The organism is Candidatus Bathyarchaeia archaeon (genome assembly GCA_035935655.1).
Lineage (GTDB): Archaea > Thermoproteota > Bathyarchaeia > 40CM-2-53-6 > 40CM-2-53-6 > 40CM-2-53-6.
Map to the genome: position 1 here is coordinate 1 of DASYWW010000040.1, position 57,671 is coordinate 57,671.

The following is a 57,671-nucleotide window of genomic DNA, read 5'->3' on the forward strand; positions in this document are numbered from 1 at the left end:
AAAGACCTCGTTTCCTTGCCTATCTTTTTCTTCTGAACGTAGAGATAGGGCATCACGATAACTGCGCCGACTGCTATGGCGATTCCGAGTAGCGATGCTTCGGGCTTCAATCCTGTGCTGTACGAAAATGCTGCGCCCAATCCAATAGTGGATATAAGAGCGAAGAGGAGGGCGCTTGTGAATTGTTCCGTCTTCTTGCTGTGCACTCCACTGCTACTACCTGAGGATTCCCTTCGTAAGCCCATCAACACTGCGATGCCGGAAATCAGTTCTATCAGACTGTCGCCCCCGAAGGCCAACAGGGCGAAACTTCCGGCAATCAATCCAAATCCAATTGACCCCAAGACTTCAATCATCATCCATATTGAACTAATGTATTCGATCCTGATTCCGTTTCCAATTCTCGCTCGTCTCCATGATAGATGGGCAACATTGCAGCAACACGAACCACAGTTAGAGCAATCCCCAGGAGTCCGGCAGCTTTCACATGATGTCTCTGCACAACCGCAAGTCTGGCATGATGAAGATGGAAGAGAAGATGCTCCGAATGCCAAGGGGAAACTGTGCCTAACTACACTTCGAGAGAAATGGTCAGAGGATAGCGATTCTTGAAGTGAGCATACGTTTCGTCACTACAGACGAACGGAATATCGGGCTTCCCTTCAATCTTGACCTCACCGTCAATCACTACAGTGGGAACGACCCTTGCCGCATATTGTCGAGCCGCCGGCGGATTCTGGGACATGTCGTACGTAACCATCTGACACCCCGCACACTTACCGGCTTCAATCTCATCAACTACGGACTTGCACAAGGGACAGTTACCGGTGAAAATCTCTATCCGATGTGGCATACAACAAAGAAGCGTTGAGGAGTTCTTATCCTTTGATTCGTTTGAGCGACTTTACTAGGCCGGCGACTTTGTTTTCTATTTCGTCCCTTATCTCTCGGACTTCATCTATCCGCTTGCCCCTGGGGTCTTCGAGGTGCCAATCAATTAGCTTCTTTTGCATTTGTGCTATCATGGGTCGAGGGCAGACTTCCTCAACAGAACAGCCCATTGTCACAACAAGACTGGCTCTCTCAATCATTTCGGCGGTTAGGATCTTCGGGTTCTTGGTTGAAAGGTCAATCGCCTTCTCTCGCATGACTTCGACGACGGCGGGATTTATTGATCTTGCGGGCTGAGTTCCCGCACTCTGAGCTGTCAGACCGTGTTTTCTCGCAAATGCTTCAGCCATCTGGCTTCGTCCGGCGTTCTCAACGCATACAAACAATACGCTCTCCTCTGCCATCTTTCCCTCTCGCATAGTTTTGAATCGTCTTGAATAAGAACGCTCCAACTACGCCCCCAGTCAATGGTCCTATCCAGTATACGTAGTGGTACGCGAAGTAGCCGGACGCCGTGGACGGTCCAAAACTCCTTGCCGGATTGAAAGAGGCACCTGTCAATGGACCTATGAGCAGTATCAAAATGAATAGAGTTGTTCCCACAAGGAAAGCTTGTCGTTTAAGACCTTCAACATGAGTTGCCGTGAGAAGAACAACTAGGGAAAGTGAGAGGGTTCCAACCGCCTCAAGAAATATTCCGGCAAAAGGACCGATCCCGGTCGCGAGGTTGGTAGAGCCGAAATAGGTTGCCGAGTCAAGGGATTGAAACAGGAGTCGGAGGGTCAACCCAGCAAGCAACCCGCCCAATATCTGGAAACCGACATACGGTATCAGAAGCCTCTGGCGAATCACTCCGGCAAAGGCATGAGCGACCGTTATCGCTGGGTTGATGTGAGTCGAATACTTACCCAATGTCCCTATGATTACTGCAACGGTGCACCCGAATGACAATCCAACGATTGTCAGTGCTATCAACGGGCTCAGATTTGGAAAAAGAGAGACCGCAATGACCATTCCAGGACCGATTAGAACCAGTAGGTAGGTGCCAACAAGCTCAGAGAGACACTCTCTCTTGCATTCACTACATGGATAGGAGTTCAGTTCCTGTAACCCGAGATAATTGGCTTGAGTCCGCTACCTTTATTCCCTGTCCGGAGCCTAGGTCATTTTTGAGGTTCGATTGGTTGCACTGTCAAAACCATCCGACAGTCTTTGAGTCATCACAGCCGTCCTTTCCTTTGACTACATTCTGAGGATTAAAGCCTGCGTACCAGTGCATGGATCCAAGAGGTTAATTGACGAGCCTTGGCAGAACTGAAACTTCGACTCAGCGGTGCCCCCTACGTTGGGCCGAACTGGCCGTCCCTTGTTACGATTAATGTGAATCACTCGCACCCTTGCATCGACTAACGCGAATTAATCATGACGGATTTTGTTCCTAAGGGTCCACCTGCAACCTCCAGCCCAAACAGGGAATCGAACCCGATTGTTGTGTTGATACCGTGCGCGGGAGCTGGTGCTCGGCGGGGTGGATCAAGGAGAGACAAGAGCTCCATTCAACGAGAAGGAGATCCAGACTCAGTCATCGGGGCCTTCTAAGGTGGTCCTTAATTGTCGCTTTGCGGAGTAGTTGAGAGGAGGTCACTTTCTCTTTGAGATTCATTCTCTCCGGGATAGGTAACTGGTACTCGGGCTGGAAGTTGATGGAAGAGGCGGTCCCAGAGGCTGAAAGGCTCGGATTCTACGGCTTCGTGATGCCTGACCATTACATGTGGGGACCCGGGGCAGGTGGCGATTCCACCGTTGATACTTGGATAGCTCTCAGCTTCCTAGCGTCCCGCACCGAAAGGATTCGCTTAGGGACTCTTGTGACACCCATCTCATTTCGCCCACCGGGTATGCTGGCAAAGATGGTAGCGACTCTCGACGTGCTCTCGCATGGTCGTACGATTCTGGGAGTAGGGGCAGGCTGGTCTCAGACCGAGTTCGAGGGCTACGGTGAGTGGTATGAGCCTAGGGTCAGAGTGGAAAGGGCGAAGGAAGGACTAAGCCTGATCCTGAAACTCTGGCTGGAAGACAAGGTCAACTTCCATGGCAAATACTACCAGGCCAAGAATGCGGTCCTGGAGCCAAAGCCAGTGCAGAAACCCTACCCACCACTCCTATTCGGAGGGTTCAGCAGGCGTATGCTTCGAATGGCCGGCGAATACGGGGATATCTGCTTTGTCTGCCCATGGATAGAGAAAGTCTCCTACCAAGAGGCGAAGGATATTGTCCTCAAAGCAGCTAGAAGGCATTCTAGGCAGGACAAGATACGATTCGCCCAGGGCGGCGACGCGACCGTGCCAATCGCCGACCATTACGATTCCAAAACTTACACGACCAAAGTGGAAGAGGCGCAGCAGAACGGCAACGAATACTTTGTCGTCCCCTTCCCCCGCGAGACCTACCTAGCTTCAATGAGGGACTTTGCCAAGAACGTTATGCCATCATTCAACGCTCCCACGCTTCTCGCGTAAGAGTGCCAGATCTGTCTTATTTCGACACCCTCAGCGACCCAATGCGTCAAGAACTATGCTTGCGCAGCAGACGCGAATGCCACTCGGATCAAGATTCTCGCATCCCTACACGAAGCTAGATCCAATTCCTTCCGAGATCTGACGAAGTCGGAATGGGACGGGCCGGTAATTGTACATCACTCAGATGAGCCTCAAACTGCCGGAGTTGTCGTAAACGGTCTAATCCCGAGCCAACCTCTTCGTAATACAGGATGCACGAAGTCACTGCATTTGGCAAAGAGATGCTCAAGACCCTGCAAATTCCTCGCCGCCATTGGAATGATTATTTCCGTTCTATCCGCAGTGACGTCCACCGAGAAATCCTAGGCTAGTCATTAGGGTACGTCGCTAGATACTCTGCGAAGGCGCTTCTACAATCCCAATCTACCTCATCCTAATACTTACACTCGTCCACTGAAACAATCCACAGAAGAAAACCACCAGCACCCACCAAAGCCTAAATTATCCGGTTCCGAACCCGCCTCCTCGTAACGTGACCTGTCTATGTCGCGATTGGCTGCAACCCTGTTCATGTCTTTAGACGGCGTAGTCGAGTCGCCGGAGAAGTGGTCTTTTGCATACTGGAACGAGGAGGTCGGCAAGTTCAAGCATGAGGAGACATTCGCCTCCGACGCACTCCTCCTTGGAAGGGTGACCTACGAGGGCTTCGCTGCTGCCTGGCCCAGCCGGAAGGACCCCGAAGGGTTTGCGGATCGGTTCAACAGCATGCCCAAGCATGTCGCCTCCAGGACCTTGAAGAAGCTCGAATGGAACAACTCCCACCTGATTAAAGGTGACCTTGCGGCCGAGGTCTCGAGACTGAAACAACGGCCTGGCCAAGACATCGTTATCCACGGCTCACCCGGCCTCATTCGCTCCCTGATGCCGCACGACATCATCGACGAGTACCGCCTCCTAGTCTACCCGCTCATCCTGGGAAACGGAAAGAGGCTCTTCGATGTGACGAGCCAGGAGCACCTTAAGCTTGTCGAATCCAAGACGTTTGATACTGGAGTCGTCAAGCTAGTCTACCGTTCGACAGGTAGGTGAGCACCGAGAGTTTAGACTCGAAGAAAGCCCGCGGCAAATAATCTGACCTGCCAACAGAATCACCATTTTTCCATGACTTGTCGATCAGCAAATCGCCTTTCTCCAACCACGAATTCACGTTCGTGTAGGCCCTTTCTACCCGTGCAACAAGAGTGAAAGAGTAACGTCTATCGTAATTGTTCGAGAAGTAAGAAAATAGAGGGGAGAGCTCTCAGTGTATTTTACTGGAGCTCTGGTACTGTCTCGGTTAATGGCGCGTTTGGCAGGGCCGCCTGCATTGCAGTCTGCTCGGTCTGTAATGCTGACACCGTAGCTGGATCGGTTGTCGTCCCTAGGAGTGCTTGTATCTGCGCGAGTCTTGCGTTGAGGTCGGATTGGGTGGTTACGAATGCACCGCGTATCTCGATGATGTTGCCGTTGCTGTCCACGATTACGATCTGGACTACTTGTATGACTGTGCTGGCTGGCTGGGTGATATGGGCTGAGATGCTTGTTGCTCCCGCTGCGGCGATCGGTATCACGGTGATGATGGTTCCATCGTTGGATTGGAGGACAGCCTCTTCTTGGCCTTGCATTCCGCCCTGCTCGTTGTCGTTGACTTCAACGTCATGACCGTTGTCCATGTGGGCCTTCGCTTTGGCCGGATAGTTCACATCCACGGTGATGGTTGAGGTCTGCGGATTGTTGAAGTTGAGTACTTGGATCGTCCATGTTCCCGAGTTGAAGCCGGGGTTGTTGAAACTGGCGATGTAGGCGGCGCCTTTGATAACGATTGTCGAGCTTATCGCTCCCTCTGTGCCTATCGTGGTTCCCGGAAACCGATCAGCAACATCCGTATCGTTGGGTCCGTAGACACTGATCTGCCATTGGAGCGGTGTTGCCGGAGTCGTCCAGCTGACATTGATGGTCATGTTCAGGGCGCCGGTGAAGACGGGGACGCTGCCATCCTGCCAGTTGTCGGTTACTGCAACTGCTCCGCCGATGAACTGTTTGTAGATGAACCTCTGGTCACCGAAAGCTTGGATTCTGGTCTGGATGGGAGTAAAGGCTTGGCCTTGTGCCGCTTTGACCGCGCTGAGAGCGTTGACGTATCCAGTTCCAACTTGGAATGGAAGATATCCTAGCATGGGGTCAGTTGTGCCTTTCATTGTGGCCTTGAGCGCGTCAGGAGTCAGAGACGGTTTCGCTGACAGGACCAAGGCGGCGACGCCTGCGGCCATCGGGGAGGCGGCGCTTGTTCCACCGAAGGTGGTGTAGTAGGGCTGGTAGGCTAGTGGAATATTTCCAGTGTCAGAGGGCGCGCTAAGTGGACAGTCTACAGTGCAGCTTGTGTCTTTCGTTGATATGACGTTCATTCCGGGCGCAACTAGGTCAGGTTGCTGCTCGGACATGTTGGTACAACCTGGAGAGGTGGTGTTCGTGCATCCGCGGCTGGAGAAGTCGGTGAGACCCTTGGACTCAGTTCCGGCTCCGACGGATATTACCCAGGAAGGTTCTGAGTATGGATTTATTGTGGGGTGTCCTGGGCCCGAGTTTCCGGCCGCGAAGAAGACTGCGATGCCGGCGTCGTGGGCTGCTTTTGTCGCAGTGTTGATTGGGCTACCGCTTCTACATGAATTGTAGTCAGGAGGGCCTGTTCCCCCGGAGCAATCGAAGGTGGTTCCCCAGCTGTTGCTCACAATCCGAATATTGTACTGCACGCGGTGGGCGAGGATGTAGTTGTAGCTAGCTATTGCGTGGAAGACAAAGTCCACGTCTCCTGCCCCTAGAGCGATTATGTTCGCCTGGGGTGCCGCGCCTTTGTATATTCCCATGGACCCGTCGCCTGTTCCTGCGACGAGGCCGGCGGTGCTGGTTCCGTGGCCGCTTGACGTGTCGGTGTTGATCTGGTTTTCAGCGTAAAACTGATCCGGACCAACTGGCTGGTTCAGTACGATCTCACCGATGGTGAAGACTTTGACATTCTGGATCACGCGATAGGGAGCTTTTGGAGGAGGTGGCGTCAGAGAGGTGGTGGTGGGGGTGAAGCTGTAGCCTAGTGATGGGTTCGAAGCGTCTACGCCAGTGTCGATGAGTGCTACCCCGATTCCTTGACCTTGGAACCCTAGGCTCCAAGCTGCGGGAACGTGCATTATGTCATTCCACCAAGAGTGCTGGACAGGCACCTCGCCAAAGTTATGCGTGGTGGTCTGGACCTGGGCTTGATAGTGGAGCTGTCGATTGGCCCAGAGCGAGACGACTCCCGGGTAGTTGGCGAGGTTAGTGAGGTTGCCGTAGTTTGAGACCGCGAGGATCATAGGAAGCTCGGTCATGGGGGCATCGATGCGCGAGTATCGCATGATGGCTCGTGCATCAGCTGATGTTGGAATATGATCTAGGATGATGATGACCTCAGCCTTGGCATTCGGAGCGGAAGTGGACGCACTGGTTGCCAGTAAGGAGTCAATAATTGGAGAGGCTCTGGCAATACCAGGGTGAATTGGTGTGGCGAGTGACGCTAGCGACAGTGCAACTAGTAATGGTGCTACGATTACGAGTGTTCGCTTCATGCTCGCTTGCATGAAAATGGCCGCTTATATCGGATGTTCCGCCACGAAATATTTTCTAGCCGCGATATGTTCACGGTTCGATATTCTCGAATACCGATATATCGCCCATAAACTGCTTAACAGGTAGGTGGCATACCCGCAATGAGGCCAGTCCCAGTACAGAGATCGCCAACCGTCTCAGCGACGTAAGAGCCGGTCATCGCGCGCTTGCCACTCCGGTCTTCCCGCGCTCGTCGTTGATTAGTGGCGGGGAATCTTGATTGGTATGCAGGGTTCTGTCAAGTCTTCGGTTGTTCGAGGACTAGACTTGCTCTCATCGACTCTAGGGATTGCCGTCGTCGTCGGGTTCCCCTTCATTGCTTCACCTGAGAGCCCTTGCGCCTCAGAAGCACAAGACCGCTTCTTGGCAGGGAACGGTCGAACCTCAACCGCCCCCTCACGCCTGTAGCGTGGTAGCTTGGCCAGTTGCCAGGCAGAGATTTTACGGTGGGTCAACCGACCCCTTATCCCGGTTAACGCCTCTCACGTGGTCGGAGTCCCTCCCCTCATCCCAGCGCGATAGGCTCATACGACGACCGCCTATCGTGTAATGAGTCGTTCCCCGAAGATTACAGTTAGAGCGGACCGAAACTACGACCAAACTGCAAGAGTTGACCATGCCTCCTGATGTAAGCTGCTGGAAATCTCCGATTAAGGCGGGCTGAGTATCAGATTCTTGTTGCGGGGTTGCTTCTTGAGTTTCCGTTCTTTGATGAGCGCTTGGATTCTGTTTCTCAGGTGAGATTCGGGAAAGTCGAGCTGCTTCTTGATCTCTTCTACAGTGGAGGCGCCTCGTCCGACCGATTCCAGAATCCCCGTGTCGATGCAGTGTTGGAGGAGGCGCCGGTGTATGGGGACTCGGATTTTCTCTCTCTCGTGGAGGATTTCTAGGTTGTCGAGGATTGTGAAGCAGAAGTGCGTCCCTGTAATCCTCTCCTCGTTCCAGTACGTCTCCAGAATCAGGCTCCAGTCTGGTCTTGTTCTCCTGATTATGATTGCTATGTCATCTATGTCGCCGGCTCGATCGGTGATGCTCTTGAAGAGGAGGACGTCGTCGAGTGAGACGAGCTTGAGTCGGAGCTTCTCGAATCTCACCTCTTCTGTTCTATCCTTCATCTCGTCGGTGAGAACAAACTTTCCAAGGACCTTCTTTGTGAACAGGTCGACCCTCGGATAGTTCTCCGCCACGAATATTCCACTTGGTTCGAGGCGCCGGTCTTGGGTGCCCATCTCTTTCTCTGCTATTCGTCTGAAGCCGAGCGCGGTCAAGGTTCTAACGATTCGTTGGAAATCGTCTGCGTCTTCCAGGATCAAGTTGATGTCTTTGGTCTGGGCCTTGAGACCTCTCAGGAGCATGTTACCGCCCCCGAACAGATAGGCTGTTGTTGGAGTGCTGATCCGTGCTCCGACCTGGTTTAGCAGGGATCTGCTCGAGTCTGCCCCTTGCATCTTCGGCACCTTCAGCCCATATAGCTCAGCCTTCTCCATGTATTCCTTCCATGGCAGAAATCTCTCCGGGTTCTCTGGAGGCATGCCCTCGGCGAGTCTGCTAATGTCCATCCAGTCTTGAAGGATATTCCAGTCGGCTGCGAGCCCGCGGGTCCTGTCTGGGTCAAGTTTTGTCCTGTTCTTCGCAGCGAATATGGCGCAGATGGTTCTGTCTGTCCGGGTCTCGGACGAGGCGAGAGCCTGTATTAGTGTGGATTCGAGGTTCGGCTCTTGAGGGGGGTCTACGTAGTAGTCGTACGGGCTGGAGTATTCCAGTCCGTATCTTGGGAATAGGGAGAAGCCCGCGAGGCTTCCCCTCGCGTGGATCCCCCTAATTACTCGTTTGAGCAGGCGGCCCTTTGAGGTCTTCAGCACGGTCGCGAAGGGTTCAGCCGTTTCCGTTTTTTCTTCGCGAGCCAGTATTCCTGAGAGGCTGGTTAGCTCTGGATCATCGACGAGCCTGTACAGGCGATCATTTCTTGTTATCGCTCCGAGTTCTGACAGTTTCTGTAGGGCGGGGTAGACTGCCGACTGGGAGAGTCCAGTTTCTGTCGCAATTGCTTGTGCTGATTTCGGCTCTAGCAGTCTGTAGAAGATTTTTCCCTGCGCGTCCGGGAGGAGTGTTTCCAGATTGTATCTTCCGCAGAGCCTCTTGACGAGTTCCGCCTTTGCAGTCTTTGCCAGCTGCAGTGTTCTACCTTTCCGTTCAGCATATCCCTGCTCGACCAGTTCTCGGGCGATGGCCGCTGTGCGGCTATAGCTCATCCCCAGCCCTCTCACCAGTTCTTCCAGGCTGTACTCTCTGCCTGTCAGAAGCTTGAGGGTCCTCGCCGACGTTGTATTCAAAGGAGCAATTACACTATTACAGTAATACTATATAAGGACTGTCGTTTAAACGTAATAAAATGCTCCGGACTTGCGGAGCAGGCACACCCGAAAAACACTTCAACCATGAAAATGATAGCGCTAGTCATCCGGCTCTTGCATGCCGCTTCTTGTCATGGAACGAGGTCGAATCCCGCATGCGCAATGCAAGACCAAGACAAGTATTCTGACGGTTTTTTGGTCCGGCTTAGTGACACTCTTACCGTGGAATAGAACCTAACCAGTATCCGACTCGAAGTTCTCGGCTGGCGGCTTGTCTCCCAGAGGCGTGTCCGGGTAACAATACGGGTAAGCTCGTCTGTCGCATTACAGCGAACTCTGACGGTTTGGGAATACTGAGAGGGTGGAAAGATGCCAGGTCGGAATAAACCGCTTTCCTACCGTGAGCTGATGAGGCGTGGTATTCTTGGCTCCGAGAGCTCTGATGAAGGAGACGAACTGGACGTTGAGCATGCTCAGATAAACAGTGACAGACTCGACGAGGCTCACTACCATCAGCACGGAGGGCGACATTTCCTAGATGTCATTGAAGGACAGTACTGCGGAAAGCTCTTCGAAGGAGAGATCACGGTAGATCATTTTCTCCAGGCTATGGACGATTACGTTCACTCTCATCAGTCTGGTAGCCGGGGATACCAGAGACGGCGTGAGGCCGACCACATAGTCAAGCATGTCCTTTCGAGTTACCACCCTACTCGAAGAGGCTGACATTTTGGACCTCCAGTCGAAGAAACAAGAAGGCTTCCCAATAACAGAGAATGAGATCATCTTACCGGAAGGTAAAGCGCACCACATAGTTTTGACCGAGGAAGAGAAGGCCAAGTGTCGAGAAATATCGAAGAAGATCATGGAGGAGGATCAACGGCTCGGAGCCCAGCCCAGTCGAGGTTCAAAGGACCCCGAGATTCTGCTCGCTGCCAATTATCGTGGGATCTGTGCAGAACTCGCCGTTAGCAGACTCTATCCGGGATCGATCCCTGAAAACTTCAGAATCGATTTCTCAAAACCACACCCTATCGGCGGCCCTGACATTATACTACCTAACGGACAATCCATCCAGGTGAAATCCACTCAGGTATATTCCGCGAAAGAAATCATCGTTGACCCGTGCAAAGTTGGACCCGAAAGAAAATGGCGCTTCTGCGACTACACCTACGTCGTATACTATCGCGATAGAGACCTGCAGATCGTCACATTTGTCCCGCTGAGCGAGCTCAAGGAGTCTCCTAAGGTTGGATTTGGAAGACTGCTCAGACTTCCCTATGAAAAGTTCTGGAAAGGAAGAATTGACAAATGAGCATCGACACGCAGCCGCGCTCCGATTCTGACCTTGATCTCGCTTCTAGAAACGCAGACTTTCGTGCATACGACGAGAAGAAATCTTGGCCCCCAGAAAAATGGCTGGATCTCTACATGAACGAGGGTCTCCGGATAATTCCATTGAATGGAGCCCATGATGCTGAGGTTTACAACCCGAAGAAACCCGGCTATCCAAAATGGCAGAAATACGTTCCAAGTCGAAACGAGCTGGTCGACGCCATCCACCTCGGAAAAATGTGGGGATGCGTCTGCGGCTCCGTCTCAGGCAACCTCTCCGTGGTCGACTATGATCTAGATGATATTCTCGGTTCTAGAGAGGCTGCAATAGGCTGGAGAAAGGAGAACATTCCGCTCCTTCGCAGCCTCCAGACGCTCGTCACCTTTACTCCTAGCGGAGGATTTCATGTCTGGCTCAGAACAGAGAAGCCTAGACCCGAAGCTAAAGTCATATTGCAAGTCACTCGACTGATTCCCTTTGAGATGGACTTGGTCCGTGGAGAAGCATCACAAGTCGTTGTTCCTCCATCCAAGCTCAAAGACGTCGGCAACTACTGGTTCATGGATGACTCAAGGATCCGACGACGAGGAAAATTGGGAATACGACAGATCTAGCCCTCTATCACCACTTCCTCCCCTTACCTAAGGTATTTTCTTATCCATCTGAGTTCGCCGGTACGTCTTGATTGCAACTATTTTCGGACATCTCTTGTAGTCGAAGATGTCTTCGATGGAAACTGTAAAGATAGATGAAGTGCGTTCGAGCATCGGTGGACTCAACGCGCGACCGCAAGCTATTGACTCGACGCTGGGACTCATACGGATCATCTTATGGCCCGACTCTGATATAGATGAAGATAGCATCTAGCACCTGTCCTGCGGATCAGGCCAGGACAAGTTCCAATCTATCTGGAGGAGCCGCTTCCGCCAGTGTCAGGACGATGTCCTTTGCGGATGCACGGAATATGGATGGAGCTGCGGAAGGACGGCGTTGACTAAATAAGGCGACGGCGAGGGTTGACACAAGGTTTTCCCATGGCACTCGGAGCATCTTTTTCATCATCATGCCAAACGTGCGGTTGTGCCCCAGCCTCATGTGAGAGCTGCCAGACCCCCACGGACTGCTCCAACTGTGCCTCGTGCTGCTGCGATTCTACTCATCAATCATGGAGGCAATTGAGAATCAGAAATGGAATCAAGATCGAATACGTCAGTTCGATCTGGATGACGATTGAAGTTCTGGGGTCGGTTGGATTCGGCCTGATTGCCGGAAGCTTCGCTTTATTGGCGTTCGGGGGCGATAGTCTGGTAGAACTGATCTCTGGCATCGCAGTCTTGACAGGTTTGCGGAGGAACTCCTCTAGCAGTAGTAACACCGACGGAATGCGCAGCAAGAAAACGGAACAATTCACAAGCGGGCTACTCTTCGCTCTCATCCCCGTGATTGGATTAGGCGCAATCTATTCTTACATTAAGGGATTGAAGCCAGAGGGCTCGCCACTCGGAATAGCGATTGCTATAGGGGCAGTTGTCGTGATGCCCTATCTCTACCTTGAGAAGAAAAAGATAGGCAGGGAGACCCGGTCGCTGCCTCTCTCGATCGACGCCATAGAGTCGGTGACCTGCCTCTTCATGGCCATCGCTCTTCTAGGTGGCCTTCTTGCAGAATACTTCCTGGGGCTCTGGTGGGCTGATTATCTAGCGACTGGAGTCATAATCGGATTTGTGGCTAGAGAAACTGTTGAATCATACCACGAACTCCATGAAGACTGAGGGAAAACGGCCGTTCTGTCGATTTTCAACGTTAGTATATGCTGACTAAAGCAACATGCTAGCTTCTTTCAAATAGAGGCAACCCTATAACCTCGCGAACTATCTATGACACTCCAGACGACGACTCCGGCAGTCCAGCAGAAGACGGGTTACAGCTTCGTCAAGTACACTTTCTTCAAGCTCGACCCGGCCTGGAGAAAACTATCATCTCAAGAGCGAGAATCCTCAAAGAAGCAGTTCCTCTCGTCTCTAAGCGAAACGGGGGAGAAGATTCGCCCCCGATCATATTCTCTAGTCGGAACTAGAGGAGATGTTGACTTCATGCTGTGGACCATCACCGACTCTCTGGAGACCATCCAACGTATTCACTCCGACTTCCTAAAGACTGAGCTTGGAAAGTATCTCTCTACACCTTACTCGTACCTGAGCATGCTGCGTCCGTCAGAGTATTTCGGAAGACCCTCCGAGAAGGAGCCCGTCGGTTCGAGATACCTCTTCGTCTATCCCTTCACCAAGAAGAGAGAATGGTACAGCGTGCCATTCGAGGAGAGAAGAAGAATGATGAAGGATCACGTGCAAGCTGGCCAGAAATATCCCTCGGTGACGATACACACGTCCTACTCGTTCGGTATAGACGATTACGAGTTCATACTCTCATTCGAAACGGATCACCCAGAAGACTTCCTCAATCTGGTCATGCATCTCCGAACTACTGAGGCGAGTAAGTACACGGCCCTGGAGACTCCCATTTTTACCTGTATCAACGTTGAACCCGAGAAAATGTTAGACCTTCTCGGCTCGTAACACGAAGGGCGAATGTCCAAACTTGACTGACCTCGAGAATGATTGTTTCCTCAGAGCCTGCTGGAAGAAAGAAGCCGAGTTCACTCCGATCTGGTTCATGAGGCAGGCCGGCAGATATCTGGAGAGTTATCGAAAGGTCAGAGCGAAGAACGATGTCCTCACAATCTGCAAGACCCCAGAACTCTCCGCCAAAGTCACAGTTGATGCCACAACCGAGCTGGGAGTTGACGCTGCAATCATCTTCGCCGACATCATGCTACCCCTCGAAGGAATTGGCCAAGGCTTCAAACTCGTAGACGGCGTGGGCCCCGTAGTCGAGAAACCGATCGGACGAATGGAAGATGTTGAGGCGATTGGAAAATTCTCTCCAAGAGATCACGTGCCTTTCGTCACTGACGCGATTGAACTCGCGATTCAACAGCTGGACGGACGCACGCCTCTGATCGGGTTTTCAGGAGCGCCTTTCACCCTCGCTTGCTATCTGATAGAAGGAAGCCCTTCACGAGACTTTACGAAGACAAAGAAGATGATGTATGCGGAGCCGGAATTATGGAAGCTCCTGATGGCAAAGCTGTCCAGCATGGTCTCCGATTATCTCATGGCTCAAATCCGAGCTGGTGTGGACGCTGTCCAGCTCTTTGACAGCTGGTCCGGATGTCTCTCCCCATCCGACTACGAAGAATTCGTGCTCCCGTTCAACAAACAGATATTCGACCGGTTGAAAATAGGAGGAGTTCCTCGAATACACTTTGGAGTGGGAACAGCTGGGATATTGAAGTCGATGCGGGAGGCAGGCGGTGACGTGTTCGGTGTTGATTGGAGAATCTCGATAGACGGAGCCTGGGCTATTCTAGGACATGTAGCGATCCAAGGTAACCTTGACCCAGCGATTCTGCTGGGCGCGAACGAGCTTGTCCATGCCAGATCCAAAGATATCCTAGCTATGATCGGTGGCCGCCCGGGCCACATTTTCAACCTGGGTCACGGCGTTCTTCCTGAAACTCCGCCAGAACATGTGAAGAGTCTGGTTCAGTTCATTCACGGGACTACCAGAACCAAACATTAGAGGTGTCGATGCATGGAGAAACATCCTGCAGTTCTACTGATGGCGTACGGCAGCCCGAATTCGCTTGACGAGGTTGGAGAATATCTCCGTCAGGTTAGAGGAGGTAGGTTACCAACACCCGAGGAGGTAGAGAGGTTGAGAGACAGATATCACCAGGTTGGTGGTCAGACTCCTCTGCTGAAAATGACTCTCGCCCAGGCGAAAGCATTGGAGGATAAGCTCCGGTCTGAGCAATTCTATTCGAAGGTGTATGTTGGAATGAAGCACTGGCACCCGTTTGTCGAGGATGTCGTCGAGAAGATCGCGAGCGATGATGCTGCAAGTATCATCGGTCTCGCGCTTGCTCCGCACTTCTCCAAGCTGAGCATCGGAGGATATGCAGACGCCGTCAACAGAGGCTTGGCCAAGACAGGAAGACCCATCCCGTTCATAATGGTCGAGAGCTGGCATGATCAACAATCTCTGATCAATGCCTTGTCGCGACGGGTCCGTGATGGCGTCGAGGAATTCGATCAGCCCTCTAGGGCTGTCGTTCTCTTCACCGCCCACAGCCTTCCGAAGAAGTTCGTGGCTGACGACGACCCCTATTGGAGTCAGCTTCAGGAGACCAGCCAGCTCGTTGCTGATAAATCAGGAATTGAGTCCTGGGATTTCGCCTTCCAGAGCGCCGGACATCCCGTCGAGTCTTGGATGGGACCCAGCATCAAAGAGAAGATAGCTGAATTATCCGGCAAGGGATTCCACGAATTGTTGGTCTGCCCTGTCGGTTTTGTCTCGGATCACCTCGAGATACTCTACGATCTGGATATTGAGGCGAAAAGCTACGCTGCCTCCTTAGGTGCGAGACTGGAGAGAACTGCTTCTCTCAATGACGACCCCGAATTCATCAATGCGATGGCTTCTAGACTGGGACCTCTTCTATCGCAAGAAATTGTGACAGCTTAGGATCTCGCTCTAGCCTCCCCTAGGAGAAGGCGCTGGCTAGTCTCTGATAGCCTTCAAGTCTCAGCCTCCATTCGGAGACCTCAGTGCTTTCTTTGGCACGGTCTGTACTCGCCGGCTTGGGTATTGCGACCACCGAATCATGTTGTAGCACCCAGCCTAGGCCGACTTGATTTCTGTTCTTACGGTTGGAGAAAACATCCTGCGGCTTTATGGCTGGCTCGATATTTTCTGCTCAGGGTTCCAGCGTTCCTCAGATTTCTTGACAAGCTCACTAATCGCATCCTCGATAAGATACCTCCCAGGAACGCTTGGGTCTATGCCAAGTTCTCGGAGTCTTTCAGCCGTTGCGGGACCGATAGCCCCTACCAAAGTTGATCTCAACAGGTGGATGAGTTGCGACTTCGGGATCTGATTCGTAACCATGTTGAACAGGTTGGACGCAGAAGCTGCACTGGTAAACAGAACTGCCTGGAACTGTCCTTTTTCAAGCCTGGAGAGGAAATTCAATACATTCTGCTTATTCGCTGGGATCTCTGACTGGTAGATCGTGATCGTGTCCACGGATGCCCCTCTCGAAGTCAGTAACGTTGCGAGGCGGTCGTCGGCGACTGAGGATCTCACAAGAACCACTCTCTGTCCTTTGGTTTCGAACTTGGACAGATGATTCGCTACGCCGGCGGAGCTGTATTTCTCCGGGACGACGGCGTCCTGAACGCCGTAACGTTCTAGCGCCGCGCTGGTCTTCGGACCTACAGCCATGATCTTGATTTGACCTGATGCGCTCGGGAGAATGCTAGAGTGCGACTTCAGCATGTCGAAGAAAGCATCGACACCGGTGGGACTCATGAAGACGAGCCAGTCAACAGGACCATCGCCCACAATTCTTGAGAATTCTTTGAAGATCCTCGATTGTTCTATAGGTCTCAGCTCAACGGCGTGGACGATGAACGGGGTCCATCCGAGCTTTTCCACAAACCTGGACGTCTCTTCTCCCTGTCCGACTGGGCGAGTTATGGCAATGGACTTCTCTGCAGGAGTCCTAGACGTAGACAGTTCTCCAGCTCTCCTCGATCTTTTTCGCGCCGCCGTGAAGAAGTTCCTCACCCATCTCTTTGGCTAACACTACGGCTTCCCGGACATGACCCGACCGTTTCGCCAGAAGCTTCTCTTTGCCATCGATCGAGAAGATGCAGGCGACCATCTGAATCCGATCGCCACGGGCACTGGCCAGGACTCCCACGGGAACCTTGCAACCACCCTCGAGAATCCGAACCAGTTCTCGTTCAGCCACAATCTCAGACCTCGTCGGAGCGTGCTCAATCGACCTCAACATGTCAATGACACTTGAACTGTCACTCCTGGCAACAACAGCCAGTGCCCCTTGACCCGGGGCAGGCATGAAATCTTCAACCGGTAGACGCTCCGAGATCCTTCCTTCTATTCCAAGCCTTGCAAGCCCAGCTTCAGCGAGTACAACAGCGTCAAATTCGCCCTTGTCCACCTTCTGGATTCTCGTCTCAACGTTTCCCCGGATAGGCTCCGGCTGCACGCCAGGCCTCGCGCGCCTCAGCTGAGCGACTCGGAGCAGGCTGCTCGTGCCTACCCTGCTTCCCGTTTTCAGATTCTCCAAACGCGCGTCTCCCTTGCTCACCAGCACATCGATAACGGACCCCCTCTCGGGAACGCTCGCGATCAAGAGCCCGCTGTCCATGTCGAGCACAGGAACGTCCTTCATACTGTGAACGGCGAAGTCAACCTGGCCGTCGAGGACTGCTCGGTCGATCTCTTTCTCGAAGATTCCCTTCTGGTCGAGCGAGAAGAGCGGTGTTCGCTGGTCCGCATCACCTGCGGTCGTAATGACCTTCAGTTCTATTCTAAGTCCGGGATTCTTTTGTCTGATACTATCCGCAACCAGTTCCGTCTGGACAAGTGAGAGCCTGCTTCCTCGAGTACCGACCTTGTAGAGTATTTTCATGTCACCGCCGTAGGGTCTTCAGTGCAGTGCCAATCGCACCGAGGGTGGCCTCTACTTCGTCTTCGGTGTGCGCGATAGAGAGAAAGCATGTTTCGAACTGGGATGGCGGAACGAAGATTCGAGACGTGAGCAACGAATGGAAGTATTGTTCATACTTGCGTACGTCGGCAGACCTTGCCGAGTGGTAATCGGTCACCGGACGATCTGTGAAGAATAACTGAAACATCGATCCGACACCGTTAACCTGTGCGGGCACTCTAGCTGATTCCAACTGGTCACTTATTCCTCGCCGGATCTTGCCTCCCATCCGATCTAATCGGGAATACACTTGCCCTGCTCGTTTCTTCAATGATTGAAGGGTTGCGAGTGCAGCAGACACGCTGACCGGATTACCACTGTAGGTTCCAGCCTGGTACACGGGGCCCAAGGGAGCGAGTTTTTCCATGATGTCTCTTCTGCCGCCGAAGGCGGAGAGTGGAAGCCCTCCTCCGAGAATCTTGCCGAGTATTGTTAGATCTGGATGAACCTTGTAGTATCCTTGAGCTCCGCTTATCGAGAGCCTAAAGCCTGTAATCACCTCGTCAAAGATTAGGAGGACTTTGTTTTCTTCAGTAACCTTTCGAAGAATCTCTAGAAACCCCGGTTTCGGCAGGATGGGGCCTATGTTTCCGAGTACGGGTTCGACGATTACGGCTGCAAGTTCGTCTGCATAGTCTCGAATGATCTTGCTAGCTATTTTCTCTTCGTTGAAGCGACTAACAAGCGTGTTCTTGGCGACTTCGCCCGGTATCCCTTCAGAACTAGGGCTTCCAAGCAGGGTGGCGCCTGATCCCGCTTTCACCAGCACTGAGTCGTGGGACCCGTGGAATCCCCCTTCAAACTTCAGGACTTTCTTCTTCTCACTGAACGCCCGTGCGAGCCGTATAGCATGCATCGTGGCTTCGGTCCCGGAGTTGACGAGGCGAACCATTTCCATAGACGGCACTATCGAGGCTATCAGTTCGGCGAGCTCGACTTCCATCTCAGTCGGCTGTCCATAGATGGACCCTTTCTCGAGAGCTTCCTCAACTGCATTGACGACTTCGGCCTGGGCGTGTCCGTCGATCAACGCGCCATATGCCATGCAGTAGTCTAGGTATTCTTGGCCGTCAACAGTTTTGAACTTCGAGCCTTTCGCGGATGAGACGAAAAGAGGATAGGGAGAGTAGCTTCTAACCGGGCTGTTGACCCCGCCCGGAATCACTTTCCTCGCTCGGCGGAAAAGCTGTTGAGATCTTGAATCTAGCCCAGCCATTCTGCGGCTTCCAACGCGTGGTATGTCAGTATCATGTCCGCTCCTGCCCGTTTGATGCTGGTTAGAACCTCGAGTACTGCCGATTTCTCATCTATCCATCCTTCGCGTGCGGCTGCTTTGATCATGGAATATTCTCCGCTTACATTGTAGGCTGCAGTCGGCATCCGGAATCTTTTCTTCGCACGATAGATAATGTCTAGGTAGGCAAGCGCGGGCTTGACCATGATCATGTCCGCGCCCTCTTTGATATCCAGCGCGATTTCGCGGAGAGCCTCCTCAGGGTTAGAGTAATCCATCTGGTAGGTTCTTCGATCTCCGAACTTAGGGGTGGATAGGGCGGCCTCTCGAAAGGGACCGAAGAATGATGAAGCATGCTTCGCCGAATACGCCATCACGGCCACATCCTTGAATCCGTTGTCGTCGAGCGCTTGCCGAATTGTCTTGACCTGTCCATCGATCATCGCTGACGGTGCCACCATATCTGCACCAGCGCGGGCATGGCTTACCGCGACTTCAGCGAGCTTCCGAAGTGTCTCATCATTATCTACTCGCCCATCCCGTACAAGACCGCAGTGTCCATGGCTAGTATACTGGCACATGCAAACGTCCGCGAAAACAACCAGCTCGTCACCGAACTGATCCTTTAGATCACGGATAGTTCTCTGGACAACCCCGTTCGGATCATAAGCAGATGATCCGACCTCATCCTTGATGGTAGGAATACCGAATAGAACGACGGATCTTATCCCGTTGTCGACAAGACGGGTCACTTCTCGGCCTAATGTTGAGGGAGATTGTCGCTGCTGGCCCGGCATCGACGCTATAGGCGCCTGGGTTTTCAATGCCTCTTCCACAAATATCGGTTGAATAAGATCAGAACGATCAAGTCTGACTTCTCTCACGAGCTCGCGGATGAGGGGTGTTCTTCGGAGTCGCCGCATTCGCAGCGCGGGAAAGCTCGTTGTACTCTAGTCTCCTTCGAATATCTGGCCTGCGACAGTCAGCAACTTGGTATCACCTTTCTTCGCGGCTTCACGAAGGTTGACGACTGGCTGGGCTAAGAGCTTCCGCACCAGAGCCAGGCTCATCCTCTCAAGTACGTCCTGCTGGTGTTCTGGTAGGTTTAGCTTGGATAGTGCCTTTTCTAGCTCCTCTCTTCGAATCTTGTCGGCTCTGTGATAGAGCTCAGAGACCATCGGTTCCGCTTCCTCGCGGCGCAGGAGTTCCGAGATTTTCTCTACAGCCTCCTCGACCTTCAGCTCAGCTTCTCTGACCAAAATCTTCCTAACGGACACGGCTTGGTCCGTAATGTCGCGCAGGTCATCAATCGTCTTGATCACCAGGCCTCTGAGTTGCTCTACACCAGGTGAAACATTTCTCGGGATCGAGAGGTCCAGAATCATGAACTTCGAGTCTCGATCAGATTTCAGCTGGGGAGCAACGTTCTCTCTGGTCAAAAGGTAGCCTGTGGCTCTAGTTGCAACAACGACCAGCCTGAAGAGTCCCAGCTGCGACATGGCATCCATGATATCGGCTGGTTTGCCTCCGAAAGTTCTACAGAACGACTCCGTCCTTTGACGTGTCCTGCCTGCAACAGTTACATCTGTGACCCCCCTGGCCTTCAGTGCCTTCATCAGGATCATACCAATCTCACCGGTTCCGAGCAACAATACCTTGGTATGGTCGAGGGGGCCGAGAGATTCTTCGGCGAGTTTTAGAGCTGCGGAACCGAGGGATACCGTTCCTCTCCCGATCCCAGTTTGGTCCCGGATTCTGATGCCGGCTGCGATTGATCTCTCGAGAGTCCTGGAGAGGGTTGGGCTTGATGCTGCTAGTCCCCGTGCTTCTATCAAGGATGATTTTAGCTGGCCGAGAATCTGGCTCTCTCCAACCAGCATTGATTCCAGTCCAGACGCAAGGTTCACCAGGTATTCTAGGACCTGTTCATCGCTTCTCTGTTCCGCAAGTTTTCTCAATTCGTGAAGTTTGAACTTTGTCTCGAGGGCCCAGTTCCAGAGGATCTTCTCGTTAACCTCGACACCTTGGCCGGCGTCGATGAACATGTCAACCCTGTTGCAGGTCTGAACTATGACTGCCCCTTTTATTCCCGGAATGCTTCTGAGAATCTTGTAGAATCCTGGGAGGTCGCGGAGGGTTAGGGCGTCAAGCGTTGCCAGCTTGGCTCTTTTGTGGCTGACGCCTACATTGACTAGCACTTGAGCATCTCCCAGACCGGAGCAAAACGGACGAGCGTCCCACTTTCATATTAAGACTTGACATGTATTCCCTAGGCGGATATGCCGAGGGGTTATGAATCCCAGTTCGAGAAGCTCGCGGCAGAGCTGTGGGTGTTGATGCTCTAACAATCCCTCTCGTAGACTGCTTAACAGGTCCGTGGGAGAGCTGCAGGAAGGCTAACCCTGAGACACAATCGACGGACTTGACGTTGAAGGCAGCGAGAAGAAACGGGTCATTGCGTGCTTGCCACTCAGGTCTTCCCGTGCTTGTCTTTGATAAGTGGCGGGGATAGAGGCTTGGGCTCTTGCAGTATGCTCATTCCGCAGTCCGAGTCTATGACTTTGAACCCGTCAGCCAGAGCTTTGCATGTAAGCGTCCGAGCCGATTCCACTCTTAGATAGTAGTCCGTGTGATTCTCCCATGAACTCTGTGCCGTTGATCTCGCTTAGGACTCTTATCGCTTCGTAATACTTGTTGTAGACTTGTGCGTCTAATCCGATTGAACTGGATACCATATCGAATAGCTGCAGTACGCCAGCTCTCACATTACTGGCCCTCAACCGGATTGCAACTCGGTACGTTAGGAATGCAATGCTTGAAGCCGATGCTAGAGTTGGAATGATACTTGCTTCGACAGAAGGTTGGATGACGGGATCGAAGCCTATGGGAAGGCCGGCTAGGGAGAGCAGCCTGTAAATGGATATCTAATTCAATCACGCAATTTCGCCCGTGAGCAAGTGTTAAATGTCATCGGATTAAAGTCGAGCTGGTTTGTCATTTTGCAGGAAACAATGAAGGTTGATCAGGATAAGCTAAACTCGTTCTTGATGAAGTTCGTGGGAGATTTTGGCGCGGCTCTGCATGCTTCCACAGTTCTCGTGGGAGAGAAACTTGGCCTCTACAAGGCGCTTGCGGAGGGTAATGGTCTGTCTCCCGCAGAGTTGGCGGGCAAGACACACACTATGGAGCGTTATGTTCGAGAATGGCTCTCGGCTCAGGCCGCGGCCGGCTACGTAATGTATGACTCCAAGACCGGCAAATACTCCATGTCCCCTGAGCAGGTGTTTACTCTGGCCGACGACAAGAGTCCTGCTTACCTTCCGGGAGCCTTCTACATCGCCGCATCGATGTTCAAGGACGAAGCAGGAATCACCGAAGCGTTCAGAACCGGCAAGGGCTTCGGATGGGAACAGCACAGCACGGACCTCTTTCTCGGAGCAGAGAAATTCTTCAGACCCGCATACGCAGGAAACCTAGTCAGCTCCTGGCTACCCGCCTTGGACGGTGTTGTGGCCAAGTTGAAGAACGGAGCCATGGTGGCCGACGTGGGATGCGGATACGGAGCCTCGACAATGATCATGGCCGAAGCTTTTCCAAAGTCTAGATTCGTCGGCTACGATTTCCACAAACCTTCCATAGACCATGCGCGAAAGGTGGCTTCAGCAAACCGGCTGTCCGACAGAGTCAGCTTCGAACAAGCGAAGGCTCAGGACTATCCGAAGAAAGACTTCGATCTAGTAGCATTCTTCGACTGTCTACACGACATGGGCGACCCCGCGGGAGCCGCAAAACATGTTCGACAGTCACTAAAGCCCGACGGGACCTGGATGATCGTCGAGCCCTTTGCCAATGAGAAGCCAGAGCAGAACTACAATCCAGTTGGCCGCGTCTATTACAGTGCGTCCACCATGATCTGCACGCCCGCTTCCAAGGCTCAAGAGGTAGGACTCGCTCTAGGTGCCCAGGCCGGCGACTCTCAACTGCGCCAGGTAGTAATGTCCGGAGGCTTCAAGACATTCCGCAGAGCAACCGAGACACCGTTCAACAGAGTATTCGAAGCAAAACCCTAGGAAAAACCGTCTCAGAGATTCCGACAAATCCTTTCTGTTTGAAGTGGTCCGCTGAGTCGCGCTACTCAAGCAACGCAGAACTAGGTTTGTGAAATCGCCGATTCAACTTTGTCTGTCGAAGCTACCAAACATATATCCGGGGCTCGTCCAGAGATAACTGGAAGTAGTAGTTGTTTCGTTATGAGAGTCCCGACCCGTAAGGATGACCCAAGTTCTGACATGGCATGAAACAGGAGACCCGGTTCTGCACAACGCCTGACAATGTTCGGATCGCCTATGCCATAACTGGAAAAGGACCTCCGCTGGTCAAGGCTGCCAACTATCTCAGCCATCTAGAGTTCGATTGGCAAAGCCCTGTTTGGCGCCACTTTCTCGACGCTCTATCGACGGATAGTACGCTCATCAGATATGATGAGAGGGGATGTGGTTTGTCCGATTGGGATGTCCCAGACTTCTCGTTCGACGCTTGGGTTCGAGATCTCGAATCAGTCGTGAACGCCGCCGGAATAGAGCGATTCCCGCTCTTAGGAATTTCGCAAGGTGGAGCCGTTGCGATTGAGTACGCTGTCCGTCATCCAGAGAGAGTGAGCCAACTCATCGTGTATGGAGGATATGCCAGAGGTTGGGGCAAACGAGGATCGATGAAGACAATTGAGGAGCGCCAGGCAATGATGACGTTGATCAAGCATGGCTGGGGCCGCGACGATCCGGGTATTCGTCAATATTTCACCTCAATGTTCATTCCCGGCGGCACGATCGAGCAGATGAGATGGTTCAACGACCTTCAGCGGATCTCCTGCTCTGCCGAAAACGCGGTCCGGTTCCAGGAAGTGTTCGGCACGGTTGATGTTTCCATGAACCTCCCTAAGGTGAAAGCCCCTACGTTGGTAATCCACTCTCGAGGAGATCCGTCTGTTCCCTTTGAAGAGGGTCGGCTCTTGGCGGCGGGCATTCCAAACTCTCGCCTTGTCGCTCTAGAAAGCAAGAACCATGTCCTGTTAGGAACTGATCCTGCTTGGCCCAAGTTCGTCTCCGAGGTGAGAAGCTCTCTCGGGAAGAAGGAACTGGTCTCAACAGTTAGCGACAAGCCTCAGAAGAGGAGTGGGCTTGGAATATCAGGTTGGATAAAGGGCCCTGAGACATAGCCCTTTCGTAATGGCTCGCTGAGCCAAGCCTCCGCCCGATCAACGCTCATATCGAGTTTCTCCAATATTAATCACGTGATGACATCAAGTCGAGTTATCATAGAACGCATCAACCATAATCCAACTAGAAAGGATACTGTTGACAAGCTAAACGAGGAGTTTGTTGTCCTCCAAAACGAGGGGACCGAAAAAGTATCCCTCGCGGGGTGGACTCTAACGGACGAGACGGCGACGGGAGCTCGAAAGCACGTCTACAAGTTTCCGCAAGGAGCCGTGCTCTCATCACGTGAGAAAGCCTATGTTCACACTGGACCAGGGGAGGATTCGTTCGAAGAGGGTCAAACCTCAAAGTGGATCTTGCATTGGGGAAGACATGCTTTCGTCTGGAACAACGAAGGAGATACCGCCACGCTTTTCGACGCTGACGGAAACAAGGTAGACTCTCTCCAAGTGGTTACTATCAAAGCGACCTAGCTCTGACAACGGGTAAGCCGGTCCATTCCTCGGCTGGACGCTTCGGCGTATCGGGGAAAGGGAGACCCGAGCGGTCACAACTCCGTAGACCAAATGGAAGCGAAAACTCCTCCATCAAACGTCAGGTTTGAGAAATCTTTGTAGTAGTAGTGACTGGGCGACTCTGAGAAGAGAGTAGCCCTCTATAATGATCCTTATGGTCAGACTCGACAGTCGAACGAGTCTGGGGCTCGCCCGCCCTACGAATCATCAGGTAGGCTGCAATCGAAGACATCATACGCATACTGGTCTTGCATTCATGTCGAAGGTCTCTGCTAGCTAGAGTCTTCTCAAGACCTATCGCCTATTCGCCGGCGGCTCCATCTGTTTGCCGCCTCTGTGATTCCCTGTTCCTCCAAAAGCTGTAGGATTTGTTCTGCGGTGTCTCCTGTGGTTTCAGGAGGCTCAGTCTTCAGCATCTTGACCATTTCAACGAGCGCTCTGCGGGCTTGGAGGTCGATTGTTCCTTTGAGGATCTCTATTTCTTTGCCTCGGTGGGTGATGAGGTTCAGTTCTGGGCGGAGGCTTTCGAAGATTTCCCTGAGTTGTTGTTCGCCTTTTGGTGTCCAAGCCGATTTGTTGTACTTTAGATCGTCGATGGTATGTCCGCAGCAGAACTCGGCTGGTAGAGATTTGCCCTTTGAATTGAACGGTCCGATGTGATGGTTTGCGAAGAGAGTGATTAGAGTGTCTCTCCCTATCTCGTGTGGATGGAATCTCTCTGGATGTTCTAGTGATGCGTTTTCTCTCAGATAGCGGAACTGTTCTTGGATGCGTTGCTCGGTAATTGGTTCATTTTTGTAGTTGACGAACAGCGGGTCCTTCTCAGTCAATGATCTGCTCGTTTCGGTTTCCCTCTGCTCCAGAAGCACCGCCAGAGCGTCAATCGCATCGTCCAGTAGGAAGGTGTAGAACTTGACATTCTTCTTCTTCCTGACGAGATCGATTCTGACTGGTTCGATTCTCGTCTGCCACCGGTCTATCGGTTTACGTGACTTGAGGAGGTCGTAGATCTGGAACCAACGGCTGTTGAACGATAGTATCTCGCCGACCCCAAGACCAGAGATGTTGACAAGGACCAGTGCCTTGTCTCGTTTGGACTTGGCGGCATGGGCGAGCTTTGCAATGTCATGGTAGTCGATGGTTTCAGTATCAGATTCATGGGCCTCGGCATCGACCTCTTCTGGAGTACCGAAGGTGAATTTGTAGTTGCGAGCGTTGTGTTTTCCTATCCGAGGCTCAAGAAACGACATAACGGCTGAAGCTATCTTCGCGCGTGTCTTGTGGCTGATCTTTCTCGCGAGGATGTAAGCTTCGAGGTCTTTCGCCCATGCTGTCTGAATCTCGAAGTCTCGCTCGTACTGGGCCTTCTTGACGGCATCGAGCCACTCTTCGATAGACTTGTACCGCTGGCTGAGAAAGTCAAGCCAGAAGGCTCGAAAGTCCTCTCCGTACTTGCGGGCTGTCCCTGGACGTTTCTTTGAGAGCCAAGTCTCAACCAGGGGCTCGGAGGCTCTCCATTCTTTGACAGTTCGAGGGTCAGAGCCATGTCCGCCGTGAGGAAGCTCGCCCTTCTTGTAAGGCAACTATGCTCCCTCCCGAATATAGGAGGAACAGGGGTGAAAACAGCCTGTTACCGGGGTTTGATTTCTGCATGACTTTCCGTCGGAAATCTTCAGTGGAGATGCATTTCTTCATCTGGGCGAGGTGCCCTCTGTGCAGGTCAGTCCACATCATTGGCGTACTTCCGATCCGGATCAGCCATGAAAGTCTTTGGAACGCCAAGCAAGACGTTTCTTGACCCGTATATTGGGTTTAGCAGTAAGGATCACCGGCTAATTGACAAAGTCTTAATGGAACAAAGATTCGAAACTCAAGAAGCTTCGCGGTTTTGATCTGTTGCGGAATCCGAAATACGTTGCTCCGAGCTGGGACGATGTCTATGGTATGCTGGTAGAACTTGCCGGGCGGATCAAGGGCTCAGGATACTTGCCCCAAGTCATCGTGGGCGTATCTCGAGGAGGATGGCCGCCCGCCCGGGTAATGAGTGATCTGCTTGAGAACCCGAATCTTGCAAACATGAAAGTCGAATTCTACAAGAATATCGGAGTCACTTCGCACAGGCCTAAGATCACGCAGCCTGTTTCCTCCGAGGTTATCGGGAAACGCGTGCTGGTCGTGGATGATGTTGCCGACTCAGGAAAGAGTCTCCGCTTAGCACACCAGCATCTACGCCGAAAAGGCGCTCGGGAGATCAGGGTCTGCACCATCTACCTGAAACCGAAGAGTATCTACAAACCGGATCACTATGCTAGGATAACTTCAAAGTGGGTCATCTTTCCGTGGGAACGACTGGAAGCCATCAAACTCATCAAACGGAATCTCCGGTCGAAGGGGAAGACAGGCAACGTGATTCGAGAGTTGATGGGAAGCGGACTAACCGCCCCGCTAATTCGTACACTCTTGGCGCTTGACAAATGATAGTTGAAAGAATCGGTTCGTATTTCCTGTTCATCCAAGGATTCAGAAGTACCGGAGTGATCGACTCTGAGAATGTCTTGGGAGACCTGCGAGGGTCAGTTGACGAGGTTGACCTTCAGCTATTGCGGGCTGATAGAGTGGCTGGTAAAGAGCACATTATTTTCGCGGCAAGAAACGCGGTTGACTCTTTCAGAGGGGAGGATCGAAGAGCAAAGCATCTCTCCATGGAACTTCTATTATTTGCCTCAGGTGAACACCAGATTGTCGAAGCGATCAAGCTTCTTGGCATAGACTCTTCGAGTACGGAACTCGTTCTGGTGGGACTCTCCGGAACCAGGCTTGAACTTAGCCCGTTGATTAGCAGAGTAGGAAAGATGGTAAAGGGAATGCCGGACGATACTGTGTTAGACATCGAGACCACCACAAAGGTAAGAGCACTAAGGAAAGCTTACAATATTTCTGACAGGGAGTTGGACTCGTCGAGGATGCCCCGCGAAGACGAGAATGAGGTGTTAAAGAGACTAGTGATTGAGCGTTCTGCTCTCTTGGTGTTGGAGAACTAGATCGTTCTCTTTTCCCGTTCTATGCCCAAGATACCATTGGGTGGAATGACCGCGATTCCAGCGACTGCGCCAATAATCTCGACTAGGACAATCTTCCGCGGATCCCGCAGGTCAACTTTTCTAGGAATCTTGGCGGCAATGGCGTCAATAACTTCCTTGGAGGAGACGTTGCTTCGACGTTTTTCAATCGACACGCGGAATGTTTCACCGTCTCGAATTGTCCGTGATTTCTCTGAAACCGCATTCCCGATGGCTTCAATTTCGGTGGGTACGACTCTCTGAACCGGCTTTACTTTGAGCACATATCGAAACTCCCAAGGTTTCTCCTTAAGGGTGGACCGTAGATTCTGTATGACTTTGAGAGGGTCAAGCGAGGTCTTGGCAACTGTTAGGCCGCTGACCGGGGTATAGCTGGTCTCCGCGGATCGGTCTCCTAGCTCAGCAATCAGATAACACAGTTCCGAATTTGCTTCTCGCTCATTGCCTCTTGCACTGGATACTAGGAGGTTGAAGTCGCTTAGCAAGTCGGAATCATTCTTGAAGTTCGACGTTCGATCCGATAACCGTTCTAAGTTCTTCCCGACTAATTGCTCCTTGGCGGATAACCTGAATGCCAAAGTTGGTCTTTTTAACGACTGTTGACGTGATGCTGGTAGACATTAGGCCTCCATCCAGTATGATGTCGACCTTGCCTTCGAACACCTTGAATGCAGCTTCTGCATTAGTGACCGGCGGGTTGCCCGAAATGTTTGCGCTGGTCCCTACGAGCGACCCTCCTGACCTCGAGACCAGATCCAGGGTATCCCTTCGGGCGGGGACTCTAAGCCCAACCATTTTCTGAGGACCAATCACTTGGATAGGAAGCGTTGCCAGAGAAGAAACTACGATGGTCAGGGGCCCCGGCCAAAATCGCAAGGCAAGCGGTTCGACATCACGGCTGATGGCGCCTAGCTCTTTTGCTCTGCCAATCGAATCTACCAGGACTGGGAAGCTCCCTTTGTTTCGAACCTTCGCTGCTGCCAACATGTGGACCGCTTTCTCGTTGAATGGGTCGCATCCAAGACCGTAGACCGTGTCGGTTGGATAGACTACTAGTCCCCCATTTTGTATCGCTGTCGCGGCCTTCTGAATCGACTCGCCGCTAATCTTGAGAAACTGAGTAAGCATCGCTGATTGCTTGCCCAGACCAAGTCGACGCTTATATCTCGTTCACGTCGGCGACATCGCGATACGACTTGGCAAATTTGGCGATAATTGTTCACGGCGGGGCCGGCGAATGGCCCAAGCTGAAGCAGGCTGCCGGTCTGTCGGGCGTCCATGAGGCTGCGACCCTGGGGTTCAGGTTACTCCGACAGGCAGGATCTGCAGTGCAAGCAGTTGAAGCAGCCGTCATGCAAATGGAAGATAATCCCATCTTTAACGCGGGGAGAGGGTCAACTCTGAATCTTCTGGGTGATGTTGAGGCAGATGCGGGAATCATGGATGGAAGGAATCTGCGCGGCGCGGGAGTCGCGCTCCTTCGACATCTAAAGAACCCGGTGGGTCTTGCAAGAGTCGTGATGGAGAAAACTGATCATGCTCTGCTTGCTGGTCAAAGTGCGGAGAAGCTTGGAGAAGCGTTCGGGTTGCGGAAGGCGAACCTGAAACTTCCCGAGCGAGTTCGTGAATGGAAAGAGGCACGACGACAACTGGAGAAAGGGTCTCTCACCAATTCTTCGAGAAATACGAAGCTAATACGCAGCAGAGGTAAGAGCCTGCTTGGAGATACTGTGGGAGCGCTTGCAATTGATCAGAACGGAGACCTAGCCGCTGCGGATTCTACCGGCGGCGTCTCGTTGAAGTTGCCTGGCAGAATCGGCGATAGCCCAATCCTTGGCGCCGGACTATATGCCGATAATAGGACCGGAGCAGCCACCGCAACAGGTGTCGGAGAAATAGCGATGAGATTGGTTGTTTCCAAGTTAGCTTGCGATGCAATGAAGTCCCTGACCGCACAACAAGCTGCGTCACAAACCGTCAAGAAGGTAACCAAACTAGTGGGGAGAGGACTCGGAATTGTAACTCTCGACAGTAAAGGACGATACGGTGTGGCTCACAATACTTCACATCTCTGTTGGGCAGCCCTAACCAAGGATCAAGGCGTTGTCTCTCAAATGCACCGTTGACTCACGAAGAGTTCGATCCCGGCTCTCCATTTCGGATCATGTTCTCAGGCGTTTTTTGGGAAGCCTTTTAAGAAGGCACAATTCGCGATAACCCCTAGTTTTCGGAGTCAATCAAGATGACACCCTATACCATGGGGGAAGAATGGGGCGAAGACGAGGACTGGGGCGGCGAAGACGAGTGGGGCGAAGACGACGATTGGGGGGGCGGAGATAATGGCGCCGAGGATAATTAAGTTCGGGGCGTAGTCTGACAGCCAAGAAATCTCGCAACTGTTTCTGCAAGCGCCCGGAAGGGGTAACAGGAGTTCTATCTTTGGCCCCGAAGGAACTTGGATGCATTGGGACGGACAGCAATGCGCCATCTATCTTCCAAACTCAAATCATTACCTTTCATCGTCCTAGAACTGTTATTCATGGCACCGATCGCCACGTACACCGCCAGCGCAGACACCGTAGGCAATGGAGATTTCCAAGCGCAGAGCTTCTCAAAAGTGGTTGACTGGTACAGCTACGTTCGACAGTACGCTGCCGCACACAACTTAACTGCACCCTCCGCGAGCGAGCACGCTTACATCTATACGAATTACATCAACGTTGGAGGCTTTCAAATATTCTACACCGGTCTCGTCAATGCAACGCACAACGGTATGAATGTAACCATTCCATTGCAAACGTTTTTCGAACACTACAAAACCGTTGGTGGGAAGGATGTCATTACTACTTCTTCTTTCTTGAGTTTGGTCAGCTTCCGAGAGAATGCCTCCGGTACATTTTACCCTAATTCTCCAGACAAGAATGATGAAGTATATGCGAGCTTCAGCCTCGGCGTGAATCTAGCAGCTCTGAGTGGCCACTCAGTGACCTACGTAGCGTCCAGCCAGGTTATCCCATTAGCCCAACTTGACAGCTCGCATTACACTTGGGGACTCAAGTACACTAACCTCAACGCAATATGGTGGAGAATTAACCCCGATCCGGCGGCTATCTTTCCTTGGGACCAAAACGTCCCTAGAGGATTCGCACGGTACAACGAACTAACGTTCAACTACGCGCTCGCAATTGACCCAGCTTCCAAGACGGCAACCCTCACTACCACTTACACGATAGGACGTGTAACAGATCTATACCTCCTAACAACGAGTCCAGTCACCCATCTCAATTCGACAGGGACATACTATCTGAACGGCACTAGGGCCAACATGCAGAACGTATACCAATATTTGCAAGCAAAGCAATTCAAACTCTCGATGGTTTTCGCAAACAAGGCGATAGTCGCAAGCCACATTGTCAGCGACAAGGATGACTCAGGAGCGAGTGTCGATAATAGCTCCACGGATGTAACTCACGCTTCTGTCACAACTGCAGCCGATGATGGCGACAAGATCTTTCAAGCGAACTTTGGGGTGAAACCCACATACAAGCTCTACAACTACAGCGCGGATAGCTCTGAGAATACCTACGCGACGAACAACGTGAACGCAAGAACCGTTGATGTTCATGGTTGGGGCGGCAACCCAGTTTTTGGATTCCAGAACGCTTTCATGAGTTTCCTGCCGCTTTTTGTCGCTAACGTCGACCCTGGCTTGATCCAACAAGCTAAAGCAGGCTTGGTAAGCTTCACCACAGCCGACTACATCTATGTCATATCCTACCCAACGTGGGGAGGATACAAGATAGCACACGACCCAGACTATACCGCATTCTACACGCCCGCAAGTAACGTTGGACTCCTCACGGCGATCTTCTTAGCCGTGGCCGTTGCGGCAGGAGTTGGAGGACTTTTCGCTTTTCTTTTCAGGAAACGAAGAACCGCTGGTATCGCGGTTAGCGGAGTAGGAACAACCGGTCCAAGCCCGACTCAGGATCCAACTCCTTCGGGTCCACCTATGCCTGGCCGATAATGCGTACAATCTCTCTCAGCTTCCTTTCTAGCTCACCTGAGGAACATCGAGCTAAACTTCATCTCCAAAGCTAGTGGAATCACGAAGTACGCATGACAACCAGGGGCTTGGCAATCGACGTTTCACATCTTACAAAGACCTACGGACCAACAGTTGCCCTAAGCGATGTCACATTGTCAGTGGGCACCGGTGAAGTGCGAGGCCTGCTCGGACCCAACGGGTCCGGAAAATCGAGCCTAATGAAGACAATTATGGGTTTGACAAAGCCAACCTATGGCTCCATCCAAGTCCTTGGATATGACGTTCGAGCTAACCCAATGGAGATCAAGAAGATTGTCGGCTACGTCCCCGAATCACCACGGCTATACGAATTCCTCACCGCAACTGAGTATCTCGACTTCATAGCCGATGTTCGTGGAATACCCTTCGAACAAAAAAAGGAACGTATCGCGAGATTTGTTGATGCCCTCGACCTCGAGGGAAAACAGGGCGACATGATCAGCAGCTACTCGCAAGGAATGAAACAAAAAGTTGCTATCATTGGAGCACTTCTCCATCGTCCCCGAGTCCTGCTTATGGACGAACCTCTCAACGGGCTAGATCCGAAATCAGCCAGATTGGTAAAGGAACTCATTCACGGACTAGCTAGGGAAGGTGTTTCCGTGGTGTTCAGCACCCACATTCTGGAGATAGCCGAGGCCATTTGCGACAAACTAACAATCCTGCAAGCGGGGAAGATTCTGGCGGAAGGGACCTCGAAGGATTTGAGAGAGAACGCAGGACTTCCTGGTTCGGGACTCGAAGATGTCTTCCTGAAGCTTACCGGAACGAAAGGAGTCGAGGACATAGTTGAGGCACTGATTAGATGAGACTCCCGGTTCTGTTCAAGTTTGCCAAGGTCCTCATGATATCACGTCTTCGTAGTACTCGACGTTCAATCGTGTCTAAGAGCATAACCAGTCGGCCGATTCTCATTGCCCTTATAGGAATCGTTCTGTTCGTCGCTGGACTGTTTTTCGGTTATGAGACAACAGTTTTCCTCAGTTCCGGTGGGGCATCACTTTCAGGACCTGTCGCGCACCAGCTGGTCGTCACGATCTTTGGAGGAGTCCCTCTCTTCCTTGTAGGTTTCTACTTCACTATGGGATTATTGTGGGAGGTGAATGCATCTACAGAGGCCGAGAGTACAGATGCTATCAACTGGCTGCCTATTTCACCGGGGGAATACGTTGCAGCGTCCGCTCTCTCGACCAGCTATACGTACTCTCCGCTCCTCATGGTCGCATTCGGCTACTCTCTCCCCATAGGGATTCTTACAGGAAACCTCCTCGGATTTCTAGCGCTTGTTCCAATAGCTCTCCTGTCGACGTCCATCGGCTCGGTGAGCGTCGAGATTCTAAGGTCAGCATTGGCGAGCGCGTCAACAGCGTTCAACCGGCTAGGTGGCAGAATAACTGTCATAATGAGAATCGTGGGAATAATCCTGATTCTTCTCGTTACTCAGCTTCTGTTCAGCGGGGTTTTTCTAATCCAGATCATAAGCTCTCTCGTCGGTACCGCTGCCGCGGCCAGCTTCGTTCCTGTTTTCTGGCCTACACTAGCCATGACCAGAGTGCTTCAATCAGATTTTCTGGGAGGGGCTGGATTTCTAGCACTGAGCCTGGCGTTGTTTCTAGTGCTCTCGTATAGTGCGCTATCTTTCAGAGCCAAATATTGGGCAGTGACTCCGACGGCGATTCACTTCGCGGGGGCCGGGTCTGTATCCGGGCCAAGTTGGCTGGGCTACCTTGGTCTCAGCTCTCCGTCGATTGCAATGCTCAAGAGAGAGATCCGGTCCGCAACTCGGAGAAAAGAGGTGGTGAGGCTGATGGCGATACCGATTATCATGCCCATCATGATATCCTTTCCAGCGATCTTTTCCCCGGCCCCATCATCAACATCTGGCCCCGCCCAGATCGATCCGATTTTCTTGGTTGTCCCTTTCCTGTTCGGGATAGGATTGGGTGCGCTATTTCTTGGAATGACCTCGATTGGTCAAGAAGGAAGGAGGCTATGGAACATTAGCGTGCTTCCGGTTTCTGCGAAGATGCTCGTCAAGAGCAAGCTCCTATTCACGTCCCTGATCTCAAGCATAGGACTCGGTCTCGGAGCAGTGGTCTCGGCGCTCTTCCTTCACGCTTCCATATTTGTTGTTCTCGGATTCATAGTCCTGGGGCTCGTTGTAATACTGACTGAGGCAAGCCTCGGGATTGCTATAGGGTCGAGATTCCCGGATTTCTCAGACGGGCCAAGGCCAAGATTTGTAACAGTAGTTGGCTCTATAATCGGAGCCATTCTGGGAATCGTGGAGATGGCAATAATGTCCCTCCCCCTCGTCTTGTCATTCATCCTGAGGACTTTTCTCTCGATATTAATACCACTTCAATTTGTGCTAGCATTTTCGGGAGCTGTTGGCGGTTTTCTCACATGGATAGCATATGCCGTATCGATCAAACCCATCGACTCCATTCTAGCGGAACTTCCCAACTGAAACCAGACTAGCGAATCTGATCGCCCAATCGTGACCTTCAATTATTGTTACCGTCATTTTACCGTGTGTGTTGCAGATAACGTTAATATTTACTCGTGTGGACAGGCCACGTGAATCATGGACAGCAGCTGGGAGCCGAGCAAGGCCGTGAGACTTCTGCATGGCAAGTGATTCGCGAGAAACAAGTGAGAAATTTATGGAAATGTCTGACGAACCTAAGTCTTGGGTTGAAGAAGCGAGGAACAGGGTTAAGCGCATCTCGGACCTTGATCCTCAAGACCGCCTAGACATTGTGTACGGAATCGGTTTGTGTTGCTCGACCCTCGCGAAAAGCATGCAAGGCTGGATGCAATGGATCGGAAATCTTTCACTGAAAGATTTCGAGCGACCTGAGCTCGAGGAAATTTTCGGGATCATAAAGAAGGCGACTGTCCAGCTCATGGAACTTGACATCGACAAGACCGAGAAGTACGAGCAGTCTCATGGTTTACGCCAGAAAGCGCCTGACCGGCAGAATCGGCTGGTCAGCTAGAGCAAGAAATAACAAAACAGAACGCCACCGCGGCCCGCGCCCGTGAAAGGTGCGCGTTCTGAAACAAAGGCGAATTGTCTGTATGGCCGAGTTCAGTATCTATTTCATTTGGACAGGAACTAGCTTTAGTCGATACGGTTAGAGTGCAATCCAAGCTATCTCGAAAATTGACGGACTTGAGTACAAGTCACTCCGATGGACGATCCTCGAAGCCCGGGACGTTTTTACAATACTCGGGGTGGTTGAAGCTTCACATGCCGCCTTGCGATCGATGGGCACGGGGAGAATCTCCTCGACTCTAAGGATCGACGAGCGCTTCAACAAGCCAAGACGGATGAGTGACAAGACCGACAGTGTCAAGAAACGAGAGTCTAAGCCGCTTGCGGTCTCTACTCTAGTCTCTTGAAGAGGCTTTGCATGAATCGTATCGGAATTGGTTGTCCGCTCCTGCTGGTTTCGTAGTGGGTCTTGCACATGTCACACTGCCAGACCTCGCTGTCTCGGATCTGAGCTGGAGCTCCTGCTTCAAAGTCTTCCTGCACGATGTATCGCCCAACAAAGTCGAGCTGCAGGTCACACTTTGGGCATTTCAAGAATTAGATCTCAGCTCTTGTAATGTTCACTGATGAATTTATCCGCGTCTATTGCCGCCTTGCAGCCGTCTGCCGATGCTGTGATCGCCTGTCGGTATCTGAAATCCTTCACATCTCCCGCCGCAAAGATTCCCGGTACATTTGTTTCGGTCTCGTTATGAGTGATAATGTAGCCCTTGGGGTCGAGGTCCACATGTCCCTTGAATATCGAAGTGTTAGGCTCGTAGCCGATTGCCACAAAGACGCCGTTAGTTTTGAGGAGCTGTTCTTTTCCAGTCTTGAGGTTTCTACTCTTAACCCCTGTAACATTGTTGTCTCCCAATATTTCTTCCACGACCGAATCCCATACGAATTTTATCTTCGGGTTCTTTAGGGAACGTTCTTGCATTATTTGACTTGCACGTAACTTATCTCTACGGTGAACCACGGTTACCATCTTCGTAATGTTCGCGAGAAACGTAGCCTCTTCCAAGGCTGTGTCTCCGCCGCCGACCACAACCACCTCCTTCTCTTTGAAGAAATAACCGTCACAGGTCGCGCAACTTGAGACGCCGTGTCCTCTCAGTTTGGTCTCTGAGGGTATTCCTAGCCACTTCGCGTTGGCTCCTGTGCTTATGATAACCGTTTTGCCTTGAAGGGTCCGCTTTCCGACCGTAACCTCGAAGGGCTTAGACTTGAACTTCACCTTGGAAGCGTCGTCATAGATAATTTCTGGACCGAACCTTTCTGCTTGCTTCCTCATCCGTTCCATCAGTTCCGGTCCGAGTATTGATTCAGGAAACCCGGGAAAGTTCTCTACATCAGATGTAAGCATCAACTGGCCGCCTGGAATCGAACCCGCGATGAGAAGGGTCTTTCGCCCTGCTCTACACGAGTAGACCGCGGCCGTGTAGCCCGCAGAACCGGACCCGATGATGATCACGTCGTACATCGTATGTTCCAAAAGATCGCCTATCCGCTGATTTATGGGTATTCTCCGAGAATTGTCATCAGTTTTTCTGGAAGGCTTAATTATCGTGTAAGCTCAGATTCGAAAACGGTGAAGCGCATTGTTCGAGTATCAAGGGGTTAAGATTAGCTGGCTCGGACACGACTCCTTCAGAATCAAGAATGGTAAGACGGTAATCGTAGACCCTTTCAAGATTCGCCCAATTCCAGATAAGGCAGACATCATTCTGATCAGCCATGAGCATTTTGATCACCTTTCACTGGACGACATCAAGAAAGTCTCTTCTGAGAAAACGATTGTCGTCACGATTTCGGCATGTAAGAAGGAATTGTCAGGCGTGGGAGTGAAGGAGGTCAAGGCTGTCAAGCCTGGTGACAAGGTTGTCTTGGGCGACATAGTTATCGAAGCTGTTCCTGCCTACAACTTGAACAAGTTCCGTGAACCCGGAAAGCCCTTTCATCCTAAAGAGGATGGAAAAGTTGGCTTCATATTGTCGATTAAAGGCGTTCGAATCTATCATGCGGGCGACACCGACCCGATCCCCGAGATGAAAGGCTTCAAGGCTGATGTGGCGCTTCTGCCTGTTAGCGGGACATACGTAATGACGCCGGACGAAGCGGCCGAAGCTGCGAGAATGATCAAACCTAGGCTTGCTATCCCTATGCACTATGGGACGATTGTTGGGTCAGAGAAAGACGCGGAGAAGTTCAAGCAATTGTCCCCCTGCCCTGTGCAGATTCTCAAGCCTGACTAGGCGAAAGGAAATCTGAGGGCTCTGAAAGCCACAGTCAACATAGGCTGGCTCAAGCGACACTTATCGTCCAACAACATTGTAGTCTTGGACGCGCGCTCAAGGAACGCCTACTCTAGGGCTCGCATCCCCGGGGCGAGAAATGCTGACCTCTTCCACTACTTTGTTCCTGGAACAGACATCGGGAATCTGACCAAATTTCAGAGAGATCTCGAATCGAAACTCGGACGATTTGGCCTTAGAGGCGACGAAAAAATCGTTGTTTACGAATCAGGGTTCGGTATGAGGGCCGCACGAGTTGCTTGGATGCTAGAGTACGCTGGAATGAAGAATCCATTGATGCTCGAAGGTGGTTTCAGGGCATGGCAGAATTCTAACTACCCCATTGAGGAGAAGAGGAGAGCCGTGGTCCCAACAGAGTTCAAGGCTCATCTACGCCCCGCTGTCTTGGCGACAGTTGCCCATGTGAGATCCATGTCCAAAGCCAGGACTGGTCTGGTGTTGGATGTCAGAACTATGGGAGAGTACGAGGGATCGGAAAAACGAGAATGTTGTCCGCGTTCGGGACGAGTACCTGGAGCGGCATGGTTGGAATGGACGAACTTTCTCAGCGGAAAGGGCGGATTCCAGAATCGTCGATTAATGGACAAACAGCTTCGATCGTTGGGTGTTCGTCCAAACACCGAGGTAGCAGTATACTGTCATCGGGGAGCTCGCGCCGCTGCAGCTTTCTACGCGCTCAGATCGATGGGGTACAACCAAGTGAGAAACTATGTCGGATCCTGGCACGAATGGTCATCAAAGAAGAACCTTCCCACAGAACTGGGCAAAGCGCCGCCTATGTAGCAACGGTCTTTCCCAACGGCTTTTGGAAGCGCCACGCATCAGTGTCTTCGTGAATCTGATTGACCCATGCCAACGCGATTTTCTCGGGCAGTAACAGTACGACTTTGCCTACGTGCTTGCAGAGTTGTCGAGTCTCGATCGACCTCTCCCAATCTCCGCAGTCATGAATAATCGTTTTCAAGCCAGAATCCATAGTCAAATTGTAATCGCGAATCTTTGCAACAATCCTCTCTAGGCTAGTTGTCTCGATTCTCACATCCTCATCTGGGATAGCGAGTGCCCGAGCTAGCCTTGATTCTCCCATTAGAGAGCTGAGTATGTCAATGATTTTGGGACGGTCGTCGCCTCCCTTGACCCATTCTCCAAGTCCTTCGGGTCCTTTTCCTTTCCCTAAGTGAGCTTTCGCTCTGTTGAGCGCTTCACGTTGAGCTGGAGAAAGTTTTCCCAGCATTTGGAGAATTTTCAGGGCGTTCTCTACTGCATAGCCGTGAAAGTGGTTGTTGAAGTAGCCAAAGGTCGTCTTGACTGACTGATTGATCGCCTTGACCTTCGGTACCCATGATTCCACTTCTTTTTCCGTGTAGTGGTAGTCATACCACGGTCGCTGTCCGTGTCCGTGCCAGCGGATATATGCAAAATCGGCTGTTACGTGTACTACGGACGGAAGGAGAGGCTCGTCCACTATCGTGTATGCCACGCTGTACTTCGAGAGCAAAGGCCATGTCGAGTCTTGAAGCCAAGACTTGTGCCGAAACTCAATGGCGTACTTGAAGCCATGAGGGAGGATGGAGAGAAAGCTCTCTAGGTGGGTCAGATCGTGCTTGTATTTGGGCGGCATCTGGAGCAGTAGACACCCGAGCTTCCCACTGTTGTTCAGCGGGAGCATCAGTTCGGCGAAACGATCCATTTCGGACTCTAGGGAGGGGCCTATCTCGGCTAGTTTGTCATGAGTAATGGTCTGTGGAACCTTCGCGCAGAAAGTGAAGTCCTTGGGAGAGAATTTGTTCCAGCCAATAACGGTGCCCGGCTGGGGGAACGCATAGAACGTGGAATCGATCTCTGCGGTGGGAAATACCTGCGTGTAGTGCTTCAGCTTGCTCTCGGTGGACGTAGGATAGAAGACGCCCACCCATTCTGGGTAGGACCATCCTGAGGTCCCTACGAGTAATCGTCCCGTCTTCGCTGACCTCTTGCCTAAATCTGGGGATTGCAAACCGTCTCAAGAAGGTATGGGTCCGCTTCACATCGGCGCGGGAGGATGGAGCTATTTCTTTGTCTCTCATGGCGACCGGCTAAAGGCGTATTCGTCAGCCTACGATTTCGTAGAAGTAAACAGCACTTACTACCGATTGCCGACTCCGGCGAGGGTAGCGAGTTGGCGCAGAAGGGTCCCGCCTGGGTTCGAGTTCTCGCTTAGGTGTCATAGGGATGTTGCGGAACTTTATCGATTAGAGTCGACTCCAAAATCACTCCGCATTATCGACTCTATAGAAAAAACCTGCAGACAATTGCAGGCAACTATTCTGACAATTCTAATCCCAGCGACACTCGTCGGAAGCAAAGAACTTGCTCCGAAACTCAACTCGTTTCTTTCGAACATAAGCGTCGGCAGGAGTCGCATCGCCATCGAGTTTCGTGGGGGAGAGCCAACAGAGGAAACGTTGAAGACGCTTCAAGACCACGACGCCATGCATAGTGTTGACATTTCAAGACAGGACCCAAAAGTAGAGTCGAACTCTCTCTACAGCAGACTGTTCGGGAACGGAAGCGAGAACGCGTACGAGTTTGACGACAACGAGCTTCAGGGTATCGCGGCCAAGGCTTCAGGTCTGAAATTCGAGAAAAGCATTCTAGCGTTTCACGGAGTCAGAATGTATCGGGACGCGGCGCGTCTGAAGACTTTCCTGAACTCCGGAAGGTTCCCCTCGCTAACAGGGCAAGTTGGGCTCGAATCACTAAGAGAGGTCCTGGAGGAAGATACGGAGTTCCCGACTAGCAGGTCAGAACTCATCAGCAAGCAAGGTTGGAAGCTCTATGACAAGACTCCGGAGGTACGAGCGAGAGTCGCATCAGTCCTAGAGAAGCTTCCTGAGGCATCCTACATGACTCTAGGTGAAGTTCTATCATCCCTCAAAGAAAGTTCTCTCTGAGGGTTTTCAGGACGATACGGAATTGAAGAACCCGACACCAACGACGGGTTGCAGCCGTCTAATGATATGGAAAACAAAAAGGGACTGTTGGGAGGTATGTTTGTAGTGATTGGCCGATGTCTTCTTTGTGCAATTGTTCTAAGCTATTGCGACTGGTTGGACCTGAAGTAGTTCTTTTGCAAGTACCAGGTATTGTTCTGAGGCGGGGTTTCTCGGCCGGTACACTATGCCTGGCAACCCTTTGCTTGGAGCCTCGGCCATCCGGACTGATCTGGGAATCACAGATTTCAGTACCCGCTCGCCAAAGTTTTGGTTGACTTGTTGCATGACGCGCCGTGATAGCGCTGTTCTTCGGTCGTACATTGTCAGTATAATCCTGTAGTCAAAAGCTGCTTTCAATCGGGATCTCACGAGGTCCATGACTTTGAGAAGCGTTGGTAGTCCCTCCATTGGGTAGAACTCGCATTGTACTGGGATGAGGACCAGGTCCGACGCTACGAGAGCATTGAGTGTGAGCAGTCCAATGTTTGGCGGACAATCAATCACAATTTGTTCAAACTGGTCTTTGACAGGGCCGATGGATTCTCTGAGTACGTATTCTCTACCCGGAGTTGATGACAGCTCGACCTCTGCGCCGGCTAGGTCCAAATTGCTTGGTAGCAATGAGAGCCTCTCGATGCGGGTACTTAGGAGGACTTCCTCGGCTCTTCGTGATTGCGATAGAACGTTGTAGATTGTTGATGAGAGCGTTGCTTTCTCAAAGCCTAGTCCGGTTGTCGCGTTTCCCTGAGGGTCCAAGTCTACGATGAGTGTCTTCTTGCCTTCGATCGCGGTCGCCGTTGCAAGGTTGACTGCGGTAGTGGTCTTTCCAGTGCCGCCCTTGTTGTTTAGTACACTAACGATCATTGCTAAGACATTCTATTCTGGATAATCACTAAGAGATTGATTCGCAGAAAATAGCTAATGGGAACATTCCGAGGGCTCAATATCGTCAGAATCAGCCTCTCTAGATCGGAAAAATCGTGAAACTCCTAGACCTCTCATATAAGTGGCCTATGGCACCTCCCTTATATGACGAGATGCGATTGAGCGGTCTCGTCAAGCAATGTTACACTGAACTTGTGAATCTATCGCTAAACGTGCAAACAGAATAAACAGAGTGGCCAAATGAACGAAGGTTCAGTCCGTCGGGTCTCGTCTTCGGCAAGAGAACGACTTCTGACACTAACAGAGGAGGTTGTTCAATGTCGCGCGTGTCCCCGACTGGTCAAGTACCGAGAGTCAGTGGCCAAAGTCAGGAAAAGACAGTTCCTGAACTGGAACTACTGGGGCCGACCCGTCCCGGGTTTCGGAGATTTCGCAGCTATGATGTTCGTGATAGGATTAGCCCCTGCACCTCACGGCGGGAATCGAACGGGAAGAGTGTTCACAGGAGATAGGAGCGCAGACTTTCTTGTGAAAGCGCTCTTCGACGCTGGATATGCAAATCAGCCGCGATCTGTTGATGTGAATGATGGATTGGAGCTACAAGGTGTCTACATGACGGCTGCGGTAAAGTGTGTCCCGCCTGAAAATAAGCCCTCGAGTGAAGAAATGTCGAATTGCGAGCACTTCCTGAGATCGGAATTGGAGATATGCGAAAGGTCCAAGGTCATTCTCTGCCTAGGACACTTTGCTTATCTTTCGACGATGACCCTGTTGAAAAAGAACAACCTTTTCACATCCAAGATTCCAAAGTTTGAGCACGGGCTCGAACTCGACCTCTCGGACGGCCGCAAGCTATTCGCGTCGTATCATCCAAGCCCAAGAAACACGCAAACGGGTACACTAACCCCAAGGATGTTCATGTCTCTACTCCGGAGAATAGGTAAGTGCCTGAAGCAATCGTCTTAGTTTCGATATCGAGAAGTGGCTTGTCGCGAGATCAAGTGTGGTCGAGGATCTATCTGGAGAGTCGCGGTCGTTCTATCTGCACGTCGCGTGATAAGTACTCCTTGGTCTTCGACTCTGCTTGCACCAAGAACTCTTCGAAGTGCTTGTTCAGCACCCCGATCTTCTCCCCGGCCGAGCGGAGTCTCTCCGTGGCTTGAAGCTCCTCATTCTTTCCCTCGTCGATCTTCTTGAGAAGGATCTTCCTCTCAAGATAGAGATTCTTGCAGGTCGGGTCGTGGAGGAGTCGCTGTCGTTGACCCAGAAGGTTTCTGCCTCTACTCTGTTTCTTCGCCAAATGTTCAGTCGTCGTTAGCTGGTCGAGCTGAACCACGACTCTAGTAGTCTTCCTGTGACTAAGCCCCATCTTGCCTGAGTCCAGGGCACTTTTGAGGTTCGTTAGAATCGGCGTAAGGTATGGTCCGGAGTTTCGAGAAAGGAAGCTCCTATAGGGGGACTGGATGTACTCGCCCAGCGCTTCTCTCTCCTCGGATCTTAACGCAATTTCGCCTCGCTGGGAAAGATCCCTTAGCTTTCGGAGGGGTCGGCGAAGATGGGTTAGTGTGTCGGTTCTGAAATCTCTGCTTTCCTTCCGGAGTTCCTTCTCGATCTCTAGAACTTGTTTGAGTGAATCGTTGGACGTTATCTGTTCTAGCTCACTTGTCAGCTGTTTCACTGTAGACGAAAGTCCCTGAAGGTTTCGCTGAAGTTCGAGACTCTCTTTCTTCTTCTCCTCTAGTTGCACTCTAATCTGATGGATCGTCTCAACGGTTCCAGTTAGTGTCTTTGCACGTTGGAGGTTCTCGCCGTCTCCCTCGAGAAATTGAGATATTTTTTCTCCTACCTTCGCCATTCTGTCCACGATTCCAGAGAATGAAAGCATGTCCAGTAGGTAGAGTCCGTGGATTTCTCTCTGGGTATTGTTTCTGGTTTCTCTGAGGGAGCGTGCAGTGTTCGATAGGTTGTCGCGTAGAACTTTGTAGGAATCCCACGTGACATCTTGCGGAGTCTGAATCTTTTCCACGCTAGAGACCGCGTCGCGTGCCACACGTCCCACGACTCTTGCGGCTCGATATGAGATCGGGTCTTTCTTGGTCGCCAGGTTTCCGTCGGCTTTGCGAGCGAGTTCGTCGAAAAAGCTCCGAGCTTCGTCTATCGCCCTTCGCGCGTCGTCTGAGAGTTTTCCCGCTTTGTTATTCGTAGGGCGTAGTGCTTTCTCAAGTTCTTGAGTCAACCAGTTGTCGTATTCTTCTATTCGGATTTTCAATTATCGGGGGACCAGGGGATTCTTACCTAGTCTCCTCTCTGAGATTAATGACTATGGTGTCGAGTGTCTGTTGAGCCTTCTCCTTCCTCTTGGCAAGGTCCGACATCAAAGACTCATACAGTTCTCTAGCGATTCGTCCGCTCCGGTATTGATTCCTCAGGTCCGCAGATGTTGTCCGAACTACTTGGATGTCGGCTTCGGCTCGCTCGAGTCTCTTGATCATGTCTTGGTATCTCGGGTTTGCCTTTGATAATTGATCCTTAATTGGCGCCAGGGTTCTGTCTAGTTCTGCGATTCTTAGGTCGATGACGCGTCTTCGCCTCTTGTATTCATGACGGTTGAGCGCTCCCCTTGCGAGATCCTCATCCATCTTCTCTGCTTCGAGTCGCATAGCGGATTTTTCATCGTAGAATTCAACGAACCTTCCGATAAGCTCAGATGGAGCGCCGGAAGTCACTACGCCTGCAGCGCTGGTCGCACCGACTGCCAGTACAAGGGCCGCAATAGATCCTACGGCGAGTCCTGCCCAACCGAGGGCCGAGAGGCTCGCCCAGAACGGGTCAAGTTGGTAGTCCATCGTAAATGAGAGGTTGGACATCGGTGTAACTGTGGATATTTGCACGAGAATCTGGTTGCCGGAACTCGTGAATGTTTGCCCGCTGAATGAGTTCAGGCGGAATCCCACCGGGGTCACGATTTTCAGTTGTAGCGTCGGTTCAAAGAACTTGACATTCTCAAAGAGCCGAAAGTTCAGCTCAAATCGGCCTAATCCCTTAGAGGTCAAGTAGGACTGGGTAGGGAGCGAGTAGCTAATCTTGACTGAAGACGAGGCGCCCGCCCTTATTGTCCCAAATCTCGGAATGAAAGTCACTGCATTTGTTCCATCAGTGCCTGCCGCCGCACTAAGGGTACTAACTGTTCCAATAATGTCGCTTGCCATTGCCGTCTGAACGCCCTTGGGAAGGGGTAGGGTGAGACTTGAAAGGTCATGTCCCTCGTTCGTCATGTTGTAAGAATCCGCAACTTGAATGGCCCCCGCCTGCGCAAGCGTGATGGTCCTATTTGCTACAACGTCGAAAATGGTCTGGCTGGTGCCAGACGAGGAGAACGTCATGGTCGCCATCGTGGTATTGTAAGGCTTCAGCGTAGTGGTTTGAGAGGTGAAGGTGGCGCTGGCGAAGGTCCCATTGATTCCGGATATTTTCGGAGATGGCCAGTCACTGGTCTTCACGGAGACTTGAGCGCTGGGAACGCTGTAGGTTCCGTCAGTTAGAGGAAAGGGTTCGAACGTAAAGGCAAAGTTGTTTGAGGTTGTGTTGAAATTCAACAGGTCTGAATATACACTTGTAAGATTGAAGGTGTAGGCTCCAATCCTAGGGGCGGGGAAAGCGATGTCGATCGTTGAGTAATTGCCCCCAGAAGGTAGGGGGGCTTGGGCTGGGGGTGAAATCCGAAGCTGGTTTGATTGCGAATCCACTGCCCCTGTAAATCGGAGTTTGGCGCTAAGGGAAGACGGTATACCAAGGGTGATCTGGGACACTTGCGAGGACCCTGTGGTCAGAGTAAACTGATCGCTGACAAAGGTGACACCCCAATTGTTCGTAACAATCGATCTACTTAGCGTAACGGAACAACTACTCGAGGTACAGGTGGTCTGAGAGTGAGCCGGGCTAGGAAGTTGGGCTGACAATAGCGCCAACAGTAGAAGCGAAAGTACGAGCGCCCTCATTTGGAGAAACCATGTGCACCGTGCGACTTTGGTTAGCATCCGAAGCGACTCCCTACTTATTTATTCCCATACAAGCACGAATCGCGATACAGGTATCGTCATGCGAAGTATTCTTGTCACTGGTGCCGGAGGTAGCGCGGGCAACAATGTTTGCTGGAGTTTGAGGGTGAGCAAAGATGGCAAGAACATACTCCTTGACGGAACGGACATCGACAGGACTAGTATTGAACTCAACAAATGGATCGATAGAGCCTATCAGCTCCCCCCAGCTAACAGCCCTCGATACCTTCCACGCCTCAACCAGGTGATCACGAAAGACAAGGTCGAGATGGTGGTTCCTCAGCCCGACTCGGAAGTAGGCCGATTGTCAAATGCTAGGGATGAGGTGCGCGCTGCAATGTTCTTGCCTGACCGTGAAGCCGTGGAGGTCTGCCAAGACAAGTATGAGGCCTTGTCTAGATGGTTCAAGCAGGGACTCAGAAGAGAGTCAATTATTCTCTCCCCGCGGGGTGCAAGGACGAGACAACTGGTTAGGAGGCTAAGGTTTCCTTGCTGGGTTAGGGCGAGGCAGGGAGCCGGGGGTAGCCTGAGCTGCCTCGCGAGAACTTGGCGAAGTGTAGAATACTGGATTGGATATCACTGGACGGAAGGAATGAATACCGACTTCATCGTAGAAGAGTATCTTCCAAACCGAGACTTCTGCTTCATGTCGATCTGGAATGAGGGAAAGTTAGTGACCTCAATGGTCCGTGAACGTCTAAGCTGGGTGGGACACCGGACCGTAGGTTCAGGGGGAACATCCAAGCTAAACAGGGTCGTTCATTCAAACAAAGTAAACACGACAGCTCTAGAGGCTATTAGAGCGGTATCAGAGATACCTCACGGCGTATTCTGTGTCGATCTAAAAGGAGACAGCAGAGGCAATCCACGTCCGACGGAGATTAACTGCAGGTTCACAACCAATGTTCACTACCTTACTCTGGCCTCCTTGAAACTGGGTCATCCCGAATGGAACTTTCCATGGCTGGCTGCAAGGATTTGTCTGGGGGAGAGGATCCCGTCGTGCAAGGCTCTGAACGCATTGCCTGCGAATCTCTGGTTTACCAAGAATACTGACATGGGCTTCACAATCGTGCAGGGCGCTCGATGGCGCGCAGAAGATTTCTCCTAGACAGCTTCTGCTGTGCCTTCTCTCTTCCTGTAGAAATACAGTCGTACCTGGCGGTCCCAGATGAAGAGCCAGGAAATCGACAAGACTAGGGCTATCGCTCCTTTTACAGCGGCTGCAAAGTAGCGCCCTAGACTCGGGTCCGGTTCTATGCGAAGGGGTGCGATTACTAGGGCAAGGATTCCAAATCCAATTATCATAAGCGCCCACTGGGTCACGAAGACGAGGAGTTGTAGGGCAATGGCGCGTTTGTTCAGGTTTTTCACCCTATCAGAAGCATCGTAACAAGTGCTAGTCCACCTGAAATTAGGTAGAGTGCAAAGATCGTGGACACGATCTCTTTCTCTCGAGCCGGTCGACCGACGAGCAGGGTTCTGACTAGGGTCAAGGGTGCTTTGGGATCCGATGAGGAGGCAAGACGGCTATCATCTAGCAATCTTGTCGGCTTTGCGGTCAATGCTCTATGCTCAGTAAACCTCTTGATCTTGGAAAGGAAAAAGAAGGAATTCTGGATGTTGGGAAACATCGCAACTATACTTGCTATCTCGCTTCGGCCGAGGATCGCTAGGGCGCCTAGCGCAGCCCCGACGGACAATTGTCCCACATTTCCCGCGAAGGCTCTCGATGGGTACCTGTTGAAATAGAAGAAACCCAGCACAGAAAAGAGCAGAGCGGCATAAAGAAAGACTGTGCTCGGCACCGGGTCGGTGATGAGGATCCCGATGAGAAGTGCCGCGGATATTATGGAGACCCCGCCGGCCATGGTTCCGTTCAAAGGGTCAAGCATGTTTGTGGTGTTCGAGGTTACTGAGATGGCGACAGGTATGCTCAGCGGGTAGATGACCGGGAGGTGGAACATTCCGAATATTGGAACTTGCAGGGTTGGATTGTACACCTGATTGGGATAGAGCAATCCAAGAGCTACGATGGGTAGACCGCACAGGAGAGTAAGCAGAGGCTTGTAGATGCCTCTCATCTTCAGCCGGTCGTCGACCGCTCCAACAATTGCTGCGGACCCGACAACCAGGGAGAAGGCCAGCATCATTATCGAGTTGCCGCCCCCGACAAGAACGTAGGCCAAGGACAAGAGTATCAGTGTAATTGGGATCGCGGCGCCGCACATCTCGGGAATCCGCGGTTTGTTCAATTTGTGGACATCTATTCCAATTATCCCTCTCTTGGAATTCACCTTCATGAAAAAACGGGTGAGAACCAGGGATACTGGAAACGATACAATTGCAAGAAGGACGGCGGCAGTGACGTCCCACCCGCTGGGAAGCATGACCGCGAGAGGATGAAGCCCATTATAAAAGAAATGATTCCAGGGCGAAGGATTATCAGTAGTCGGGAACCGACGCGTTCAGAATTCAGATGGCGACATTCGACCATCCCTTTCTCCCCAACGCAGGCGCATCGATTCGAAAAACGATGCTTGAGGCGATCGGAGTCGCCTCCATCGATGAACTCTTTTCCGATATTCCAAGCCAGGTTCGCGTAAACCGTCCATTGAAGATTGACTGGCTTCCTTCGGAACAAGAGGTCAAGGGTCATGTCGAGCGTTTACTGGCCGAGAACAAATCTGCAAGTGACATGCCGCTCTTTCTAGGAGGAGGCATCTACAACCACTATCTCCCCGCGGCTGTCAAGGCTATTCTAGGACGGACCGAGTTTCAGACCTCGTACACTCCCTATCAGGCTGAAATCTCCCAAGGACTCCTCCAGTCTCTTTTCGAGTTCCAATCCCTGGTCGCTGACCTCACCCAGATGGACGCGGTCAATTCATCGCTCTATGACGGTTCAACGGCTTTGGGCGAGGCGGCCCGTATGGCTTCTAGGGCTACTGGAAGGAAAAAGATTCTCGTCCCGCAAAGCCTGCATCCTGCTAAGTTTTCGGTTCTGAAAAACTACACCGAGCCCGCTGGCATCGGACTCGAGACCTTCATGTATGACATGGAAACAGGCGGGCTAAGTCCGTCCGACTTGCAATCGAAAGTCGACCGAGATACCGCCGCAGTTTATTGCGAAGTTCCATCATTCTTCGGAGTTCTTGATCCAGAAGTCGCCAACATTCCTTCGATCTGCCATTCGAAAGGCGCCTTGTCAATAATTGGCTTTGATCCGATATCGCTAGGAGGATTGAAGCCTCCAGGAGAGTACGGAGCTGACATCGTGATCGCCGAGGGGCAGTCGATATCGACAGAGATGAACTTCGGTGGACCGGCTCTCGGAATCATCGGGTGCCGAGGCGAGAACTTGATCCGTCAACTTCCCGGCAGGCTGATCGGTATGACCACCACTCTGGACGGAAAAGAGAGGGCGTTCAGCATGGTTCTTCAAACCAGAGAACAACATATTCGCCGAGAAAAGGCGACGTCCAACATCTGCACAAACGAGGCTCTCTTCGCTATCGGGGCAGCTGCTTATCTTTCGCTCTTAGGGCCACAGGGCCTCCGCCAACTCTTCGAGAGCATCCTCGTCAAAACGAGCTATGCGATCAAGACGCTTAGCGAGATACCGGGCGTCATAGTACCCCGCTTCACCAGCCCGCACTATCAGGAGTTTGTCGCTTCGTTCAAAGGAGCGAAGGGAACTCTGGCCAAGTTGAACAAGTCGCTGCTTAGCCACGGAGTTCATGGTGGTAAGAGTCTTGTCAAGGATTTCCCCGAGCTGGGCGAAAGCGCGCTATTCTGCGTAACAGAAGTTCACAGCACCGAAGCGATTGACAAGCTCCGGCTCCTCATCGAAAAGCTTCAGAAGGCGTAGCAAAATGTATCACCAGGCAAAGTGGGACGAGCCACTCATCATCGAGAGGTCGGGCGATGGTAAGAAAGGACATAATCCTGCGATCCCGAGTGATATCGAGCGGAAGATTGTTGGACAGGACATCTGGAAGAGCGTTCCAAAGGCTCTGCTGAGAAATGGACTGCCCCCGCTACCTGAGATTTCGGAGCCTGAAGTAGTTCGCCACTACACCCGCCTCTCGCAGGAGAACTTTTCGGTGGACTTGGGAATCTACCCTCTCGGCAGTTGTACCATGAAGTACAACCCGAAAGTCTCCGAAGCTATCGCTCAGAACCCTAAGCTCGAGAAAATTCACCCAGAGCAAGACGAGTCGACAGTGCAGGGAATTCTCGGTCTGTTGTACCGGCTGGATAGGTTTCTGGCGGAGATTACAGGGATGAGTCGAATGTCTCTCCAGCCTGTCGCTGGCGCCGCTGGAGAATATCTTGGAGCTCTCATAATGCGCGCCTACCACAAGTCGAAAGGAGAATTGGAACAGCGACGTGAAATGATAATCCCCGACTCTGCTCACGGAACAAATCCCGCCAGTGCAGCGATGGCAGGATTCAGCGTTGTCGTGGTCCCGTCCAGCAGTGAGGGCATGGTAGATCTTGAGGCTCTCCGAAACGTAGTAGGGTCCAGAACAGCTGGTTTGATGATCACGAACCCCAATACCCTCGGAATTTTCGAGAAGAATATTCTCCCGATCGCGAAAGCCGTTCACGATGCGGGAGGTCTGCTGTACTATGATGGTGCAAACTTCAACGCGATTCTAGGGAAGGTTCGGCCTGGAGACATGGGATTCGATATTGTTCATCTCAATCTTCACAAGACCTTCGCGACTCCTCACGGCGGTGGTGGACCCGGTGCTGGACCCGTAGGCGTTAGAAAGGACCTCGAACAGTTCTTGCCCGTTCCACTGGTTGGTTTTGATGGCACGAAGTACTTCTTCGACTCCGATATTCCGCACTCAGTGGGAAAGGTTACGGCGTTTCACGGCAATATTGGTGTCTTGGTTAGAGCCTACGCCTATATCCTAAGTCTCGGCCCGGACGGGCTCAAGGCCGTTGCTGAGACCGCGGTTCTTAACACGAACTATGTTCTGGCCAGAGTTCTCGAGCACACCAAGTTTGAGCTTCCATATAGTCGGCAGAGGAAACACGAGTTCGTCCTGAGCGCCAAGAAGATCAGCGAACAGACAAGCGTGAGAGCACTGGATATTGGGAAGAGAATGCTGGATTGGGGAGTTCATTCCCCGACAGTCTATTTCCCGCAGATTGTGGAAGAGGCGATGATGGTAGAAGCGCCAGAGACTGAGAGTCTGAGGGACCTCGACGAGCTTGTAGAAGCATTCATCAAAGCCGGAAGAGAAGCCGAGACTGATCCTGAAAAACTACGAAGTGCTCCCCACGACACTTCCGTTGGAAGAATTGATGAGGTCAAGGCGTCGCATCCTAAAACCCTCACCCTAAAGTGGAACAATCCTAAGATCCAGAATCAAGCGTCTTGACTATGTTCGGGTTCTGCGAAGACTGTCATCTTCATGACATGTCCGCCTAAGACAATTAACGGTGGGCGAGAGCAGACTTGACTGTTTCGTCCAGCGTCCAAGAGGTTAGCTTATTAGCTGACCCGCGCAGTTTATCATTTCGTATTACGTTTTGAATACGTTCTCGCTATCATATGATATATGATCGTTCTCTTCCCAATTGTACTGATCGATTTTGTCAGCTGAAGAAATCTCTTCCGACGAGAGGCTAACGAATCCTGCCCTTAGGGTCTCTGTCGTTGGAGTAGGGGGTGCGGGGAACAACCTGTTGAGTCATGCAATAGGGGGAGGAGTCAGCGCGAGCCGCTGCGTAGCGGTCAATACCGATAGAGGACAGCTCTCTCGGTCCCTGGCGAGAAACAAGGTCTTCCTAGATCAGACAGTTGGTTCGGCGGCCACAAAAGTGGTTACAAAACGAGATGACCAGAGAACGTTCCAGTCGGCTGCACATCGAGTTACGGGTTTCACAGACGGTTCTGACTTCACAATCGTTCTGACTGGCCTCGGAGGAGGTACTGGCACTGAAAGTGCACCGATCATCGCTCAAAAATCGCGGACCCCAGTTCGCCCGGTCGTATCCGTCGTTGCTATTCCGTTCATTCATGAGAGAGAGCGTCGATTCATCGCTCTGCGAGGGCTCAAGAGAATGGTCGAGGCTTGCGATTGCACCATCGTCATAGACAATGGAGTTGACCGAGACTATCTGAGCACGGCCACAAGAACCACTGACGAGACCGCGAGCTTCGCCGTTCGAAGTCTCACCGAGCTACTGTCAGGAGCGGAAGACGTCGAGGCTAGAGATATTCTGGAAGTTCTAGCGAAAGGAGACCTCGCCACAGTCTGCAATTTTGCGCTCAGAACCGGGGACACGCTTCAGTCAGCGGTTATTCAGGCCCTGAGAACGCCCTCTGCCAACTTGCCTTTGAAAGAGGCCAAGGGAGCACTGCTTCTCTATCGAGGACCCGCGACTCTTAGCACTGCTCAGTTTGCTCACGCATACGACGCGCTTGTTTCCCTGGTTGGATCTGATGTCTCTTTCATTCACGGAAGTGTCTACACACGGTCCGAGCCCTCGGTATGCCTCTTCCTAACGGGCTACACCTACGGGACCGCGCTGAACGGCTTCATCGACTTCGTGGAACTCTACGACGCCGAATACGGCCAAGAAGACGGAGATGAGCTCACAACTCTTTCAGTTCCACTGTACCAAATGGAACAGGTTCAAATCAACAGAGACTAGCTCTTCTCTTTCTTCCCAAGGAGAATCTTTCGAAATCGTTCGGTTGCCTGAACTGGGCGCCCGAACGGGTTTACAGATCCGGATTTGAGCGCGGCCAACACTGATTCGACTTCTTTTGATCCAGTTTCTATCTCACTGTAGGCTCTTCCGATAGTCAGAGGAATGTGAGAGTCGCTCCCAGCCGTCATAGGATAGTTTTCTTTCTCCGCGAATTTCCGGGCGCGTTTCCAGGTAATGGAATGGAGGAAGCTGGAGGAATTGATCACCTCAATTGCGTCAGGACGGACGGTCAGAAGATGGGGTCTCACGCTCGACCGAAACAAGTCATAGGGATGAGGAATAGCGGAGACCCCTCCGAGGTCTCGGATTCTTCTGATCGTCTCGTCTGCTGAAAGTCCTCGGGGAACGGCCTCCGAAATCCCGAGCCCGATCACGTGTCCGTCTCGTGTCGATATCTCGATCCCGGGGAGGATTACAAGTTCGTTGCTGCGATCTGAAGCGAGGATATTGTGATCGGTTATTGCTAGACCGTCGAGTCCACGATCTCTGCAAATGATTGTTAGCTGTTCGGGTGATGTGAATGCATCATTCGATCTGTTAGTGTGCACATGCAGGTCAAGCTTCAGCTTCATTGGGAGCCCTGCTTCTGATCTCTTCCAGTCTAGCTCGAAGCTTCTCGGCATTGACCTTGTGGAACAACGGTTTGAGAAGGCCGATTCTCGCTCCAGGCTTGATGATCGGCTGTCCTGCGGATTTCCAGGGAATACTGGATTTTCTGGCCAAGCTCAAACAGATCTTCTTGGAAGTTGAGGGAAGGAAGGGCTGGAGTAGTATGCCCAGGGCTGCCACGATTTGTACTGAGACCCCGAGAGTTTCGCCTGCGGCTTGAACATCGGTCTTGTAGAGACGCCACGGTTCGTGCTCGTTTAGGTACCGGTTTCCTTCGCGTGCAAGCTCGACGACTTGCTCCAAGGCCTCTTTCAGCCTGAAGTGTTCAAGCCTGTCATCTACTCTTGGCAAGATGGAGCTGAGAGATGCGAGTATCATCCTGTGCTGCTCCTTGGTCACTGAGTATTCTGGAACCTTTCCCTTGTAGTGTGTTTGGATGAATGATATGGTTCGGTGAACGTAGTTCCCTAGGACGTCGTTTAGTTCGGTGTTGACTTTTCTCGCGAACTCGTCCCATGTGAAGTTGGTGTCTTTCTGTTCGGGTCTAAGGCTGATCAACGCGTAGCGCCAGTATTCTGGGGCTTCGAGTTCAACTGCCTCGTCCATCCAGATTCCGATCTTTCTGCTCCTCGAGAATTTCTGTCCTTCGAGCTGTATGTACTCGGAAGATGATACCTCCCAAGGCAGATCATAGTTCTCCCTCGTGGCTAGGAGTAATCCCGGGAAGATTACGACGTGAAATGGGATGTTGTCTTTTCCTATGAAGTGAACATTGCGGCTTTTTGGGTCGAACCAGTATTTCTTCCATAGGGATGGTCGCTTCTTTTTCTCGGCCCATTCCTTTGTTGCGGAAACGTATCCAAGAACGGCTTCCATCCAAACGTAGATGGTTTTTCCCTTTGCTCCTTTGAAGGGTGCTGCTATGCCCCAGGCGTTGTCGCGGGTCAGCGAGCGAGGTTTCAACCCATCTCTGATCCAGGCTAGGCTGAAGTTTCGTGCGTTTTCGGGAAAGTTGGGATTTGTTTCAATGTATTTTCGAAGTGGGTCCGAGAGCTTGGGAAGATCGAAGAACCAGTGCTCGGACTCTCTTTGGACTGGGATCTCGTGATCGAGTGCACAGCGCGGGTTGATGAGGTCTTTCGGGTCGAGAACGCGGCCACAATTATCGCACTGGTCTCCGCGAGCGTTGGGGTTGTGACAGTAGGGGCATTCGCCTTCGACGAAGCGGTCTGGGAGGAAGCGTTTGTCCTTGAGACAGTAGAGCTGGGTTATCTTCTGTCCGTATACGTAGCCGTTCTTTTCGACTTTGAGGTAGAAGTCTCGGACGAAGTCTTTGTGGACTCGGCTCTCGGTTCGAGTGTAGTTGTCAAACTCGATCTGGAAGGTCTTGATAAGATGGACGATGAGTTTGTGGTTCTTGTTGGTCAGCTGTCGGGGGGGTATGCCGAGTTTGATAGCCTCTACCTCAATTGGAGTGCCATGTTCGTCGCTTCCACTGACCATGACAACGTCCTCTCTCTTGAGTCTAAGGTAGCGTGCGTAGACGTCGGCGGACAATAGCTGGGTGAAGGTTCCGAGGTGTGGACGGTCGTTGACGTATGGCCATCCACAGCATACAACCCATCTTCCCAGTCTTTCCACCTTTTCCAGAATAGAATTCGGGTTTTGCCGTTCGGATTGTGATAAGGGTTTGCGGAATCGGCTGTTGGAAACGGTTGAAATACCGGAAAAGGCGTATTGTAGTTAGGGTAGCCGCAACGGACAACTATGATCAATTGCTTGACAGGGCATTGGCGGGCATTACGAAGCCTGGCTCGACGGGGGAGCGTTTCGAGCTTCCCATCGCATCGGTATCGGTGATTGGGGCTCGGACCATAGTTCACAACTTCGCAGATGTTGCTGATCGTTTGGACAGAGACCCGCTACAGATTCTGAAATACCTGGCCAAGGAGATGGCTACAGCGGGCTCCTTCGAAGGTGGCAAGGGCTACTTCCAAGGCAAGTTTTCCAGAGAAACCATCAACCGACTAATTGGCGCTTACTCGAACAGGTTCGTGATCTGCCCGGTCTGCCACAGACCTGACACCCGGGTCGAGCGGAGAGACCGCTTGTCGTTCCTAGTCTGCGAAGCATGCGGTGCGCGTTCGTCGATTCTGACAACTTAGGGACTTGATCTTGGGCCTCGTCTACGCCCGGTCATACAAGACTGAGAAGGGCACGATGGTGGCGTGTTGTGATAAGGAGTTGCTTGGGAAAATCTTTCGCGAGGGCAAGTTGAAACTCTCGTTGCAGACGAACTTCTATGGAAACGCGGCTGTCGACCTTTTGGAAGCAGTTGTGTTACTGGACACGGCTGACATTCTCAACCTTGTCGGTGAAAACGTCGTTCGAGCAGCGATCGAAAGGGGCCTGGTTCATCCGCACGCGGTAATATCGATAGCCGGGGTCCCGCACGTGCAAGTTATGAAACTCTAGATCGTATGCTGGTCTTAACATTCTGGAATTCGGCGAAGGCTTATTGGATTAACCGATCGCGAAAGGTCGATCGTAGCCCGGTGGTGTAGCGGACAAGCAAGGGCACGCATGCCCGGCCAGTGACGGGCTTTGGACCGTTACCAAAACGGGAAGAAACCCGTCGACGGGAGTTCGAATCTCCCCCGGGCTACCACTGAAGCTTCAAGACTGTTACCGTTCCGTCAGCAGGTCCTTCCTGACGGCCTCTCGGAGAGCTTCGGACAGCCGCTGAGACTGAACCTCGTCCCTCTCCAAAGTCGACGCGTAGGACCTGTGGGGATATACTGAGGCGTCGCTGACGAGGATTTTCTCCGGGTCCAATCCCCAGGCCCTGGCGACCTGCTTCAGCGTCTCCATCTTCGACAGCTGCGTCTTCGTCTTGATCCCAAGACCGCTGGCAGCGTAGACTCCTCTGAGAAACTCTGGACCCTTCATCTTGATGTCGTGGTAGGTGTCGACCTGGTGTCCCATCATGTAGTTGATGTAGTCGTTGTTGACTCCCAGCGCTGCCAGCTGTGTCCTGTGCATCCTCAGAGACGTTCGAACATGATGCACTGCTCACACTTCCCATATGACGAATAGTTTCGCCTCAAACATTCGGCTCCATCTTCCCCTTTTCATTTTGAAGAACAGGCAATATCGGCCAAGAGGTTTCTTGCTTGAGTGGTGTTGAGAAGTCAGGCACGCACACACCTACACTCACAGCATCTAATTTCACTTTTCCTGCAAAATACTGTTCCAAACATTTTATGAATATTGGTCGGGGAGCTTGTCGTTGTTTTATTTTGGCAAATGCAAGTGGCGTTTCTCTATGGATTCCAGGACGCGGGACAAGAAAGGCAGCGAAGGTCGCATTGGTATCGACTTTGATCTTTCTTACAGTTTTGGGATCCATCGGCACAGTCATGCCCGGAATAGTCCACGCCTTCGGGTTGATGCTGTCACCGTCGACGACATCTCAGGACGGTCAATGTGTCTCGAAGCCCCTTAACGCCACTGCTTCAATGAGCTGTTCAAACGCAGATTCGGAATCGAGCACCCCACAGAGCGTAGGCTCCGATGTAGTTCAGAATCCCTCCATTCCAAGAACAATCCTTTCTGACGTAAGCTCACGCATCGGCGCGAGCGGCGTGACCCCCAACTCGCCCCAAAACCTGACCCTGTACAATTCTGCGATAACGATGCGACTACTCGGAGGATTAACGTCGCATGATGAACTTCTTGCCCCAGATCGTCGCGTTTTGAGCGCTTGGTCCTTCTGGGGTGTAGAGGTTGCAGGCAATGGGACTGGCGGCTGGATTCCTTTGATTGCTTCTTCAAGCTCGTTCTCAGTGGTGGGAACCAATCGAACAGGTAGCTACGTGATTCGATCCTTGCAATTGAAGACAGCTCAATACTCAGGCTCGTTAGAAATCGCTTACAAAGCAATGATGGCAGGGCCGCTCAAATGGGACCTCAAGTTCTCACCTGCCACAAATGGGCACTATCGATTAGTTTACGAATGGCTTAACACGGCCACTAATTCCCACCTGGATTCCCTTCGAAAGAACTTTCGTGTCACCTATCCCACTGCGAACTTCACTTTCTCTTGGGCAGACGTGCCAAGCACAAACAACGTCACCGCCTCGCTAGTTGCTCCAAGATTCTCTATCTCAATTGACCTAGGACAGCTGGTTGCAAATTCGAAGGTGCTCATCGACCCAAGCATGGTGGCAAGTACTACCTTCCAGGGCGCAACTCAATATCCCTTCCAACGAAAGATCATCTATGACCCAAAGGGCGGATACTATTTTGTTTTCTATTCGAACGGGTCAGCAGTCGGTTACAGCGCGTCCCACGACGGAAACTCTTGGTCGCCGATGAAAGCAATGCCAAGCGGTTGGCCAAGTTTTCTCAACGGGCCGACCTCGTTGCCCTCTGTTGCGATTTCTGGACAGAGAGTTGTCGTTGCTGCGGGTGACTATCTCGCCCCGCATGATAACACTAAGGGAGTACTGAACCTGTCAGTTCGATACGCCATTGGCACAGTCTCGGGCGGGACCATCGCCTGGGGCGCAACTCGTAATGCAACGGCGTTCACGTATGACTGCGGGCAAGGATTCGGTTGTACAAGCCAAAACTTCGCCGTCAGGTTTGTCTACGCAATGCTGACTTCGAACGGCGACATTGCATTTGCGTATAATGTTCACTGGAACTATTTCGGTTGTTCGAACTGCGAATCGGTTCGACTCTACTATCTTAGAGGCTCATCAAACTATACGGCGACCATCGAATCGTATACTGATTGCAACGACGACCCGGCTGTTGGCGTGGCTCTCCCAGAGGGAGACCCAAGCAATGGTGTGGTTAGACTTGTGTACGAGGATCCCGGATCCAACCCGTGCGGAGTCAATGGTTACCAGCTGAAATCGGTGACATACTCTTCGGCCACGAATTCTCTTGGCCAAGTTGACCTTAACGGTGGATCCGATGGAATCCATCAGTTTTCGGCGACTTCAGACGCGGAGTACAATACTCACGTGGTCTACGGCAGTAACCCCATCAATTACATCTTCCACGCTACTGGTTCCTCTTGGACAAGCGCCACCGACGTCTTCCAGTCGGGGGGAGGGGGGCCGGTCTCCCCGACAATCACGGTTGACCTATCGACGGATACTGTGTATGTTTTCGGGCTTTTGTGGGTGTCAACATACAATATGACAGTGGTGATGCGGAGCAAGTCTCCAAACCAAAGCCTCTATTGGTATGATGCAACGACCACTTACCAGTTCAAGAACCGAATACTTCCAACGAGTCTCGGATCCACCTTTGCCTCTATGAGTTCTACCAATTCGAGCAGTATCGCCCTAGTCTGGAGCGAAGGGACGAATCCACAGATCGGGGGAAGCGGATTCTACAATGTAACCTTTGGCGCTATCCCAATCCAGACCGTCTGGTCACCATACGCGTTTCCCACAAATCCTTGGGATGGAAGTGGGCTTGCT

Annotated in this window: 58 protein-coding genes and 1 tRNA gene (1 of these 59 running past the window's edge); 30 read left to right on the plus strand and 29 right to left on the minus strand. The window is 51.9% G+C overall.

What is annotated here, in order from left to right:
• The 4 genes from VGS11_07665 to VGS11_07680 form a co-directional block, all read right to left on the minus strand.
• Positions 1 to 344, minus strand: a 344-nt coding sequence (locus tag VGS11_07665; GenBank protein HEV2119960.1) for a cation transporter, incomplete at its 3' end; no start/stop codon positions are given.
• A 227-nt stretch (positions 345 to 571) separates the two neighbouring features.
• Positions 572 to 853 (minus strand): thioredoxin family protein, encoded by a 282-nt coding sequence (locus tag VGS11_07670; GenBank protein HEV2119961.1) that lies wholly within the window; start codon positions 851 to 853, stop codon positions 572 to 574.
• Positions 854 to 878: 25 nt separating this feature from the next.
• Positions 879 to 1,295: an arsenate reductase ArsC gene (locus tag VGS11_07675; GenBank protein HEV2119962.1), complete on the minus strand. Its 417-nt coding sequence runs from the start codon at positions 1,293 to 1,295 to the stop codon at positions 879 to 881.
• Positions 1,261 to 1,992: an aquaporin gene (locus VGS11_07680; protein HEV2119963.1), complete on the minus strand. Its 732-nt coding sequence runs from the start codon at positions 1,990 to 1,992 to the stop codon at positions 1,261 to 1,263. The genes VGS11_07675 and VGS11_07680 overlap by 35 nt, the downstream gene beginning before the upstream one ends.
• A gap of 551 nt (positions 1,993 to 2,543) precedes the next feature.
• Here VGS11_07680 and VGS11_07685 point away from each other — a divergent pair.
• Entirely contained in the window at positions 2,544 to 3,410 is an 867-nt protein-coding gene (locus VGS11_07685; GenBank protein HEV2119964.1) for an LLM class flavin-dependent oxidoreductase, read from the plus strand.
• A 543-nt stretch (positions 3,411 to 3,953) separates the two neighbouring features.
• Positions 3,954 to 4,499: a dihydrofolate reductase family protein gene (locus VGS11_07690; protein HEV2119965.1), complete on the plus strand. Its 546-nt coding sequence runs from the start codon at positions 3,954 to 3,956 to the stop codon at positions 4,497 to 4,499.
• Between the two features lie 221 nt (positions 4,500 to 4,720).
• Here VGS11_07690 and VGS11_07695 read toward each other — a convergent pair whose 3' ends face one another.
• The 4 genes from VGS11_07695 to VGS11_07710 form a co-directional block, all read right to left on the minus strand.
• A complete protein-coding gene (locus VGS11_07695) occupies positions 4,721 to 7,048 on the minus strand; it encodes a S8 family serine peptidase (protein ID HEV2119966.1) in 2,328 nt (775 codons plus the stop codon).
• Between the two features lie 690 nt (positions 7,049 to 7,738).
• Positions 7,739 to 9,421 carry a winged helix-turn-helix domain-containing protein gene (locus VGS11_07700; protein ID HEV2119967.1) on the minus strand — a complete coding sequence of 561 codons (1,683 nt, stop codon included), beginning with the start codon at positions 9,419 to 9,421 and terminating at the stop codon, positions 7,739 to 7,741.
• A 345-nt stretch (positions 9,422 to 9,766) separates the two neighbouring features.
• A complete protein-coding gene (locus VGS11_07705) occupies positions 9,767 to 9,961 on the minus strand; it encodes a hypothetical protein (GenBank protein HEV2119968.1) in 195 nt (64 codons plus the stop codon).
• Between the two features lie 15 nt (positions 9,962 to 9,976).
• Positions 9,977 to 10,132, minus strand: coding sequence for a hypothetical protein (locus VGS11_07710; protein HEV2119969.1), 156 nt, complete (start codon positions 10,130 to 10,132; stop codon positions 9,977 to 9,979).
• Between VGS11_07710 and VGS11_07715 the strand changes: the two genes are divergently transcribed.
• Together VGS11_07715 and VGS11_07720 are read left to right on the plus strand one after the other, a co-directional pair.
• Entirely contained in the window at positions 10,131 to 10,757 is a 627-nt protein-coding gene (locus VGS11_07715) for a hypothetical protein (protein HEV2119970.1), read from the plus strand. The genes VGS11_07710 and VGS11_07715 overlap by 2 nt on opposite strands.
• The gene (locus VGS11_07720) at positions 10,754 to 11,392 is read left to right on the plus strand and encodes a bifunctional DNA primase/polymerase (protein HEV2119971.1); all 639 of its coding nucleotides are present in this window, start codon (positions 10,754 to 10,756) and stop codon (positions 11,390 to 11,392) included. The genes VGS11_07715 and VGS11_07720 overlap by 4 nt, the downstream gene beginning before the upstream one ends.
• A gap of 27 nt (positions 11,393 to 11,419) precedes the next feature.
• On the opposite strand, the gene VGS11_07725 is transcribed toward VGS11_07720, so the two are convergent.
• Positions 11,420 to 11,605: a hypothetical protein gene (locus VGS11_07725; GenBank protein ID HEV2119972.1), complete on the minus strand. Its 186-nt coding sequence runs from the start codon at positions 11,603 to 11,605 to the stop codon at positions 11,420 to 11,422.
• A gap of 348 nt (positions 11,606 to 11,953) precedes the next feature.
• On the opposite strand from VGS11_07725, the gene VGS11_07730 reads away from it, so the two are divergent.
• The 4 genes from VGS11_07730 to hemH all read left to right on the plus strand — a co-directional run bounded on the left by VGS11_07730 (position 11,954) and on the right by hemH (position 15,365).
• Positions 11,954 to 12,550, plus strand: a complete 597-nt coding sequence (locus tag VGS11_07730; GenBank protein HEV2119973.1) for a cation transporter — start codon at positions 11,954 to 11,956, stop codon at positions 12,548 to 12,550.
• Positions 12,551 to 12,655: 105 nt separating this feature from the next.
• Positions 12,656 to 13,354, plus strand: coding sequence for a chlorite dismutase family protein (locus tag VGS11_07735; GenBank protein ID HEV2119974.1), 699 nt, complete (start codon positions 12,656 to 12,658; stop codon positions 13,352 to 13,354).
• A 22-nt stretch (positions 13,355 to 13,376) separates the two neighbouring features.
• The gene (gene hemE / locus VGS11_07740) at positions 13,377 to 14,420 is read left to right on the plus strand and encodes a uroporphyrinogen decarboxylase (GenBank protein HEV2119975.1); all 1,044 of its coding nucleotides are present in this window, start codon (positions 13,377 to 13,379) and stop codon (positions 14,418 to 14,420) included.
• Between the two features lie 12 nt (positions 14,421 to 14,432).
• Positions 14,433 to 15,365 (plus strand): ferrochelatase, encoded by a 933-nt coding sequence (gene hemH, locus VGS11_07745; GenBank protein ID HEV2119976.1) that lies wholly within the window; start codon positions 14,433 to 14,435, stop codon positions 15,363 to 15,365.
• Between the two features lie 207 nt (positions 15,366 to 15,572).
• On the opposite strand, the gene VGS11_07750 is transcribed toward hemH, so the two are convergent.
• From VGS11_07750 to VGS11_07775, 6 genes are all read right to left on the minus strand, one after another.
• A complete protein-coding gene (locus tag VGS11_07750) occupies positions 15,573 to 16,337 on the minus strand; it encodes a uroporphyrinogen-III synthase (protein ID HEV2119977.1) in 765 nt (254 codons plus the stop codon).
• Positions 16,338 to 16,404: 67 nt separating this feature from the next.
• Positions 16,405 to 17,340: a hydroxymethylbilane synthase gene (hemC, locus tag VGS11_07755; protein HEV2119978.1), complete on the minus strand. Its 936-nt coding sequence runs from the start codon at positions 17,338 to 17,340 to the stop codon at positions 16,405 to 16,407.
• Between the two features lies 1 nt (position 17,341).
• Entirely contained in the window at positions 17,342 to 18,634 is a 1,293-nt protein-coding gene (hemL, locus tag VGS11_07760; GenBank protein HEV2119979.1) for a glutamate-1-semialdehyde 2,1-aminomutase, read from the minus strand.
• Positions 18,622 to 19,575: a porphobilinogen synthase gene (hemB, locus tag VGS11_07765; protein ID HEV2119980.1), complete on the minus strand. Its 954-nt coding sequence runs from the start codon at positions 19,573 to 19,575 to the stop codon at positions 18,622 to 18,624. The genes hemL and hemB overlap by 13 nt, the downstream gene beginning before the upstream one ends.
• 27 nt (positions 19,576 to 19,602) lie before the next feature.
• Positions 19,603 to 20,850 carry a glutamyl-tRNA reductase gene (gene hemA, locus VGS11_07770; GenBank protein ID HEV2119981.1) on the minus strand — a complete coding sequence of 416 codons (1,248 nt, stop codon included), beginning with the start codon at positions 20,848 to 20,850 and terminating at the stop codon, positions 19,603 to 19,605.
• A gap of 372 nt (positions 20,851 to 21,222) precedes the next feature.
• Positions 21,223 to 21,417 carry a hypothetical protein gene (locus tag VGS11_07775; GenBank protein ID HEV2119982.1) on the minus strand — a complete coding sequence of 65 codons (195 nt, stop codon included), beginning with the start codon at positions 21,415 to 21,417 and terminating at the stop codon, positions 21,223 to 21,225.
• 246 nt (positions 21,418 to 21,663) lie between these two features.
• Between VGS11_07775 and VGS11_07780 the strand changes: the two genes are divergently transcribed.
• The 3 genes from VGS11_07780 to VGS11_07790 all read left to right on the plus strand — a co-directional run bounded on the left by VGS11_07780 (position 21,664) and on the right by VGS11_07790 (position 24,341).
• Positions 21,664 to 22,722, plus strand: a complete 1,059-nt coding sequence (locus tag VGS11_07780; protein ID HEV2119983.1) for a class I SAM-dependent methyltransferase — start codon at positions 21,664 to 21,666, stop codon at positions 22,720 to 22,722.
• Positions 22,723 to 22,946: 224 nt separating this feature from the next.
• A complete protein-coding gene (locus tag VGS11_07785; protein ID HEV2119984.1) occupies positions 22,947 to 23,867 on the plus strand; it encodes an alpha/beta hydrolase in 921 nt (306 codons plus the stop codon).
• Positions 23,868 to 23,945: 78 nt separating this feature from the next.
• Positions 23,946 to 24,341: a lamin tail domain-containing protein gene (locus VGS11_07790; protein HEV2119985.1), complete on the plus strand. Its 396-nt coding sequence runs from the start codon at positions 23,946 to 23,948 to the stop codon at positions 24,339 to 24,341.
• A gap of 329 nt (positions 24,342 to 24,670) precedes the next feature.
• Here the strand turns inward: VGS11_07790 and VGS11_07795 are convergent, their stop codons facing one another.
• A complete protein-coding gene (locus VGS11_07795; GenBank protein ID HEV2119986.1) occupies positions 24,671 to 25,966 on the minus strand; it encodes a tyrosine-type recombinase/integrase in 1,296 nt (431 codons plus the stop codon).
• A 313-nt stretch (positions 25,967 to 26,279) separates the two neighbouring features.
• Between VGS11_07795 and VGS11_07800 the strand changes: the two genes are divergently transcribed.
• Positions 26,280 to 26,861, plus strand: coding sequence for a phosphoribosyltransferase (locus tag VGS11_07800; protein ID HEV2119987.1), 582 nt, complete (start codon positions 26,280 to 26,282; stop codon positions 26,859 to 26,861).
• Positions 26,858 to 27,424: a KEOPS complex subunit Cgi121 gene (gene cgi121 / locus VGS11_07805; protein HEV2119988.1), complete on the plus strand. Its 567-nt coding sequence runs from the start codon at positions 26,858 to 26,860 to the stop codon at positions 27,422 to 27,424. The genes VGS11_07800 and cgi121 overlap by 4 nt, the downstream gene beginning before the upstream one ends.
• On the opposite strand, the gene VGS11_07810 is transcribed toward cgi121, so the two are convergent.
• A complete protein-coding gene (locus tag VGS11_07810) occupies positions 27,421 to 27,948 on the minus strand; it encodes a THUMP domain-containing protein (GenBank protein HEV2119989.1) in 528 nt (175 codons plus the stop codon). The genes cgi121 and VGS11_07810 overlap by 4 nt on opposite strands.
• A gap of 7 nt (positions 27,949 to 27,955) precedes the next feature.
• The gene (locus tag VGS11_07815; protein HEV2119990.1) at positions 27,956 to 28,591 is read right to left on the minus strand and encodes an L-threonylcarbamoyladenylate synthase; all 636 of its coding nucleotides are present in this window, start codon (positions 28,589 to 28,591) and stop codon (positions 27,956 to 27,958) included.
• A gap of 68 nt (positions 28,592 to 28,659) precedes the next feature.
• On the opposite strand from VGS11_07815, the gene VGS11_07820 reads away from it, so the two are divergent.
• The 5 genes from VGS11_07820 to VGS11_07840 all read left to right on the plus strand — a co-directional run bounded on the left by VGS11_07820 (position 28,660) and on the right by VGS11_07840 (position 34,552).
• Positions 28,660 to 29,589, plus strand: coding sequence for an isoaspartyl peptidase/L-asparaginase (locus VGS11_07820; protein HEV2119991.1), 930 nt, complete (start codon positions 28,660 to 28,662; stop codon positions 29,587 to 29,589).
• 353 nt (positions 29,590 to 29,942) lie between these two features.
• Entirely contained in the window at positions 29,943 to 31,490 is a 1,548-nt protein-coding gene (locus tag VGS11_07825) for a hypothetical protein (GenBank protein ID HEV2119992.1), read from the plus strand.
• Positions 31,491 to 31,582: 92 nt separating this feature from the next.
• A complete protein-coding gene (locus tag VGS11_07830; protein HEV2119993.1) occupies positions 31,583 to 32,359 on the plus strand; it encodes an ABC transporter ATP-binding protein in 777 nt (258 codons plus the stop codon).
• A 71-nt stretch (positions 32,360 to 32,430) separates the two neighbouring features.
• Complete coding sequence (locus VGS11_07835; GenBank protein HEV2119994.1) at positions 32,431 to 34,020, plus strand: hypothetical protein; 1,590 nt, start codon at positions 32,431 to 32,433, stop codon at positions 34,018 to 34,020.
• A 202-nt stretch (positions 34,021 to 34,222) separates the two neighbouring features.
• Complete coding sequence (locus VGS11_07840) at positions 34,223 to 34,552, plus strand: hypothetical protein (GenBank protein ID HEV2119995.1); 330 nt, start codon at positions 34,223 to 34,225, stop codon at positions 34,550 to 34,552.
• Between the two features lie 389 nt (positions 34,553 to 34,941).
• On the opposite strand, the gene VGS11_07845 is transcribed toward VGS11_07840, so the two are convergent.
• Both VGS11_07845 and trxB read right to left on the minus strand, forming a co-directional pair.
• The gene (locus VGS11_07845) at positions 34,942 to 35,145 is read right to left on the minus strand and encodes a hypothetical protein (protein ID HEV2119996.1); all 204 of its coding nucleotides are present in this window, start codon (positions 35,143 to 35,145) and stop codon (positions 34,942 to 34,944) included.
• 10 nt (positions 35,146 to 35,155) lie between these two features.
• Entirely contained in the window at positions 35,156 to 36,088 is a 933-nt protein-coding gene (gene trxB / locus VGS11_07850) for a thioredoxin-disulfide reductase (GenBank protein HEV2119997.1), read from the minus strand.
• A gap of 106 nt (positions 36,089 to 36,194) precedes the next feature.
• Between trxB and VGS11_07855 the strand changes: the two genes are divergently transcribed.
• Together VGS11_07855 and VGS11_07860 are read left to right on the plus strand one after the other, a co-directional pair.
• Positions 36,195 to 36,848 (plus strand): MBL fold metallo-hydrolase, encoded by a 654-nt coding sequence (locus VGS11_07855; GenBank protein ID HEV2119998.1) that lies wholly within the window; start codon positions 36,195 to 36,197, stop codon positions 36,846 to 36,848.
• 39 nt (positions 36,849 to 36,887) lie between these two features.
• Positions 36,888 to 37,691, plus strand: a complete 804-nt coding sequence (locus tag VGS11_07860) for a rhodanese-like domain-containing protein (protein ID HEV2119999.1) — start codon at positions 36,888 to 36,890, stop codon at positions 37,689 to 37,691.
• Here the strand turns inward: VGS11_07860 and VGS11_07865 are convergent.
• Positions 37,684 to 38,904 carry a DUF72 domain-containing protein gene (locus VGS11_07865; GenBank protein ID HEV2120000.1) on the minus strand — a complete coding sequence of 407 codons (1,221 nt, stop codon included), beginning with the start codon at positions 38,902 to 38,904 and terminating at the stop codon, positions 37,684 to 37,686. The two genes, VGS11_07860 and VGS11_07865, sit on opposite strands and share 8 nt — an antisense overlap.
• Before the next feature lie 16 nt (positions 38,905 to 38,920).
• Here VGS11_07865 and VGS11_07870 point away from each other — a divergent pair, with 16 nt between their 5' ends.
• The gene (locus VGS11_07870; protein HEV2120001.1) at positions 38,921 to 39,841 is read left to right on the plus strand and encodes a DUF72 domain-containing protein; all 921 of its coding nucleotides are present in this window, start codon (positions 38,921 to 38,923) and stop codon (positions 39,839 to 39,841) included.
• Between the two features lie 138 nt (positions 39,842 to 39,979).
• On the opposite strand, the gene VGS11_07875 is transcribed toward VGS11_07870, so the two are convergent.
• The gene (locus VGS11_07875) at positions 39,980 to 40,747 is read right to left on the minus strand and encodes a ParA family protein (GenBank protein HEV2120002.1); all 768 of its coding nucleotides are present in this window, start codon (positions 40,745 to 40,747) and stop codon (positions 39,980 to 39,982) included.
• A 378-nt stretch (positions 40,748 to 41,125) separates the two neighbouring features.
• On the opposite strand from VGS11_07875, the gene VGS11_07880 reads away from it, so the two are divergent.
• The gene (locus VGS11_07880) at positions 41,126 to 41,734 is read left to right on the plus strand and encodes a uracil-DNA glycosylase (GenBank protein HEV2120003.1); all 609 of its coding nucleotides are present in this window, start codon (positions 41,126 to 41,128) and stop codon (positions 41,732 to 41,734) included.
• Positions 41,735 to 41,783: 49 nt separating this feature from the next.
• Here the strand turns inward: VGS11_07880 and VGS11_07885 are convergent, their stop codons facing one another.
• Complete coding sequence (locus VGS11_07885) at positions 41,784 to 43,004, minus strand: hypothetical protein (GenBank protein HEV2120004.1); 1,221 nt, start codon at positions 43,002 to 43,004, stop codon at positions 41,784 to 41,786.
• A gap of 55 nt (positions 43,005 to 43,059) precedes the next feature.
• Positions 43,060 to 44,577 carry a hypothetical protein gene (locus VGS11_07890; protein HEV2120005.1) on the minus strand — a complete coding sequence of 506 codons (1,518 nt, stop codon included), beginning with the start codon at positions 44,575 to 44,577 and terminating at the stop codon, positions 43,060 to 43,062.
• 289 nt (positions 44,578 to 44,866) lie between these two features.
• On the opposite strand from VGS11_07890, the gene VGS11_07895 reads away from it, so the two are divergent.
• The gene (locus tag VGS11_07895) at positions 44,867 to 45,937 is read left to right on the plus strand and encodes a hypothetical protein (GenBank protein HEV2120006.1); all 1,071 of its coding nucleotides are present in this window, start codon (positions 44,867 to 44,869) and stop codon (positions 45,935 to 45,937) included.
• On the opposite strand, the gene VGS11_07900 is transcribed toward VGS11_07895, so the two are convergent.
• Complete coding sequence (locus VGS11_07900; protein ID HEV2120007.1) at positions 45,934 to 46,200, minus strand: hypothetical protein; 267 nt, start codon at positions 46,198 to 46,200, stop codon at positions 45,934 to 45,936. The two genes, VGS11_07895 and VGS11_07900, sit on opposite strands and share 4 nt — an antisense overlap.
• Positions 46,197 to 47,216 carry a hypothetical protein gene (locus VGS11_07905; GenBank protein HEV2120008.1) on the minus strand — a complete coding sequence of 340 codons (1,020 nt, stop codon included), beginning with the start codon at positions 47,214 to 47,216 and terminating at the stop codon, positions 46,197 to 46,199. Before VGS11_07905 ends, VGS11_07900 begins: the two co-directional genes overlap by 4 nt.
• 89 nt (positions 47,217 to 47,305) lie before the next feature.
• On the opposite strand from VGS11_07905, the gene gcvPA reads away from it, so the two are divergent.
• From gcvPA to VGS11_07920, 3 genes are all read left to right on the plus strand, one after another.
• On the plus strand, positions 47,306 to 48,697 hold the full coding sequence (gene gcvPA / locus VGS11_07910; protein ID HEV2120009.1) for an aminomethyl-transferring glycine dehydrogenase subunit GcvPA: 1,392 nt from the start codon (positions 47,306 to 47,308) through the stop codon (positions 48,695 to 48,697).
• A 4-nt stretch (positions 48,698 to 48,701) separates the two neighbouring features.
• Positions 48,702 to 50,225 carry an aminomethyl-transferring glycine dehydrogenase subunit GcvPB gene (gene gcvPB, locus VGS11_07915; protein HEV2120010.1) on the plus strand — a complete coding sequence of 508 codons (1,524 nt, stop codon included), beginning with the start codon at positions 48,702 to 48,704 and terminating at the stop codon, positions 50,223 to 50,225.
• 214 nt (positions 50,226 to 50,439) lie between these two features.
• Positions 50,440 to 51,504, plus strand: coding sequence for a hypothetical protein (locus VGS11_07920; protein HEV2120011.1), 1,065 nt, complete (start codon positions 50,440 to 50,442; stop codon positions 51,502 to 51,504).
• On the opposite strand, the gene VGS11_07925 is transcribed toward VGS11_07920, so the two are convergent.
• Both VGS11_07925 and metG read right to left on the minus strand, forming a co-directional pair.
• A complete protein-coding gene (locus VGS11_07925; GenBank protein ID HEV2120012.1) occupies positions 51,501 to 52,136 on the minus strand; it encodes a PHP domain-containing protein in 636 nt (211 codons plus the stop codon). The genes VGS11_07920 and VGS11_07925 overlap by 4 nt on opposite strands.
• A complete protein-coding gene (metG, locus tag VGS11_07930; protein ID HEV2120013.1) occupies positions 52,120 to 53,814 on the minus strand; it encodes a methionine--tRNA ligase in 1,695 nt (564 codons plus the stop codon). Before metG ends, VGS11_07925 begins: the two co-directional genes overlap by 17 nt.
• A gap of 74 nt (positions 53,815 to 53,888) precedes the next feature.
• Here metG and VGS11_07935 point away from each other — a divergent pair, with 74 nt between their 5' ends.
• The 3 genes from VGS11_07935 (at position 53,889) to VGS11_07945 (ending at position 54,841) form a co-directional block, all read left to right on the plus strand.
• Positions 53,889 to 54,338 carry a translation initiation factor IF-2 subunit beta gene (locus VGS11_07935; protein HEV2120014.1) on the plus strand — a complete coding sequence of 150 codons (450 nt, stop codon included), beginning with the start codon at positions 53,889 to 53,891 and terminating at the stop codon, positions 54,336 to 54,338.
• A 10-nt stretch (positions 54,339 to 54,348) separates the two neighbouring features.
• Positions 54,349 to 54,648, plus strand: a complete 300-nt coding sequence (locus VGS11_07940) for a DUF424 family protein (GenBank protein HEV2120015.1) — start codon at positions 54,349 to 54,351, stop codon at positions 54,646 to 54,648.
• A 74-nt stretch (positions 54,649 to 54,722) separates the two neighbouring features.
• Positions 54,723 to 54,841, plus strand: a tRNA-Gln gene (locus VGS11_07945).
• 17 nt (positions 54,842 to 54,858) lie between these two features.
• On the opposite strand, the gene VGS11_07950 is transcribed toward VGS11_07945, so the two are convergent.
• Entirely contained in the window at positions 54,859 to 55,242 is a 384-nt protein-coding gene (locus VGS11_07950) for a hypothetical protein (GenBank protein ID HEV2120016.1), read from the minus strand.
• 299 nt (positions 55,243 to 55,541) lie between these two features.
• Between VGS11_07950 and VGS11_07955 the strand changes: the two genes are divergently transcribed.
• A protein-coding gene (locus VGS11_07955; GenBank protein HEV2120017.1) for an RHS repeat domain-containing protein crosses the window boundary here: on the plus strand, positions 55,542 to 57,671 show its 5' portion. Its footprint extends 1,812 nt past the window's final position; 2,130 of the gene's 3,942 nt are visible here — the first part of the coding sequence; it begins with the start codon at positions 55,542 to 55,544; its stop codon lies off the right edge, out of view.

What these genes read in the sequence shown, in the direction of transcription:
- VGS11_07815 (HEV2119990.1), bottom strand. Translation starts at nt 28,591, where the DNA reads ATGCTTACTCAGTTTCTCAAGATTAGCGGCGAGTCGATTCAGAAGGCC.
- VGS11_07875 (HEV2120002.1), bottom strand. Translation starts at nt 40,747, where the DNA reads ATGATCGTTAGTGTACTAAACAACAAGGGCGGCACTGGAAAGACCACT.
- hemB (HEV2119980.1), bottom strand. Translation starts at nt 19,575, where the DNA reads ATGCGGCGACTCCGAAGAACACCCCTCATCCGCGAGCTCGTGAGAGAA.
- VGS11_07780 (HEV2119983.1), top strand. Translation starts at nt 21,664, where the DNA reads ATGAAGGTTGATCAGGATAAGCTAAACTCGTTCTTGATGAAGTTCGTG.
- cgi121 (HEV2119988.1), top strand. Translation starts at nt 26,858, where the DNA reads ATGATAGTTGAAAGAATCGGTTCGTATTTCCTGTTCATCCAAGGATTC.
- gcvPA (HEV2120009.1), top strand. Translation starts at nt 47,306, where the DNA reads ATGGCGACATTCGACCATCCCTTTCTCCCCAACGCAGGCGCATCGATT.
- VGS11_07675 (HEV2119962.1), bottom strand. Translation starts at nt 1,295, where the DNA reads ATGGCAGAGGAGAGCGTATTGTTTGTATGCGTTGAGAACGCCGGACGA.
- VGS11_07840 (HEV2119995.1), top strand. Translation starts at nt 34,223, where the DNA reads ATGTCTGACGAACCTAAGTCTTGGGTTGAAGAAGCGAGGAACAGGGTT.
- VGS11_07785 (HEV2119984.1), top strand. Translation starts at nt 22,947, where the DNA reads ATGAAACAGGAGACCCGGTTCTGCACAACGCCTGACAATGTTCGGATC.
- hemC (HEV2119978.1), bottom strand. Translation starts at nt 17,340, where the DNA reads ATGAAAATACTCTACAAGGTCGGTACTCGAGGAAGCAGGCTCTCACTT.
- VGS11_07735 (HEV2119974.1), top strand. Translation starts at nt 12,656, where the DNA reads ATGACACTCCAGACGACGACTCCGGCAGTCCAGCAGAAGACGGGTTAC.
- VGS11_07925 (HEV2120012.1), bottom strand. Translation starts at nt 52,136, where the DNA reads ATGAAGCTGAAGCTTGACCTGCATGTGCACACTAACAGATCGAATGAT.
- VGS11_07870 (HEV2120001.1), top strand. Translation starts at nt 38,921, where the DNA reads ATGGGTCCGCTTCACATCGGCGCGGGAGGATGGAGCTATTTCTTTGTC.
- VGS11_07715 (HEV2119970.1), top strand. Translation starts at nt 10,131, where the DNA reads ATGTCCTTTCGAGTTACCACCCTACTCGAAGAGGCTGACATTTTGGAC.
- VGS11_07690 (HEV2119965.1), top strand. Translation starts at nt 3,954, where the DNA reads ATGTCGCGATTGGCTGCAACCCTGTTCATGTCTTTAGACGGCGTAGTC.
- VGS11_07670 (HEV2119961.1), bottom strand. Translation starts at nt 853, where the DNA reads ATGCCACATCGGATAGAGATTTTCACCGGTAACTGTCCCTTGTGCAAG.
- VGS11_07790 (HEV2119985.1), top strand. Translation starts at nt 23,946, where the DNA reads ATGACATCAAGTCGAGTTATCATAGAACGCATCAACCATAATCCAACT.
- VGS11_07695 (HEV2119966.1), bottom strand. Translation starts at nt 7,048, where the DNA reads ATGAAGCGAACACTCGTAATCGTAGCACCATTACTAGTTGCACTGTCG.
- VGS11_07725 (HEV2119972.1), bottom strand. Translation starts at nt 11,605, where the DNA reads ATGATCCGTATGAGTCCCAGCGTCGAGTCAATAGCTTGCGGTCGCGCG.
- hemL (HEV2119979.1), bottom strand. Translation starts at nt 18,634, where the DNA reads ATGGCTGGGCTAGATTCAAGATCTCAACAGCTTTTCCGCCGAGCGAGG.
- VGS11_07830 (HEV2119993.1), top strand. Translation starts at nt 31,583, where the DNA reads ATGACAACCAGGGGCTTGGCAATCGACGTTTCACATCTTACAAAGACC.
- VGS11_07825 (HEV2119992.1), top strand. Translation starts at nt 29,943, where the DNA reads ATGCGCCATCTATCTTCCAAACTCAAATCATTACCTTTCATCGTCCTA.
- VGS11_07905 (HEV2120008.1), bottom strand. Translation starts at nt 47,216, where the DNA reads ATGCTTCCCAGCGGGTGGGACGTCACTGCCGCCGTCCTTCTTGCAATT.
- VGS11_07710 (HEV2119969.1), bottom strand. Translation starts at nt 10,132, where the DNA reads ATGCTTGACTATGTGGTCGGCCTCACGCCGTCTCTGGTATCCCCGGCT.
- VGS11_07895 (HEV2120006.1), top strand. Translation starts at nt 44,867, where the DNA reads ATGCGAAGTATTCTTGTCACTGGTGCCGGAGGTAGCGCGGGCAACAAT.
- VGS11_07720 (HEV2119971.1), top strand. Translation starts at nt 10,754, where the DNA reads ATGAGCATCGACACGCAGCCGCGCTCCGATTCTGACCTTGATCTCGCT.
- hemH (HEV2119976.1), top strand. Translation starts at nt 14,433, where the DNA reads ATGGAGAAACATCCTGCAGTTCTACTGATGGCGTACGGCAGCCCGAAT.
- gcvPB (HEV2120010.1), top strand. Translation starts at nt 48,702, where the DNA reads ATGTATCACCAGGCAAAGTGGGACGAGCCACTCATCATCGAGAGGTCG.